Consider the following 57,671-nt stretch of genomic DNA (forward strand, 5'->3'; position numbering starts at 1 on the left):
CAGGCGTCCTTGTCCCAGATTCGCTCCCACAGGTACGCCGTTGCCGACTGCCCGCCCTCGGCCGGTGGGTTCCCCGCGCCGCCCTTGCACCCAATGTTGAACGGCAAAAAGTGGGTCTTCTCGCCCTCAAGCCGGGTGGTCATCGCAGCCAGGTCGTTGGAGACCGCGAAGTGCACTAGCGCCCGATGCCCGAACGACAGCAGCGGCTCCGGGCGGCCGTTAGTCAGCGGATGCCGGTCCTTGCGGTACTGGTTGATCGCCTCGTCAACAGACTGGGTGAAGTCGGTCTTCAACTCGACAGTGGCGACCGGGATCCCGTTGACGAAAAAGACCAGGTCGATGCTGCGTTGGTCGGCGGTGGAGAAGTGCACCTGCCGCATCACCCGTACCCGCATCGCCGCGTACTGCTCGCTGGTGGTCGCGTTCAGGCTGGTCTCGGGGCGGAACTGTGCCATCTTCAACCGGCCACCGCCGATGTACTGCACCCCGTTACGCAGGATGTTCAGTGTCCCACCGCCGTGTTCGAGGGGCTTGTCGAGGGCCGCGGTCAGCACGTCGAGGAACTTCGCCTGCGACCCCGCGGCCTTCAACGCCTTCTCGGACGCCACCTGCTGCGTCTGCTCCAGCCAGGCAACCATGTCCTCGGGGAAAAGCGCCCGCTCCCTGTCGTAGCCGGCGTCGCTCGCCGAGTACAGCCACCCGTGGGACTCCAGATACGCACAGATCTCGGACTCGAAGACGACTTCGTTGTGATCGGACATCACACCATCTCCCGTACGTCGATTTGCCCCGCCACCGCTGCCGTGATCAACGCCGAACGACGCTCTTTCGAGAGCTCGATCAACCGCTCAGACTCTTCGATGAGCGTGTCGTTCTTCGCGGTCTGCTCGTCGAGGTACGCCGCAATCTGATGCTGCTCATCGGTCGGTGGCAGCGCCACCCGCATCTGAGCAAGGTGGGTCGGGCCGAAGTGCTGGATCGTCGAACCGGTCTTGAGCGAATCAACTTGGTCAATGAACTCTCCCGACACGACGAACCAGCGGATGAAGTCCTTGTGCATGCGCCCAGGCTTGATCCGGATGATCCCTGTGTAAGGTACCGCTCCGGCTGTTTCCTCAGTTACCTCGGAGACGGTCCCCATGCTTGCGCTCGCGCTGATGAGTAGATCTCCGCGATCGACCCTGAAGTGTGACCATCGACGGTCAACCTCGTCGGGATCGAGGTAGTTGCAGCCTTCGAGCGTTGATTGAGCCGCTCGCACGCAACTCACCCGTAGCAGCGGGATGCCCTCGTCTCGGAAGTCCACAGCCATAATGCCCGGGCCCTCTTGGAACGAGATAGTGTAGCGGAGGGGCATTACTTCCCAGTGCGTCGGAACTGGTCCAGCACCGGGGAGACCGGAATCCTTGAGCGAAGCGGTCTTGTCTATGCCCCGCGCCACGGCACTTGAGATCGCCGCGCCTCTCCGCTCGCGGAGCATCTCGATCAAGCGCTGTTGCTCCTCGATGAGCGTGTCGATGCGAACGGTCTCACGGTCGAGGTAATCGGCGATGGTGCGCTGCTCGTCTGCCGACACGACGGGGACAGTCATCGACTGCAGGTCGCTGATGTTCAGCCGAGGAGTTCGGACATTCCCGGCCTCCGTGCCACCGATTCCCCGAACCAGGCTCGCCATCGTAGCCACAGTGAACCCACTGGTGAGGAAATAGTTCAGCCACCGCTTGTCCACTCTCGGGTCTACTCGCAGCACCGCGTAGTCCGGACTAACTATCCCATCCTCTGGGGCGATGCCGAGCGCGCCCTGGAACGCCCGCATCCGGTTGATAACGAGATCGCCCGCGCGGCAGAGCTTGTATTTGGACAGATCTTCGGACGCCGCCCGGGTGGTCACATGTGCCGCCTCCCTGCGTCGGACACCCCAGCTGATCGAGACTGACAGGAGCGGAAGGACTCCGGCTTCCACCCCCGCTCGGATGTCGGATTCCGAGAGCAGCCATTTGAGGCGAACCGAGTCGGTCATCCCTCAATCTCCCGCAGTAGATCGAGGATTGTGGCGACCTGCTTCTCTAGATCGGCGTCGATCTCGGCGAGGGCGCGAGGCGGGGCGTACTTGTAGAAGTGGCGGGTAAAGGGGATCTCGTAGCCGGTCTTGACCTTGGTCCAATCGATCCAGGCGTCGAGTACGTGAGGCTTCACCTCCGTGTCGAAGTAGGCCTGGATGACCTCGACCTTGCCCGCGGCGCCAGCGGTCGAGCCGCCGTAGATGAACGGGACGTTCTCGGTGTCGCGCTTCTTCGGGTCCGGCTTGGGCTTACCCTTGCGGTCCACGACCGGATTGCCGTTCTCGTCGAGGAGGTGCCGCTCGACAGTGATGGTCCAGTGGCCGAACTCGTCGTTCCGCAGCACCTTGGAGTAGTCGGGGTCGGCGTCGGTGAAGTTGGTGTACAGCTTCACGATCTCGGCTCGGTCGGCGTCGCTGATCTCGCGGCCCTTGGAACCGAGGTTCTTGCGCATCTTGGTCCAGAACGAGGTGCCGTCGATTAGCTGGGTCACGCCCTTGCGGTCGGTGTGCTTGGCGTTGTCGAGGATCCAGATGTAGGTGGAGATGCCGGTGTTGAAGAACATGTTGGCCGGCAGCGCGACGATGGCCTCGACCAGGTCGTTCTCCAGTAGCCACTTGCGGATGTTGGAGGGGCCGGACTCGGCGGCGCCATTGAAGAGGGGCGAGCCGTTCATCACGATGCCGACGCGGCCGCCGCCGTCCTCGGGGGCGCGCATCTTGTGGGCCAGGTGGAGAAGGAAGAGCATCTGCCCGTCCGACGTCGACGGGAGGCCAGGGGTGAACCGGCCGTAGGGGCCTGCTTCGTCGCGCTCTTTCGTGATCGCCTTGGCGTACTGCTTCCAGTCGACGCCGTAGGGCGGGTTCGACATGCAGAAGTCGAAGTGGCGGCCCTTGAACGCGTCGTCGGTGAGGGTGTTGCCGAATGCGATGTTGGTGGCGTCGTGGCCCTTGGCGAGCAGGTCGGACTTGCAGATCGCGTACGACTGCGAGTTGTATTCCTGGCCGTAGAGGCTTAGCTTCGCGTCGGGATTCTGCTCTAGGAGGTGTTCCTCGGCCAGGGCGAGCATGCCGCCAGTGCCTGCGGTGGGGTCGTACAGGCTGCGGATGATTCCAGCCTCGGTCAGGTCTGCGTCCTTCTCGGCGAAGAGCAGGTCGACCAGCAGCCGGATCGCATCACGCGGGGTGTAGTGATCCCCGGAAGTTTCGTTCGCAGCCTCGTTGAACTTGCGGATTATGTACTCGAACGCATCACCCATGTCGGCGTTGGAGACGGAATCCGGATGTAGGTCGATGGCCTTGAAGGACGTGAGGACCTCGCGCAGCAGTTCCGACTTCTCCAGAGCGAGGATCTCCTTCTTGAAGTCGAAGTACTCGAACACATCGACATCGGGCGAGAACCGGTCAATGTAGTCGGCCAGGTTGTCCGCTAGCCCGTCGGCGTCTTTGAGGAGGTTGGCGAACGAGTAGTTCGAGGTGTTGTAGAACGGCCGCCCGGTGGCCTTCTTGACCTCGATCTTGAGCCGGTTGGGGTTGTCGTACTTCGCGGCCAGCGCGCGCACCGTATCCCGGTCGGGCTCGATGATGCAGTCGAGGCGGCGCAGGATTGTGAGCGGGAGGATCACGTTGCCGTACTGGTTGGGGCGGTAGGGACCCCGAAGTTGGTCGGCGATCGACCAGATGAAGCTACCGAGGGTGCTCACAATGCTCCTTTACGAGGCTCACTCAACGACGAATATTGGACGCGCAGCGCGAGCCCGTGCATGCCGTCCGAACAGGCGGCGCACAGTCTGCGGCAGCAGTCGGTGCGTCACACGAACATCATTGCGCACCTCGAGGCCCGCGCGTGCCGCGCGGTCAGCAGGTTCAGCGAATCCGTCGCGGTTGCCTTCCTCGCAGTGAAAGTTCCCTGGCGCCCCGGTCCGGATACCCGGAGAGTGTGTCTCATTTCCTTGGAATTGAACACCCGGCCGTTCGGGTGTGAGATCGAGATTTGCCCCAGCTCGTCGTGTCTCAGAAGTACGTACCAAAACTAGCGTCCCAGCATTGTGCAATGTGCCGACTTAAGAGACCGTTCCAGTATGAGTACAGCGACCCACACCGCACACCTCGTAGGTGACGCCATCGTCACTATGCGATGCGCTCCAGGATGGCGAGTCCAGTGGCCGAGCTCGGCACCACGGCCAAAGACTTCTCGGGTCATGGCCGCCTATGTGGTGTGGACCATCTTGCGGACTTTATGCAGATTGCTGATTTCGGAAAAGACCATATGTGGCCGAAGTAATTAGACTTCCTGGAACGCTCAAGACAACTACCTTCCCAACGGCTGGCCCGTCACCGGGGCGCTACCTGCCGATGTGAAAAAACCCGGCTTGATTCACTGAATCCACCTGATGTCTAAAAACTCCTCCGGCCACCCCGGTCACCCCCGGTCACTAGTTGGACCCCTGCTGCGAAGGCCGATGGTTCGAAGCATTCGCCCCCTGCTTTCCGTCTACGCGTGTCCGAAATGTCGTCCCCATCGGGGACGCCTCAACCCCGCGCCTTCAGCGCCGCCCGCGCGGCATTGAACCCACCCATCCCGTGGACCCCGCCGCCCGGGGGAGTTGCGGACGAGCAGAGGTACACGCCAGGGACCCCGGTGGCATAGGGGTTGAGCCCAAACCGGGGGCGCGCGATGATCTGCCGCGCAGTGTTCGCCCCCGCGGAGATGTCGCCACCCACATAGTTGGGGTTGTACGCCTGCATCTGCGGCACATTGCGCACGTGGACGCCCACGATCCGGTCCCGGAATCCCGGCGCAAAGCGTTCGATCTGACTCGTGATCGCATCGGTCGCGTCACCCGGATAGCCATGCGGCACATGCGCATACGCCCACACGGGATGGATGTCTCCGACGGAACGGGAAGGGTCGGCCAAGAATTGCTGGCCCAACAGAATGAAAGGCTTGTCCGGCATCTGACCCCGAACGGTCTGACGTTCGACAGCAGCAGTTTCCGAAATCGTCCCGGCCAGATGCAGGGTGCCGGCCTTGCGGGCATGCGGATTCGTCCACGGCACGACGCTTCCGTCGGAATCACCACGCACGGCGTAGTCGACCTTGTAGGCGGCGGTGCCGTAGCGGAATTTGCGGTAGGCCCGGGCAATGCGATCAGGCTGCCGACCGTCGAGCAGACGCCCGGCCGCGTCGGGGGCGATGTCGAGCATGACGATGTCGTAGTCGGCGATCTGGGAGTAGTTGGTGACCCAGTTCCCGGTTTCGATGGTGCCACCGAGGCTGCGCAGGATCGATGCGAGCGCCGCAGCAATTGACCCCGAACCACCTTGCGCCACAGGCCAACCGTGAGCATGAGCGGCCGCGGTGAGCATCGAGCCGACAGCACTGGAGAGAGGAATGGTCAGCGTCCCGAACATGTGCGCCGCGACGCCACCGAACAGCGCCCGCGCCTGTGGGGTCTTGAACATCCGAGCGAAACCCGTCGCGGGAAGCAGAGCACCCGTCCCGAAACGGGCGAGCATCAGCGGGTGCTTCGGGACGTGCACGATCGGCTGGAAGACGTCCTGCACCAACTCGTCGAAGTTCTCGGCGAGGTATCCGAAGACGTCGAGCCAGCGCTTACCGTCGACACCCAGTCCCTCAGCGGTCCGGTTGATATCGCGCCAGAGAACCCCGGCGGTGCCGTCGTCGAGTGGGTGAACCAGATCGATCTCGGGCCACAGCCACGTCAGGCCATGCTTGGCGAGCCCGAATTCGCGGTCGAGTTCCTTGAAGTAAGGAGAAGCCAAGGCGGTGGGATGGAAGGCGGAGCAATCGTCGTGGACGAGTCCGTCGACTATGTACTCGCTGCTGCGGGTGCCGCCGCCGATCTTGTCCGCACCCTCGATGACATGGACGTCGATTCCGGCGCGGGCGAGTTCGATCGCCGCCGCGAGACCGTTGGGGCCACTGCCCACCACCACTGCTGTCGTCATTTGCTCTTCGCCACCCGTCTTCTCAGGTGTGAGCCTACGGAAATTACAGCGATGGCATTCTGCGAGCAAACAATTCAGGCCTAGACCTTGGTTGATCGATCAACTTTTGTTACAGTTCGAGGCGCACTGGCCGCAGCTGATTCTTATCGCTGCGGCCAGTTGTTGCATTCATCGCCTGTCGCGCCTGTTTCCTGCGGATTCGGTATCCTGTGAATCGGAACTTCTCTGCACAGACGCAGCTCCGAAATCTGTCGAGGGGCCTTCTGGCTCCCTGCATCGCCGCAGTTCAGAGCAATTATAGGGCTACCTTAGTTGCGCCCGTGCCGGGGTTCTGAATTATCGTTTTCGTTACACGGTTGACTCACAAAAGTTTCAACCGACCGAAGACTCATGTCGCCGGGTGCCAGAACGCACACCATCGCGTCTGCGCAGGGCGGCTACTTCGGTGGTACCGATCACATCGTCGTGTCGGTGCTTTGAAGGACTTGCATTGCAAGTTGATGGCCATCAGCGCTGCTGGTCGTCGGTGCATCTTTATGGCATACGAAGGCTGGGTATGAAGCAACTTCCAGGCCCCCAGGGCCTCTATCACCCGTCCAATGAGCACGACTCCTGTGGAGTCGCATTTGTTGTCGACATGCATGGTCGCCGCAGCAGGGACATCGTCGAAAAGGCGATCACCGCTCTGGTCAACCTCGAGCATCGCGGCGCTGCCGGATCCGAACCCAACACGGGTGACGGTGCGGGCATTCTGCTGCAGGTTCCCGACAAGTTCTTCCGAGCTGTCGTGGACTTCGCGCTGCCCGCCGAAGGCGCGTACGCAACCGGTATCGCATTCCTCCCGCAGGGCGAAGCCGATGCACACGAGGCTGCTGCTGCAGTCGAGAAGATCGTCGTCGAAGAGGGCCTGAAGGTTCTCGGCTGGCGCGAGGTCGGAACAGACGACTCCTCGCTCGGCGCACTGGCGCGCGACGCGATGCCGACGTTCCGTCAGATCTTCATCGGCTCCGAGGGTGACAAGTACACCGGCATGGACCTCGAGCGTCGTGCATACGTAGTGCGTAAGCGCACCGAGCACGAACTCGGCTCCGAAGGCGCCGGCAAGGGTGGCCCGGGTAGCGAGACCGTGTACTTCCCCAGCCTGTCCGGCCAGACGTTCGTCTACAAGGGCATGCTCACCACCCCGCAGCTCAAGGGTTTCTACCTCGATCTGCAGGACGATCGTGTCGAGAGCGCACTGGGCCTGGTCCACTCGCGCTTCTCCACCAACACGTTCCCGTCGTGGCCGCTGGCGCACCCGTTCCGCCGGGTCGCTCACAACGGTGAGATCAACACCGTCACCGGCAACGAGAACTGGATGCGCGCTCGCGAGTCCCTCATCGACAGCGACGTCTTCGGTGGCCGCGAGAACCTGGACAAGATCTTCCCGATCTGCACCCAGGGCGCCAGTGACACCGCTCGTTTCGACGAGGTGCTCGAGATGCTGCACCTCGCCGGCCGCAGCCTGCCGCACGCGGTTCTCATGATGATCCCGGAAGCCTGGGAGAAGCACGAGAGCATGGACCCCGCTCGTCGGGCGTTCTACGAGTACCACTCGGCACTCATGGAGCCCTGGGACGGACCGGCGTCGGTGTGCTTCACCGACGGCACCGTCATCGGCGCCGTGCTGGACCGCAACGGTCTGCGTCCGTCGCGTCTGTGGATCACCGAAGACGGCCTCGTTGTCATGGCGTCGGAGGTCGGCGTTCTGCCGATCGATCCGTCCACCGTGGTCCGCAAGGTCCGCCTCCAGCCCGGCCGCATGTTCCTCGTGGACACCGCGCAGGGCCGGGTCATCAGCGACGACGAACTCAAGTCCGAACTCGCTGCCGAGCACCCGTACCAGCAGTGGATCGACGAAGGTCTGATCCACATGGACGACCTGCCGGACCGCCCGTACACGTACATGTCGCACGAGCGCGTCGTCCTTCGCCAGCAGCTCTTCGGTTTCACCAGCGAAGAGGTCAACCTGCTGGTCAAGCCGATGGCACTCTCCGGTGCCGAGGCTCTGGGCTCGATGGGTACCGACACTCCGATCGCCGTGCTCTCGTCACGTCCCCGGATGCTGTTCGACTACTTCTCGCAGCTCTTCGCTCAGGTCACCAACCCGCCTCTCGACGCGATTCGTGAAGAGGTTGTCACCAGCCTCGGCGCGACCATCGGCCCCGAGGGCGACCTACTGCACCCGAATGCGGACTCCTGCAAGCAGATTGCGCTCCCGCAGCCGATCCTGCACAACGACGATCTGTCGAAGCTCGTTCACGTCAACGACGACGGCGAATTCCCGGGCTTCCGCAGCGTCGTGATCCGCGGCCTGTACCCCGTCAAGGAAGGCGGCGACGGTATCCGTCGTGCGCTCGAGGGCATCAAGTACCAGGTCTCGCAGGCAATCGAGGGTGGCGCACGCATCGTCGTGCTCTCGGACCGTGAGTCCACCGAGGATTACGCGCCGATCCCGTCGCTGCTCCTCACCTCGGCTGTGCACCACCACCTGGTTCGTGAGAAGTCGCGCACCAAGGTCGGCCTCATCGTCGAGGCCGGCGACGCCCGCGAGGTGCACCACATGGCGCTCCTCATCGGCTTCGGTGCCGCAGCGGTCAACCCGTACATGGCTTTCGAGACCATCGACGAGTTCCTGCAGAACGGCGAGCTCGAGGGTCTGACCCTCGAGAAGGGCATCGCGAACTACATCAAGGCAGCCGGCAAGGGTGTCCTGAAGGTGATGTCCAAGATGGGCATCTCGACGCTCGCGTCGTACACCGGTGCTCAGCTGTTCCAGGTCATCGGCCTCTCGCAGGAGCTGACGGACGAGTACTTCACCGGTCTGCAGTCGCAGCTCGGTGGCATCGGCCTCGATCAGATCGCGGCCGACGTCCAGTCACGCCACTGCATTGCATACCTGGATCGCCCGGAAGAGCGCGCTCACCGCGAGCTCGAGGTCGGTGGCGAGTACCAGTGGCGTCGTGAAGGCGAGTACCACCTGTTCAACCCGGACACGGTCTTCAAGCTCCAGCACGCAACTCGCTCAGGCCAGTACGAGGTGTTCAAGGAGTACACGACCATGGTCAACGACCAGTCGGAGCGCCTTGCTGCTCTGCGTGGTCTGTTCGACTTCAACATCGGCAAGCGGCCGTCGATCTCGATCGACGAGGTCGAGCCGGCGAGCGAGATCGTCAAGCGTTTCTCGACGGGTGCGATGAGCTACGGCTCCATCTCCGCCGAGGCTCACGAGACCCTCGCCATCGCGATGAACCGTTTGGGCGCCCGCTCCAATTCCGGTGAGGGCGGCGAACATCCGTCGCGCTTCACGCCGGACGAGAACGGCGATCTGCGTCGCAGTGCCATCAAGCAGGTCGCGTCGGGACGCTTCGGTGTCACCTCGCACTACCTGAGCAACTGCACCGACATCCAGATCAAGATGGCGCAGGGAGCCAAGCCCGGTGAGGGCGGCCAGCTTCCGGCTCACAAGGTGTACCCGTGGGTGGCCGAGGTTCGGCACTCCACGCCTGGCGTCGGCTTGATTTCGCCGCCGCCGCACCACGACATCTACTCGATCGAGGATCTCGCTCAGCTGATCCACGACCTGAAGAACGCCAACCCGCAGGCCCGCATCCACGTGAAGCTGGTCTCCGAGGTCGGCGTCGGAACCGTCGCGGCCGGTGTCTCCAAGGCACATGCCGACGTCGTTCTGATCTCCGGTCACGACGGTGGCACCGGCGCCACCCCGCTGACCTCCGTCAAGCACGCGGGCGCACCGTGGGAGCTCGGCCTCGCCGAGACCCAGCAGACCTTGCTGCTCAACGGTCTTCGTGACCGCATCGTCGTGCAGGTCGACGGCCAGCTCAAGACGGGCCGCGACGTTGTCGTTGCTGCCCTGCTCGGCGGCGAGGAGTTCGGTTTCGCCACCGCACCGCTGGTGGTCTCGGGCTGCATCATGATGCGCGTCTGCCACCTCGACACCTGCCCCGTCGGTGTCGCGACGCAGAACCCGTTGCTGCGTCAGCGTTTCAGTGGCAAGCCGGAATTCGTCGAGAACTTCTTCATGTTCATCGCCGAAGAGGTTCGCGAGCTTCTCGCGGAACTCGGTTTCCGCACGCTGCTCGAAGCCGTCGGCCAGGTCGACATGCTGGACACCAAGCGCGCTCTCGATCACTGGAAGGGAAGCAAGGCAGGCAATCTCGATCTGTCGCCGATCCTCACCCAGGTCGAGTCCGCGTTCATGGACCAGGACGTCCACTGCACCGGCACGCAGGATCACGGTCTCGACAAGGCTCTCGATCAGCAGTTGATCGTCTCGGCCCGCAACGCACTCGACAAGGGTGAGGCGGTCTCCTTCGAGTCCGCGATCACCAACGTCAACCGCACGGTCGGCACCATGCTCGGCCATGAGGTCACCAAGGCATTCGGTGGAGCGGGCTTGCCCGAGGGCACCATCGACATCACGTTCACCGGTTCCGCCGGTAACAGCTTCGGTGCTTTCGTGCCCAGCGGTATGACCCTGCGCTTGCACGGCGACGCCAACGACTTCGTCGGCAAGGGCCTCTCGGGTGGACGCATCGTCGTACGCCCGCCGCTCGATGCAGCGGAAGGCTTTGTCGCCGAGGACAACATCATCGGTGGCAACGTCATCCTGTTCGGCGCCACCAGCGGCGAGGCTCTGCTTCGCGGTGTCGTCGGCGAACGCTTCGCAGTCCGTAACTCCGGCGCCACTGCCGTCGTCGAGGGTGTGGGCGATCATGGTTGCGAGTACATGACGGGTGGAAAGGTGGTCATCCTCGGAGCCACCGGACGTAACTTCGGCGCCGGCATGTCCGGTGGCGTCGCGTACATCTACAACCCCGACAAGGCATTCGAGAAGAACCTCAACACCGAACTGGTGGACCTCGAGGATCTTTCGGGCGACGACTTCACCTGGTTGAAGAGCGTCATCGAACGTCATCGCGACGAAACCGGCTCCGAGGTTGCCACGCGCATCCTCGGCGACTGGTCGCAGCAGGTGGGTCACTTCGCAAAGGTGATGCCCCGCGACTACAAGAAGGTTCTTTTGGCCATCGCGGCCGCAGAGAAGGATGGCAAGAACGTGGACGAGGCAGTTATGGAGGCAGCTCGTGGGTGATCCAAGCGGCTTCCTGAAGCACACGTCGCGCGAACTTCCGGTTCGCCGGCCGGTGCCGTTGCGCCTGCTCGACTGGAAAGAGGTCTACGAGGAGTTTCCGAACGAAACCCTCAAGACTCAGGCCAGTCGTTGCATGGACTGCGGAATTCCTTTCTGCCACAACGGTTGCCCTCTCGGAAACTTGATTCCCGAGTGGAACGACCTGGTCTACAAGGACCACTGGCACGACGCCATCGAGCGTCTGCACGCGACCAACAACTTCCCGGAGTTCACCGGTCGTCTGTGCCCCGCACCCTGTGAGGCGTCCTGTGTCCTGGGCATCAACCAGGATCCGGTCACCATCAAGCAGGTCGAGGTCGAGATCATCGACAAGGCCTTCGACGAAGGGTGGGTCAAGCCGGTTCGCGCCGCGCACGCCACCAACAAGAAGGTCGCAGTTGTCGGCAGTGGTCCGGCCGGTCTGGCTGCAGCGCAGCAGCTGACCCGCGCCGGTCACGCAGTGACGGTCTTCGAGCGGGCAGACCGCATCGGCGGCCTGCTGCGCTACGGCATCCCCGAGTTCAAGATGGAGAAGCGGCACATCGACCGCCGTCTCGAGCAGATGGAAGCCGAAGGCACCGTCTTCAAGACCAACGTCAATGTCGGCGTGGACATCACCGCGGACGAGCTGCGCGAGCAGTTCGACGCAGTGGTTCTGGCCGGCGGCGCCACCGCAGCTCGCGATCTGCCGATCCCGGGCCGCGAACTGGACGGCATCCACCAGGCGATGGAGTTCCTTCCGATCGCCAACCGCGTGCAGTTGGGTGACCTCGACGCTCCCACCATCACCGCTGAGGGCAAGAAGGTTGTCATCATCGGCGGCGGCGACACCGGAGCGGACTGCCTCGGCACCTCGCACCGTCAGGGCGCGACCAGCGTCCACCAGTTCGAGATCATGCCGCGTCCGCCGGAGACTCGCGCCGAGCAGACCCCGTGGCCGACGTACCCGCTCATGTTCCGCGTGGCCTCGGCTCACGAGGAAGGCGGCGAGCGTCTGTTCTCCGTCAACACCGAGAACTTCGTCGGTGAAAACGGCAAGGTCACCGGACTCAAGGCTCACGAGGTCGAGATGAAGTCGGGCCGGTTCGAGAAGGTCGAGGGCTCGAACTTCGAGCTCGAAGCCGATCTCGTGCTCCTGGCGATGGGCTTCGTCGGCCCCGAGAAGCCGGGTCTGCTCACCGATCTCGGTGTCGACTTGAACGAGCGCGGCAACGTCGCCCGCACGTCGAAGTGGAACACCAACGTCGACGGCGTGTTCGTGGCCGGCGACATGGGCCGCGGTCAGTCCCTGATCGTCTGGGCCATCGCCGAGGGACGTTCCGCAGCAGCTGCTGTGGACACCTACCTCGAGGGTGTTACCGCCCTTCCGTCACCGATCCACCCGACAGCGGCTCCGCAGCGCTAGAGGCTCTTACAAAGCCGCACCCCACCGCATTCGGTGGGGTGCGGCTTTGTTTCTGCAAGTAATTCGCACGATCTGTAACAAACCTTCATCGATCGTGCATCGGACAGACATAACGCCCAGACAGTATGATTCCTGGCATCGATAGTGGTGTATGGGTTGCTTCAGTTAAATCAGGGGAGTTTCATGCGTGCGAGACGTCTCGTTGCGGTGTTGTCGGCACTTGCTGCGGCAGTAGTGGTACCGGTTGTCAGTGCTCCCGTGGCGTCGGCTGATCCCTGCCCCAGCCTGTACGTCGTGGCCATCCCGGGAACGTGGGAGCCCTCGGGCACCAGGCCCGGCGCCGGCATGCTCGCCCCGGTCACCAACGGCCTTCCCGGTTCCGTGCGCACCGATTACGTCACGTACTCGGCGACGGCATTCCCGTGGGAGTCCAACGTCTACGCCAAGTCGAAGCAGCAGGCTGTCGACAACGCCCGCGGCATGATCGCCGCGATGGCCGCCTCGTGCGGTGACACTCGCTTCGCCATCATCGGATACAGCCAGGGTGCCGACGCGGCAGGCGATCTCGCCGCCGAGATCGGAACCGGCATCGGCGTTGTTCCCCCGACTCGCGTGGAGGGCGTCGGCTTGCTGTCCGATCCCCGTCGTTCCGAGTCCGACGTCCTGATCGGCCCCGCTGTCGGCGGTAACGGTGCCAGTGGTCCGCGAATCGGTGGGTTCGGTTGGCTCTCAGGCAAAACGGTGACGCTGTGTGCGGTCGGTGACCTGTACTGCTCGACGCCCAAGGACGATTTTGTGATGCGTCTGGCCGGATTCATGGCTCAGGCGTCCGATCCCACTCCCGCAAGTGCGCTCGCGCTGCGAGACGAGGCCGCCGTGATCGTCAACGATCTGGTGACCGCTGGCGGGCTCCCCGCACTGATCGCTCAGCTCGATCCGGGTGCGAATTCGCGGCGCGTCGATCAGTTGGTCGACTTCTACGGCTCGCAAGTCCATACCGACTACACGCGTTACGTCGTTGACGGCGCGGGCAATTCGGCTACATCCTGGCTGCACGGCTGGTTGGCCGGCAAGGCCTGATCACTGAGCTGGTCAGCAGTACGTCTGCTCCGCGGTGTCGACGTAGATCTCGGCGATGCGCTGCGAGGACATCGGCGTGATCTGCGAGTACACCTCGCCCACGGAGTTGAACTCCGCCAGCACCTCGGACCGCGGCATGCCGTCGGCAAGAGCCTTGCAGGTGCCGTCGGCGTAAAGGATTTCTGCGGAATCCATTCCGGCGGGCGGGATCCCGGCCAGACGCAGAGCGGCGATGTACCGCTGGCCCCTCTCACCCGCGTTCGCGACGATCTCTTCCGGTGAGCGGGCGTCGATCGGTGCGTTTGCCGGTGGCGCTACCGGTAGTGACACCGGCGGTGGAGTCGATTCGGCCACGCTCGGCGCTGCTTCTGGAGTTGCGGCGGGTGGGCTGGTCGCCAGCGCCGACAGTGACTCGGGGGCAGTTGAACTCGACGTCGCCGCCACCGTGGTGCTGGTGGCGGCCGAAGTGGATTCTGCTGTTGCACTGTCGGATTGGCTGCTGCAGCCGCTGAGGAGTAGGCCCACTGCCGCGACGCAGAGGACCAGTCTGTTCTTGTTCATCACCCGTGAGTGTTACACACCGTATCGCCTATTTTGTCCGTTTTAAGGAAACTCCCTTTTGCCCTGTTTTTAAGTCGAAGTCCTGTGATATACATCTGTTCAGTTGTTACTTGTGAGTAGGAGCACACCGCGAGACCTTGTCGGCGGCGGTCGAAACACAAGCAATGACTGCGAGTTTCGTCCCCCATCACATAAACGGCAGGGAGAATTCAGTGCAGAAATCTCACAAGAACGGCAACAGACGTCTCGGCACGCGCGTGGCCGTTATTGCAGGTACCGCGGGCGCGGTCCTCGCTTTTGCGGCACCGATGGCCTCGGCTCAGGATCCGGTCGACAATTCGGTACCCGGTGCCGCAGTGTGTCCGGCTACTGCCGAATCCTGTGTGTCGGTTGTGGTTCAGAGCGGAACCTTCGACAACAACGGCTTCAACCTTCCGATCGGAAAAGGCGACATGATCATCGCCGCCGAGGCCGGCTCCGGTGAAGGTGAGTCCACCGTCCTTCTTCCGCGCGACGACGGACATAACGGTGTCTACTCCAAGCCGTTGACCGTTCCCGGTGGAGTTCTCGGTATCGATCTTCCGTTCGGCAATCTCTTCGGCCTGGCCGCCGTCACCGCCGAGGTGGAGGCAACGGCAGCGCCGACCCTCAACGGCATCATCACCGACATGGATCTGAGCATCCCAGTGCGGATGAAGATCAACAACGCATTCCTCGGTGACAACTGCTACCTGGGTTCCGCGGCGGCGCCGGTGAATCTCCGTCTCTCGCCGGACCCGTCGGTGGTCCCGACCTACACGGTGCTGCCGTCGACTGCGCTGAAGGTGAGCCCGGTCGGGAACGAAGCCACCGGCTTCGCGCTGCCCGCCGCCAGTGGTTGCGGACCGTTCGGCGTGCTGAATCCGATCGTCAACTGGCGAGCAAAGGTGCCGGCCAGGTCCGGAACCTCGCTCAGCACGATCTCCGACGCCTACCTGTACCCGGGAGGGCTCACCGGTAGCGATCCTCTCGACGATCTCGGCGGCGGAACAGGTTCCAGCGGCTCGAGCGGTTCGTCCGGAAGCTCCGGTTCCTAGAAATTCGGATGGCCAGGCGCAGCGGTGGAGACGGAATGTCACCACCGCTGCGTCGTCCGACCTGTAATAACCTGTGCCTCAGGGTGGGCGAAAGCGGCACTCCATCAGGAGGACCTGCGCGGCCACGAAATCACAGGGGAGTCCTCAAACATGTTTCGAGACAGCGTTCTTGCCAGTCCAGTCCTGCGTCGGGGTATGACGGCACTGGCAGTGGCGGCCGCAGCCACGATGTTTGTCGGTACTGCAGCAATGGCAGAACCCACAGCTGTTGCCGGCGAGGTGTCCGCGGACTCCATCGCGGCGGCGCGCACGCAGGCTATCGGAACGGTGGTCACCGTCGTGGGTACCGCGACTACGCCGTCGGGAGTGTTCGAATCCAGCTTCTACGACAAGGGCTTTGGTCTCCAGAGCGGCAATTCCGGCATTTACATCAGCGATCCGAACAATTCCGGTATCGCGCTCGGCGATCAGGTTCAGGTCACCGGTGTTCTCGCGGATCAGGAGGGCTTGCTCGTCGTCCGCCCGACTGCCGTCGAAGTAATCGGCACGACCACCCAGATCAGCCCGGCGCGACTGCCCCTCAATGCAATCGGTGAGGGCAGCGAAGGTCGTCTCGTGACGGTGTCCGGAATCGTGAGCGGACCCGTCGTCGACGATCTGCCGTACGGTCACAAGATCCTGGTGTCCGGCGCCGAGGGAAACACTGTCATCTTCGTCAACACCCAGGCCGGTATCGACGTCGACGCCATCGCGGTGGGACGCCCGATCACCGTGACCGGTTTCAGTGGTCAGTACGCCAGCACCTACGAGGTTCTTCCCCGTTCGGAAGCCGATGTGCTGCAGGGTTTCACGGGCAGCCTGAGTTTCGGCAGCTGACCTAGATCTCGAACCGAGCTCCGACGCGCATCGATCCGGGAGACAACCGGCTGATCGTGCGTCCGAGCTTGGCTTCGACGGTGACGGGTACGACGGCCTTGTTCGTGCGAACTGCTTTCACGATGGCGCTGGCCACTCGATCGGGCGTGAAGTTTCGCTTCCGGTAGAAGTTGTCGACCTTGGTCTGGTTCTCGAGCTGCTCTTCGGCGGTGGTCCCGGCGAACTCGGTGGTCTTGAGGATGTTCGTGTGAACGAGGCCGGGGCAGATGGTGCTGACGCCGATGCCGTGTGGAAGCAGTTCTGCCCGTAGGCAATCCGAGAGCATGAATACCGCTGCCTTGCTGGTCGAATATGCGGTGAGGGCCTTCTGAGGCGTGTACGCGGCGGCCGAGGACAGATTGACGACGTGCCCGCCGGTTCCTCGGTCGATCATCATCGGGGTGAAGGCTCGGCAGCCGTAGACAACTCCCCAGAAGTTGATGTCCATGACGCGCTCGAACTGGCGTTGCTCGGTGTCGGCGAACGTTCCGGAGAACCCGATTCCGGCGTTGTTGACGACGATGTCCGGCACGCCGTGATGTGCCGCGACCGTCTCCGCGAAACGAATCACGGCCTGTTCGTCGGACACGTCGACCTGGTAGGCGTGCGAACCGCCACCGAACACCGCTTCGGCTCCGCTGGCCTGAGTGGGTGTGTTGATGAGCGCCGCGGTGTCCTGCGCGCTTTCGAGGTTGATGTCGGAGACGACGACGATTGCTCCCTGGGCCGCGAAGGCGAGGGCCGTTTCACGCCCGATGCCGCTGCCCGCACCGGTGATCACCACCAGCGTGCCGGTGAGATCGCGCAGTCGACGCTGCAACTTCGTTCCGCGTCGCCAGCCGGTGACGTCCTTCAGTAGCCCCATTGGTTGCCCTTTTCGTGTGTACGTTTGTGGCGTGTGTCTCTAGCTGACTTCCCCTCTGCGAAAGGTATCCGATGAGCGAGCTTCGTGTAGTTGCAACCATCCCGGCTAAGTCCGGTTCCGAGGACGACGTCCGATCGGCTCTGACAACTCTCGCGGAGGCGAGTCGGTCCGAGGACGGCTGTGTTTCGTACGAGCTGTTCGAGTCAGCGGCTGCGCCCGGCACGTTCGTCACGATCGAAACTTGGCGCGGGCAGGAGGAGTTGGACGCTCACATGCAGTCTCCGCATTTGCAGGCTGCGCTTGCTGCTGCCGGTCCGCTCCTCGACGGCGCTCCGGCGATTCATCCGTTGAAAGGCGCCTGAATCAGAATGAATTCCTGACCTTCGCTAAGGTCCTGACCTGCGAATGTCGCTGGAAAACTGACCAGTCGTCGCACTTGATTCCACTGAGCGGGACCTGCGACTAGTACCTATGCCTTAAGTCACAAACTGTCTCGACAATGCTTCACATCACAGTTTCTGACCTGGAGGTTTTGAATGAGTCGCAGTTCTCGGCGCGGTCACCGCAAGGTTGCCGCCGTCGCGCTGGCAGTCTCCGCCGGCCTGTTCGTCTCGTCGTGCGCTGACAGCGGGAACGGGGGTGGGAGCGGCGACGCACCCGACTCCGGTTCGGGGTTGTCCATCGGCCTGGTCAACGAGCAATCCGGCGAGGGTGACGCGGTCAAGGGCGGCACGCTCACGTTCAGCGGGTACTCCGCCGTCACGAATCTCGATCCCGCGAAGACGCAGATCGCCGGTTCGGTCGCCGGTTCGGAGTTGGGTGCCATCTACGACACGCTTCTGCGATACGACCCGGCGTCCAAGGAATTTGTTCCGAAGCTCGCCGAGTCGATGGAGCCGAGTTCGGACTTCAAGACGTGGACCCTCGCGCTGCGGGACGGTGTGAAGTTCAGCGACGGCACTCCGGTGGATTCGGCGGCCGTCTCGGCGAGCCTGAATCGCTACGTCACCAACAAGGGACCGCAGTCGAGCCTGTACGCGTCGAAGGTTGCGTCGGTCGACACCCCGGATGCGTCGACGGTCGTCTTCAATCTTGTTGACCCGTGGACCGGCATCGAGTCACTGCTCTCCACCGGCCCCGGCATGATCGTCGCGCCCAGCGCCCAGCAGGGTGATCAGTTCACCCCCATCGGCGCGGGTGCGTTCACCCTCGAGAAGTTCGCTCCCAACGAGGAATTGATCCTCGACGCTCGGGAAGATTACTTCGACGGTGCCCCGAACGTGGACAAGTTGCGGTTGATCAGCATCGTCGGTTCGCAGTCCACCACCGAATCGCTCGAGAGCGGCGGCACCGACGTCGCGTACATGCGTTCGCTTCCGAACGTGCTGGATCTGATCGACTCCGGCTACCCGGGCTTTGTCGACATCCCGTCGCTGTCGTACCTGTCGCTGGTCAACACGGCTCCCGGTCGTCCCGGTGCCGACGTGCGGGTGCGTCAGGCGTTGGCGCTCGCGACCGATCCCGTCGCACTCGACAACCGGCTCAACGAAGGTAAGGGTTTGCCCGGGCAGGTCATCTTCCAGGACACCTCCCGCTGGCACAACGACGTCGCTCCGATCGGTGTCGACACGGCCAAGGCGAAGCAGCTGCTCGACGAGGCCAAGGCCGACGGTTTCGACGGCAAGATCACATACCTGACGCTGCAGGAGAACTCGGCGCAGGCGATGGCTCTGGCACTGCAGTCGATGGCCAACGCTGTCGGTTTCGATTTCCAGATCGAGTACGTCAACTCGGTTGCCGACGTCGTCAAGCGTTTGTACGCCGACCGCGACTTCGACATGGCAACAGGTTCCGCCAACCTCGCGGAAGCCGATCCGTTCGAGCGTCTGTACTCGAACCTCAAGACCGGTGGGCGAAACAACGCCGCGAGCTTCTCCGACCCCGAGATGGATACGCTGCTCGATCAGTTGGGTGTAGCGACGTCGAACGACGCCAAGACCGAGGTGCTCGCCAAGATTCAGGAACGCGCCAATGAGGTTGTGCCGTGGCAGGTTTACGGCAACACCCCGTGGCTCGGTGTCTGGGGGCAGAACGTCCACGGCATTCAGCAGAGCCTGGACGGAATCATGTTCTTCGACAAGGCCTGGAAGAACTAGACACCTGAAGAACTGACTGGACCCGAGAAGCGTCCCCGCGGGGACGCTTCTCGGCATCAGAGAGTGTGATTGATCAAGAAGTGAGATCGAGGGCGGCGCGGACGATGCTGTCGGAGTCGAGTCCGTGGTATCGGTAGACGTCCTCGAGCGAACCGACCTGACCGAACCGGCTCACTCCGAGCGCAGCGCCCGGGACGTTGTTGATTCCCGTCAGGAACGCGAGGGTGTGCGGGTGTCCGTCGAGGACTGTCACCATCGGCGCGGACCGACCACTCGGAAAGACCTGATCCAGGATCCACGACGGACCGTCCGCGAGGCCGCGCCGAGACTGGAGTGCTTCGAAGAGCAAGCCCGGGCTGGTCACGCACACGACGTCAGCGGAGATGCCTTGTTCGCCGAGTCTTTCTGCGGCGACCAGTGTTTCGGTGACAGTGGCACCCATACCGACCAGAGTGACGGCGGGATCAGGGTTGTGCCGCAGCGTGTATGCCCCGGCCACCACCTGACGTCGACGACGTTCTCGCGCAGCTGGATCGATCGGTACCGCGGCCAGGGCCTGATCGACCGGACGGGTCGACAGACGCAGATACGACGAGCTGCCGTCGGGGCGGCCCAGGCGTCCGATGCTGTCGAGGAGTGTCCATTCGACGTCGACGGCAAACGCCGGTTCGAAACTGACGCATCCCGGCTGTTCCAGTCCGATGGAGGGGGTCTTGATCGACTGGTGCGCACCACCTTCGGCGGCCAAGGTGACTCCCGATGGTGTCCCGACCATGATCGACTGTCCACCGGCGTAGATGCCGTACGACCACGGTTCGAGAGCCCGCTCGATGAACGGGTCGTACATCACGCCGATGGGGAAGAGTGGCTGGCCCCAGCGACTCCACGTCGCACCGAGTTCGCCCATCAGTCCGACCAGGTTGGTCTCGGCGATACCGAGTTCCATGTGCTGACCGGTGGGCTTCTCACGCCAGTGCATGATCGTTTCGGCGTCGTCGGCAAACCAGTTGTGCCGTTCGTTGGGGGACCACACCCCGACCTTGTTCAGCCACCCCGCCAGGTTGGTGGTGGAACTGACGTCCGGGCTCAGTGTGACAACACGTTTCGCGGCGTCCGGTGCTTCGCGGCTGAGGTCGAGCAGCACCCGACCGAGAGCTGCCTGAGTGGTGGACGTGCCGGAGGGGGTACGGCCGATGTCTGTCGGAACTGCCGGGGGCACCAGATGCTCCACCTTCGGGCGAGCCAGGCGCCCAGCGGTTTCGGCGCAGATGCGGCCGGACGGGCTGTCGGCCTCGAACCGTTCCCAGGGCTTCGACGGGTCCATGCCGAGTTCCGCCGCCAGATGTTCGTACTGCTCGGTGGTGAGCAGCGACGAATGGTTTTGCGGATGGCCCTGCGTCGGCAGGCCCCGGCCCTTGATCGTGTACGCGATGATCACGGTGGGACGGGTGTCGTCGATCTGCGCGTACGCCTCTCGCAGAGCGTCGAGGTCGTGGCCACCGAGATTGCGGATGGCCTCGAGCACCGTGGCGTCGTCGAGGCCGTTGATCAGCGCAGTGATCGCGTCGGCGTCCGCCGCGTCGCCAGGCAGTCTCAGACGTACCTCGTCGGCCGTGCATCGCAGCAGACGCTGGTACTCCGGATTCGGCATGTCCAGGATTCGTTCGCGCAACGCGGTGCCGCCGGGCCGGGTGAACAGTGATTCCAGCAATGCGCCGAATTTCACGGTGATGACCTGCCAGCCGGCGCCCGAGAACATGCGCTCCAGGCGGGTTGCGGCGATGTTCGGCACCACCCGGTCGAGTGATTGGCGGTTGAGGTCGACGATCCACACGATCTCACCCAGTTCGGCAACCGAATGGTCGAGAACTGCTTCCCACACAGCGCCCTCGTCGAGTTCGGCGTCACCGACGAGGGAGTACTGACGCCCGGTTCCGGCGCCGCCGAGGGAGGCGTCGACGTACCGGCGTGCAATGGCGCCCCAGATGGGAGCCGTCGCGCCGATGCCCACCGATCCGGTCGAATAATCCACCGGATCAGGATCTTTCGATCGACTCGGGTAGCTCTGCAAGCCCCCGAACTCGCGCAGTGTGGTCAGGTACGACTCGTCGAGTTCACCGAGCAGATAGTTGATGCCGTGGAGCACCGGAGCCGCATGAGGCTTGACGGAAACCCGGTCGCCGGAACGAAGTTGACCGAACCACAGAGACGTCATGATCGAGACCATCGACGCGCACGAGGCTTGATGGCCGCCGACCTTGAGCCCACTGGGATTCGGACGGACACGGTTGGCGTGATGGATCATCGCGGTCGACAACCACAGAACTCGCTTCTCGATCTCCGCCAGTGACTCGGGAGCGTTCTGGTTGATGCTGGGGCTGTTCACGGCCGGTCCTGCCTTCAATAGTTGACATCGAACACCGCACCGCCTGTACCCCAGATCGTGGGGCCGACGATGTGGTTGTGATGTTTGGCAGGACTTTCTCCAGGCCGAACCGTTCGGTGCGGCAAAGTCCAGCCGCACCTGTCGATCTGTTGTGCAGATTCTGCGTCAAAGTCCATCATCGGCATACAGATTGGGCAATAGCTACCCAGTGGATTGAGCAATGTGCGCAACACCGAGGGCTGTGCGCCGTGACAGGTGGGCACTATGCGCAGTCCACTGTGAGTCGAGCGCGGTCAATCCATCAGATCGTGGACGTAGCACCAGCGCCAGGATTCGCCGGGCTCGTGCGAGCGCATGACCGGATGCCCGGTGTCGCGGTAGTGGTTGGTTGCATGCTGGTGAGGGCTGGAATCGCAGCACCCGACGTGGCCGCAGGACAGGCACATGCGCAGGTGAGACCAGTTATCCTCGCCCAACTCGGCGCACTCCTGGCAGACGCCGGGCGTCAGGGCCGCAGGGTCCGGTTCGGGCGCATTGGTTAGTTCCTCGCAACCGGTCGGAGCGGGTGCGGGCTGCTGTGTGCGAGCTGCTGCTCGCTTCAGGATTTTCTTCATCGCCTTCCATACTGCATGCTGCCAGGGTGAACGGCATATTACTGGGGGTTGTAGTAGCGGCGTTGCTGGTGGCGGCGGTCGCGCGAAGGTTCGGACTGTCTTCGCCGCTGATCCTTGTCCTGGTCGGTTTGATCGCCTGTCAGATACCGGGTGTTCCGGAGTTGGAACTCGATCCCGACCTTGTCCTGTTTGTCGTGCTGCCCCCGCTTTTGTACTCGGCAGCGCTGGACAGTTCATACCTGGCTTTGCGCTCGAATCTGCGTCCGATCGGATTTCTCGCAGTGGGGCTTCCCCTGGCGACGACGGCCGCGGTGGGCTTTGTCGCCTACCTGATCGTGCCGGAGTTCTCGATAGCGGCCGCACTGGTTCTCGGCGCCATCGTGGCGCCGCCGGACGCGGTGTCCGCGAGCGCAATCGGACGCAAGCTCGGTCTGCCACGCCGAATCATGACCCTGCTGGGAGGCGAGAGCCTGCTCAACGACGCCACCGCTCTGACGGCGTACAAGGTCGCTCTCGCCGCGGCCGTCGGTACGGGTGCGACGCTGATCGGCGGTTTCGAGACCTTCCTCGTCGCGGCGGTCGGTGGAACGGTGATCGGCCTCGCGGTGGGGTTTGTCATCTCGAAGGTTCGCGGCAAGCTCCAGGATCCGGTGATGGAGAGCGGAATCGGATTGGTGGTGCCGTTCTTCACCTATTTGGCTGCCGAAGAGATCCACGCGTCGGGCGTCATCGCCGTCGTCGTGGCCGGATTGTTCCTCGGTCAGCGCTCCACCCGTGCGAGCTATGCGACGCGTTTGCAGGACACGGCAGTGTGGAAGGCCGTCGACCTGATCCTGGAGTCGTTCGTCTTCCTGCTGATCGGGCTCCAATTGCCCAGTGTTGTCAACGGATTGCAGGGGTACAGCACCTCGATCGTCGTCTGGGCGTCGGTTGGCGTTCTCGTGACCGTCGTGGTGGTCCGGATCGCCTGGGTGTTCCCGTTCACGTATGTACCGCGCTGGCTGTCTCCCCGCATCAGGGCGAGGGAACCGGAGATTTCGGCTCGGGCGGTATTCGTCGTGTCGTGGGCCGGTATGCGAGGGGTCGTGTCACTGGCGGCTGCCTTCGCGATTCCGTTGACGGTCAACAGTGGGGAGGACTTCCCCGGCCGTTCGCTGATTCTCTTCCTGACATTTGTCGTTGTGGTCGGCACGCTACTGCTGCACGGCCTGACGCTGCCGTGGGTCATCCGTGTCCTCGGCGTGCAGGGCAACGAAGCGCAGTCCGACGCACGCGCTGAGGCGGCAGCACAGGACAAGGCTGCGCGGGCCGCTGCGGCGCGGCTGGACGAGTTGGTCGGAGCCGACGCCGATGACGACGTTCCTCAGGTCCGGAATCGCGCCGCAGACATTTTGCGAAGCTGGAACACCCACCGCGCCAACTCGGCGTGGGAGCGGCTCGGACGCAGCGACGAGGATCTGGGGGAGAGCCCCTCGAATGCTTTCCGCTCGCTACGCCTCGAGATGATCGATGCCGAGCGAGGTGTCTTCATCGCCGAGCGCGATGCCGGCCGGATCGACGACGAGGTTCTCCGAAAGGTCCTTCGAGAGCTCGATCTCGAGGAAGCGACGCTGGATCGAGACTAGATCTGGACTAGACCGGCAGGTCTGATCTCGGTGAGGGTATTCGCTGGCCAGGGTCGGTTTACCTGACCGTTGAGGCCTGCAACTTAACCGATTCCACTGAGCGAGACTCGATCCAATTTTCTGTGCCTCCCATCACAGACTGTTCCGTGTTCAACATCACGTCATGGTCTTACCCCGCCTTGGAGGCATTCGAATGAGTCGTAGTTCCCGCCGCGGAAGTCGCAGATTGGCTGCGGCTGCGCTGGCGATCACCGCAAGTATGTTCCTGGCGTCGTGCGCCGACAACGGCTCGAGCAATGGCGGCGGCGAATCCGCTGATTCCGGCTCCTCGCTGAAGATCGGCATGGTCAACGAGCAGGCCGACCCCGGCACTCCCACCAAGGGCGGCACGCTGACGTTCAGCGGCTACTCGGCGGTCACGACTCTCGATCCCGCGAAGGCTCAGGTTGCCGGCGCCACCGGTGGCAGCGAGCTCAGCGCCATCTACGACGTGCTCATGCGTTACGACCCCATCGGGCAGGCGTTCGAGCCGAAGCTCGCCCAGTCGCTCGAGGCGAGTTCGGACAGCAAGACCTGGACGCTGAAGTTGCGTGACGGTGTGAAGTTCAGCGATGGAACAGCTTTCGATTCCAAGGCCGTCGCCGACAGCATCAACCGCTACGTCACCAACAAGGGGCCGCAGTCGAGCCTGTGGGCTTCCAAGGTTGCCTCGATCGACACCCCGGACGCGACGACGGTTGTCTTCAACCTCGTTGATCCGTGGACGGGCATCCAGTCGATGCTGGCCACCGGGCCTGGCATGATCGTCGCCCCGAGCGCCCAGCAGGGTGACCAGTTCACCCCGATCGGTGCCGGCGCGTTCACCCTCGAGAAGTTCGCTCCCAACGAGGAACTGCTGTTGGCTGCTCGCCCCGACTACTACGGCGGCGCACCGAACATCGACAAGCTCAAGCTGATCAGCATCGTCGGCGCTCAGCCCACCGCTGAAGCCCTCGAGACGGGCGGCATCGACGCCGCGTACATGCGTACGCTCACCCCGATCCTGGATCTGATCGAGTCGGGTTACCCCGGCTTCGTCGACATCCCGTCGCTCGGCTACATCGCGAACGTGAACATGGCCCCGGGTCGCCCCGGATCGGATGTCCGTGTCCGACAGGCGATGGCGCTGGCCGTCGATCCGGAGACGCTCAACACGCGCGTCAACAACGGCAAGGGACTGCCCGGCCAGGAGATCTTCCAGGACACCTCGCGCTGGCACAACGACGTCGCACCGATCGGCGTCGATCCCACCAAGGCGAAGGAACTGCTCGATCAGGCCAAGGCCGACGGCTACGACGGCAAGATCACGTTCCTGTCCATCCAGGAACCGTCGGCGCAGGCAACGGCTCTGGCCATCCAGGCGATGCTCAACGCAGTCGGCTTCGACGCTCAGATCGAATATGTCACCGGTGCAGGCGATCTGGTCAAGCGGATGTATGCCGATCACGACTACGACATGAGCACCGCAGCACTCAGCCTCGCCGAGGCTGATCCCTTCGAGCGTCTGTACACGGGCATCAAGTCCGGTGGCCGCAACAACGCGACCGGCTACTCCGACGCCGAAATGGATGCTCTCCTGGACAAGTTGGGCGTCTCAACCACCGACGAGGACAAGAAGGCAGTCCTGGCGCAGATCCAGGAACGCGCCAACGAGACCGTGCCGTGGCAGGTGTGGGGCAACGTCGCCGCACTCGACGTGTGGAACCAGAACGTTCACGGACTCGAGCAGAGCCTCGACGGAATCGTGCTCTTCGACGGAGCTTGGAAGTCCTAGAGGGCCTGAAGTCCTAGTTCTCGGGTGCGAACGAAGAAATGAAATCAGAGGAACTGCTGTGTATTGCGAGCTCGCTGTCCGAAGGAGACGAAATCGATGAACATCGGCGCAATAGGTAAGAAATTGGGCCAGCTCGTCATTGTGATCCTGATCGTCAGCTTCGGAACCTTCGTGCTGGCATCACTGATCCCCGGCGATCCCGCTGTCTCCGTTCTCGGTGAAGGCCGAACACCTGCCGAGTACGAGGAAGTTCGGCAGCAGCTCGGGCTCAACGACCCACTCCTGGTTCGCTATTGGGACTGGCTGACCAGCGCTCTCCAGGGCGACCTCGGCAACTCGCTCGTTCCCCCGCAGCAGGACGTCCTCACCGCGATCAGCTCCGCTCTCCCCGTCAGCGTTCAGTTGGCAGTGATGGGTCTGGTCATCGCCCTCGTCGTCGCAGTCCCGCTCGCACTCTGGTCGGCACACCACGAAGGCGGCGTCATCGACCGCGTCATCAGCGCCGCGACGTTCGGTGTTCTGTCCATCCCGAGCTTCCTCGCCGGCCTGTTGCTGATCATGGTCACCGTCAACTGGCTCGGCTGGTTCCCGCGATCACAGTGGGTGCGCATCGGAGACAGCCTTTCCGGAAACCTCTCACACGCAATACTTCCCGCGATCACCATCAGCCTCCTCGAGATGGCGATGTTCACTCGCGTTCTCCGCTCCGACCTGGTGACGACGCTCCGTGAGGATTACATCCTCGCGTCGAAGGCCAAGGGAATGCCCACGCTGCGAGTGCTTTTCAGTGACGCACTGCGGCCGTCGTCGTTCTCGCTCATCACGATGATGGGCCTGGCTCTCGGCGGCATGATCGGCAGCACCGTGATCGTCGAGACCCTGTTTTCACTACCCGGAATGGGCACGCTCATCGTTCGCGCAGCGCAGCAAGGTGATTCACCGATGCTGCTGGGCGCGGTGGTCGTGATTGCCGTCATCTACGTCCTCGTCAACAGCGCGATCGATGTTCTGTACACCTATCTTGACCCGAGGAGTCGTCGTGTCCATGTCTGAAGTGACGCCAGACGGAGCGGCCCCGTCGCCGGCTCCGTCCGAGGTGATGACATACCGGCAGCAGACAGTCCTGCTGGCTCCCGGTCCCGTCGAGACGCTGGAACAGCCGAAGAATCTGGTCCTGATCGGGTCGATTCTCACGGTGGTCGGGATTGCGCTCCTCGGTACCGCACTCTTCGGTTCGGCCATCATGATGACCGTCCGTATCGTGCTCGCGCTCGTTGCCCTGGTTTGCCTCTTCAGGGGTCTCGGCAAGCTCGGTACGTCCAAGTGGGGCAGCCAGTTCGATCTGTCGTACTGGTTGGCGTGTATCTGGCTGGTCGCTCTGATCCTGGCCGCGATCTTTGCACCGCTGCTGCCGCTCGGTGAGTACAAGGACACGGTCAAGACCTTGGCCGAGCCGGGCTTCGCCTCGCCGAGCCTGCTGTCCGATCACCCGTTGGGTACCAACAATTTCGGCCTAGACCTCCTCGCCCGTGCCCTGTTCGGTGCCCGCGCCTCCTTGACCGTGGCAATCTGCGCCGTACTGATCGGCATGATCATCGGTGGCACCATCGGCGTCATGGCCGGCTATTTCCGCGGCAAGGTCGACGCCGTGGTCGGAATCCTGACCAACTCGCTGCTGGCCATTCCTTCCCTGGTCCTGTTGATCGCACTGGCCGCGGTGCTCACGTCGAACCTGCGCAACATCACCCTCGCGCTGTCGATTCTCTGCATTCCCAGCATGGTTCGAATCGCGAGAGCCAACACCGTCGTTGTCGCCCAACGGGAGTTCGTGCTTGCCGCTCGTGCCATGGGCGCCACCAAATGGCGTGTCATCTGGCGCGAATTGGTCCCCAATGTTCTCGTTCCCGTCGCTGCGCTCGGCCTGGTGGCCGTCTCCGGTCTGATCGTCGCGGAAGCCTCACTGAGCTTCCTCGGACTCGGTATCGCACAACCCGATCCGACCTGGGGCAACATGATTGCCGAAGGTCAGGGCGGGATCGTGGAGAAGCATCCGTTCATCGTCCTGGTACCAGGTGTCTTCCTCTTCCTGACGGTGTTCTCCTTCAACCTCATCGGCGAGAAGTATCGGAGTAAGCTGTGACCACTTCAGCTCAGAACGGCGTTCCCCTGCTGCAGGCGGACAACATCAGAACCGTATTCGCTACTCCGCGTGGCCAGTTGAGAGCAGTCGACGGTGTTTCGATCCACGTCTCCGCCGGTGAGACTCTCGGCATCGTGGGCGAATCCGGTTCCGGCAAGTCGGTTCTCGGGCGCACCATCATGGGCTTGCTTCAGAAGGGTCCGGCCCTCGACATCACCGGAACGGTGACGTTTGCCGGCCGCGACATGTCGACGATGAAGAAGTCGGAGATGAAGCACTTCTGGGGACCCGAGATCGCCATGGTCTTCCAGGATCCGATGACCTCGCTCAATCCGTTCAAGCGCATCGGTACGCACATCACCGAATCCTTGAAGTTCCACCTTGGTCTGAAGAAGGACGCGGCCCGTGATCGCGCTGCGGAACTCCTGTCGATGGTGGGTATCCCCGAGCCCAAACGTCGGCTCGATCAGTACCCCCACGAGCTTTCGGGCGGTATGCGACAGCGTGTGGTCATCGCGATGGCGCTGGCCTGTGAGCCGAAACTGCTGATCGCCGACGAGCCGACCACCGCTCTCGACGTGACGGTGCAGAAGCAGATCCTCGATCTGCTCGCCTCGCTCAACGACAAGCTCGACATGGCCGTCATCCTGATCAGCCACGACCTCGGTGTGGTCTCGGGTCGATCCGATCGTGTGGCGGTCATGTATGCCGGTTCCGTCGTGGAAACGTCGGCAACCGAAGAGCTGTTCACTCGTCCGCGTCACCCGTACACCGAAGCGTTGATGGCCGCGATTCCGCGACTCGAATCGCCGACGCACACAGTGCTGCAGACAATTCCGGGTGGACTCCCGGACATGACGAAGCCGATCACCGGTTGCCGCTTCGCTGCTCGCTGCCGGTACGCCCAGGACGACTGCCTGACCGGGGACCCGGCTCTGGCCCCCGGCGGCCCGGGAGACAACACGACCGACAGTCACACGTTCGCGTGCCACTACCCGGTCGATACCCCGGAAGGCACAACGGCATTGGTCGCCAACGAGAAGGCCGGCACTACCGCAGCGGGCCTGACGCTCGCGGTGAAGGAGATGGTCTGATGACTGCATCAGTGGATACCGGAAAGCCCGAGACGGTGGACGCGGCCTTGACGGTCGAGGACCTGGTCGTCGAATTCAACGTCGGCAAGGGTCAGACGGTTCACGCCGTGTCCGGGATCAGCTTCACCGTCGCTCCGGGTGAAACCTTGGGCGTGGTCGGTGAATCCGGCTGTGGCAAGTCCACGGCGGGCCGGGCGATCATGCAGTTGCCATCGCCGACGTCGGGCTCCATTCGCCTGGGTGAGACGGAGATGACGGCTCTGGGCGCGGAAGAGTTGCGTCGCAGTCGTACTCAGCTGCAGATGATCTTTCAGGATCCGATCTCCTCGCTGAACCCGCGCCGTAAGGTCAAGGCTCTCATCACCGAGGGTCCGTCGATCTGGGGCGGAAAAGACAAGGCCGCCATCGAAGCTCGGGCGCGCGAGGTTCTTGCCGAGGTCGGGCTGGACCCAAACATGGTGTGGGACCGGACCCCGCGCGAGCTCTCGGGCGGACAGTGCCAGCGTGTGTGCATCGCCCGCGCGTTGATGCTCGACCCCAAGGTCCTGATCTGTGACGAGCCGGTCTCGAGCCTCGACGTGTCCGTGCAGGCGCAGATTCTGAACCTGCTCGAGGACGCGAAGAAGCGTCACGGGCTGTCCCTGCTGTTCATCGCGCACAACATGGCCGTCGTGAAGAACATCAGTGACCGCGTGATGATCATGTACCTGGGCCGCGTGTGCGAAATCGTTCCCGCGGAAGACATGCAGAACCGCGCGCTGCACCCGTACACGCAGCTACTGCTGGCGTCGATTCCCGATCCCGACGCCACGGTCACCGCGGCGCAGAACGTCGAGCAAAAGGTCATCGAACTGCCGTCGCCGCTCAATCCGCCCAGTGGCTGCCGCTTCCGCACGCGGTGCCCGCTGGCCACTGATCTTTGCGCCGAGGAAGTGCCCGAACTTCGTCTCGTCGAGGGTGGCCATCAGGTGGCGTGCCATCACGTATGAGTTGAGCTAGACGCGCAACATGTTGCGCACGTGACCTGTTTCGTTGATCGACCCGACTCTTCGGCTTCCATTCCGGGAAACAAGAATTCGCGTGACGGAGACGTACTCGATCGGGAAGGTCAACGGACGCTCCAGCCCGAGGAGGTCCTGCAAAACGATGTTGACGACGCCGCCGTGGCAGAAGATCGCCACGGTGGCGTCGTTGTCGGTTGCCGCGACTGTCTCGTCGATCGCACCGAGGACTCGCGTACGAAAAGCGTCGCCGTCCACCGACTCCGGGAGCCAGCCGGCTTTGATGCGCGCATAGGTTTCCGGCGCCCGCTCCAGGACCTCGTGCATCGGGATGTAGTGGGGCTGCTCGTAGTCGTACTCCGCCAGACCTTCATGCTGGGTCACCGGAAGGTCCAATACCTGCGCTACCGGGGCCGCGGTCTCGAGTGCGCGCTTCTGCGGGCTGCTGAAGAGTCCGGTGATCCGGTACGGTGCCAGTGCTGCGGGCAGCCGAAGCGCCTGGGCACGGCCTTCGTCGGTCAGCGAGGGATCGGCGCGGCCTTCGGTGACCTCGGCCAGTTCGGGGAGCGCGTGTCGGATCAGGAGTAGTTGCACCTACGTCACCTTGCCATGTAGAGATCGAACGCCACCACGAGGTTTCGTCCTTCGCGCTTTGCCTGGTACATCGCGTTGTCGGCAATGTCGAGCAAGGTCTCCATGTCCGGCATCGCACGGTCGACCCAGGCGACGCCGATACTGACGGTGCCCGCGAAACCGCGAATCGATCGTGAGTGCGCCTCTTGCGCCTCTCTGATGCGCTCCGCGAGCTGGACGGCTTCCTCGAAGGTGCAGTCGGCGACGGCGACGGCAAATTCCTCACCACCCAGGCGACCGGAGAGTCCCAGCCCTTCGGTGGTGGCAAGGATGGTGGTTCCGAACTGTTCGAGGACCGAATCGCCGGCGAGGTGGCCGAGGTTGTCGTTGATCGATTTGAAGCGGTCGAGATCGAGCATCATGACGGCGATCGATCGCTGCGCTGTGTGCTGGGTGTCGAGGAGTTCCTGCGACCGGGTCCAGAACGCGTGTCGGCTCAGCGTTCCGGTCAGGGCGTCGCATTCGGCGATGCGTTGGAGTTCTCGCTCAGCGCGCCGCTGCGCTCCCGTGGCGACGGCCACGGCGATGGGGGAGAGCGCCATCAAGATGACGGAGATCCGGGTGGTCACGCCCTCGCTCAGTAGGTGAACCGGATCAGCGAGTGCCAGGCGTCCCCTACCCGCCATGACCAGGGCCCACGCGCTCCATCCGGCTGCCAGGAGCGAAGTGCTGAACAGCGAGACCCGCATTGCGCACCACAGGAGCGCCGGCATCGGCAGCAGCAGCGCAAGGGCTCCCTGAACTTCCAAGGCGAGTGGCAGACAGACCAGCAGTGCGGCCAGTGGTGCGAGGATCTGTGCGAGCCGTCTCAGTCGCAGACTCTGCCGCACGGACGGCCCGAAAGTCCCACGAATGTGTTCGAGCACCGGTGCTGAAAGAACGATCGGCAACACGATCAGATACGTACACAGGTCGGCGAAGAACCACCCCCCCAATTCCGTTGCCGCACCGCTTCCTTCGTGGAGTTGAGTGCGAAGTGCACTGGCGGACCCGGCCGTCAGAGATGCCAGAACCGAGACGAGGACGATTCTGGTTGTGTACTTCGTCTCGGGGATCCGCCTCGGAACGCAGCCGAGCAAGTTCGCGGCGATCAATCCCGTCGTCACCCCGACCAGATTGATCGCATTCAATTCGAAGGCCCGCTGCACCGAACTTCCGGTCGCGAGATCCGCCGTCAGCAGCGCGGCGCCGCCGACAGCCCGTCCGATCGGCGCAAACGAGCGTGGGTTACGAAGGAGAACGCCCAGAAGGATCGCGTTGGCGGGCCAGAAGGTCGACAGAAACCCGGGCGGACGGGCAGCGATGCCCGCCAGGGCGACAACGAGGATCGCCACGAAAATCAGGCACGAGCGCACCCGACGTGTCGAACGGTCCATGGTCAGCCTGTCGTAGAAAGCAGAAGCTGTCCGAGACTAGCAATGATCCGGCTACTGTCCGAGTTGTACGTTGAGCGTCATTCTCGACGGCTCGGGTGCGTGAGACGCCGAATCAAGTCCGCCAACTCCTCGGGCTGATCGATCATGGCGTGGTGATGCGCCGGACGCAAAACGTGAAAACTCCCGCCGAGGTAGGTGGCGAGTTTCTGCTGCTTCGCCATCCAGGCGATGGACCAGGGAGTGGTGTGGCCCGTGTGAGCGGCAACGACGCTGAGGTCGATGTCGGGCAGCGGGTGTGTGCTCGACCGTCGTAAAGCGGTGAGCTCCAACGCCATATCGGTGTATGCGACGTATTCGATCATCGCCGCTTCCAGATAATGAGGTTCGCGGTAGATTTTCCGGACCCATTCGAGCGTCGCGTCCGAGGATCCGCTCGGTGGCACCGACTGGTTGAGAATCTTGCGCGTCGTGGTGCCGAGGAGTCGTTGCAACCCGGTAGTGCTGAACGAGGCCGCGGCGGCCCGGGAGGCGATCAGCAGTAGGTCGCGCGGGAAAAGGCGTTTCGGCTCCTTCTCGGCACTGGAATCGAGGAGAAGCATGCCCGCTGCCCGATCGGAGAACAGGCGCGCGAAGCCTTCGACGTAGAAACCGGCGATGGAGTGGCCGACCACCACGGCCGGCCCCGCCAACCCCAAAGCGTCGAGAACATCGAGGATCCGCTGAGCTTCACCGTGCACGGTCGGCACTTCGGAAGACGGCTCACTGAGTCCGAAACCCGGGCGATCGAACCGGACAACGGTGTGGTCCGACTGGAGATGACGTGCGCAGTCATCCCAGTCGAACCAGTTGCCCGCCAGCCCGCCGCACAGGACGACGACGGGGCCGTCGCCTTCGGCAAGAACATGCAGTCGGCTCTCGCCGACCTGCAAGATCTCGCCCGGTGGTTTCACGTGGAACAATTCCGGCACGCGAGAATCCGGACTACTGGCGCGGTTTCGCGAGGGGGAAGGCCAGCGTCTCGCGGATGCTGCCACCCGTGATCAACATGACGATTCGGTCGACGCCCATCCCGAGACCACCCGTCGGCGGCATCGCGTGTTCGAGAGCCTGGAGGAAGTCCTCGTCCAATTCCATCGCCTCGGGGTCGCCGCCCGCCGCGAGCATCGACTGCTCGGTGAGCCGGTTGCGCTGATCCACCGGGTCCGTCAGCTCGCTGTACGCGGTTCCGAGTTCGACACCCCACGCCACCAGGTCCCACTTCTCGGCGACGCCGGGGATGCTGCGGTGCGGCCGGGTGAGCGGCGACATCGAGGTGGGGAAGTTGGTGTAGAAGGTCGGGAACTCCGTGTAGTCCTCGACCAGGTGCTCGTACATTTCCTGGGCAATGGCGCCGGTATCCCAGCTTGACTGGTACGGGATCTCGTGGGCGTCGCACAACTTCTGTAGGTCTTCGAGACTCGTCTCGGGGGAGACGTCGACACCAAGTTTTTCGGCGACGGCGCCGTGCATCGTCTTCACCGGCCACTCACCGGAGATGTCGACCTCGACCAATTCGCCGTCCGGGCCGGGTCGCATGATGATCTCGCGACCGAACGCTGCGACGGCCGCTGCCTGGATCAGTTCGCGGCACATCCGCATCATGCCCTCGTAGTCGCTGTGTGCCTCGTAAGCCTCGAGGATCGTGAACTCGGGATTGTGTTTGAAGTCGACGCCCTCGTTACGGAACACTCGGCCGATCTCGAACACCTTCTCCATACCCGCAACGCACAGCCGCTTCAGGTACAGCTCGGGTGCGATGCGGAGATAGAGGTCGAGGTTGTACGCGTTGATGTGTGTCAGGAACGGAGCGGCGTTCGCGCCGCCGTGCACCTGCTGCAGGATCGGGGTCTCGACTTCGAGGTATCCGCGACCACCGAGTGAATCGCGCAGCGACTTCACGACAGCGCTTCGGGCCTCGAGCAGTTCGCGGGCCTTCGGATTGAGAGCGATGTCGAGGTACCGCTGGCGGACACGGGTCTCGGGATCCGAGAGGCCTTTCCACTTGTCCGGCAGCGGGTGCAGGCACTTGCCGTTCATGCGCCATTCGACGGCGATGAGCGACAGCTCGCCCTTGCGGCTGCGTCCGATGGTTCCGCTGACTTCGATCAGGTCACCGAGATCGAACTCGGCGGCGAACTCCGCCAACTTCTCGCGGCCGACGTTGTCCTGGTCGACCAGGACCTGAATGTCGCCTGACCAGTCGCGTACGTCCGTGAACACGACTCCGCCGTAGTCGCGAACTCGCAGGAGGCGTCCCGCGATTCGCACACGGGTGCCCTCCGGTGACTTCGCTGCGGCAGCGATCGTGTGCGTCGGCGGATACGCGACGGGGTACGCGGCGATTCCTTCGTCGGCCAGTTGCGCGAGCTTGTTCATGCGCACGCGGACCTGCTCGGGTCGACGCGGACCGTTGGTCGTGAACGACGGCGCCGAGTCCGGCGGGCTGCCGTCGGCATGCAGTCCTTCGGACGTCACCAGAGCTGCCGGCACCGCCACATGCGTGCCGGTGTGTTTGACGACCTGGCTCGACTTGCGCCCGAAACTGGGCAGCACCACAAAGCCTTCGGCGATGGCCGACGCAAATCCGACGCGCGGCAGTTCGCGGTTGTCCTCGAAGCACAGGAAGCGTGGCTCCCAATCAGGCTGGTACTTCACATTCGAGCGGTACAGCGCCTCGAGCTGCCACCAGCGCGAGAAGAAGACGAGCACCGAACGCCAAATGCGGAGGATCGGGCCGGCGCCGATGCGCGAACCTTCCTCGAACACCGAGCGGAACACGGCGAAGTTGAGCGAGACCCGTACGACGCCGATCTCGTCCGAACGTGTGGCCAACTCCGAGACCATCAATTCGATGACGCCGTTGGGCGCAGTCGGCTTGCGGCGCATCAGGTCGAGTGACACCCCGTTCGGTCCCCACGGCACGAGCGAGAGCATGCCGACGACGCTTTCGTCCTCGGTGCCTTCACCCATGACGGCTTCGACGAGGAGGCAGTCGCCGTCGAGGTGATCGCCCAGTCGGCCGAGCGCCATGGAGAAGCCGCGCTCGGTGTCGGTGTCGCGCCAGTCGTCGGCGCGGATGATGACGGCCGCCATGTCCTCCGGCGGGATGTCGCGATGGCGTCGCATCCGGACGGTGACGCCATGGCGCCTCACGCGGGTGACGGCCTGACGGACCGGCCGCATGTCGCGTCCGTTGAGGTTGAACTCGCGGGTACGCAGGATCGCTTCGTCGCCGAGTTGCAGGACGCTCAAGCCGGCCTTCTTGTATGCCGTCGCTCCGGTTTCGCTGGCGCCCATGACGGCAGTCGCCCAGCCGTACTGCGACGCGAGCCCCTGCCACGCTTCGATGGCGTGCGGCCAGGCTTCGGGATCGCCGATGGGATCTCCGCTGGCGAGGCAGACGCCGATCTCGACGCGGTACGTGATCGCGGCCTTGCCGCTCGGCGCGAAGATGACGGCCTTGTCGCGGCGGGTGGCGAAGTAGGCGAGCGAGTCGTCGGCACCGAAGTTCTGGATCAACCCGCGGATCGCGGACTCGTCGTTTCCGGTGAGGGCGTTGTTGGAGCGTTGCGCGCGGAAGAGCGTCATGACGGCGGCGAGTAGCGCGATGGCGCCGAGGAGACCGAGGATCGTGTTGACGAAGACGCGTGGATGACCGTCGAACACCTCGTTGTCGACCGATGCCGCGGCGGTGACGCGGTTCAGAGCCCACAGGAATCGTTGGTTCTGCGGCAGGTCACCTGGGAAGAGTTCGACCAGGCCCCAACCGATCAAGGTCGCGACAGCCATGCCGCCGATCAGTACGCCGAGAGCTTTCCAGCCGGCGCCGCGTCGTACGCGTGTGTAGAACTCGGGCCTCGCGGCGATCAGGATTCCGATCACGATCAGCAAAACCACAACGGCCACGGCGTTGTTCGGGTTCTTGTCGACGATCGCGGAGGCGATGTTGGTGAGGGTGATCAGTGACAGGTAGATCGTCAACAGCCACCAGGCGATGCGCTTGCGGCTCGCGAGGGCCGCGGCGAGCAGGGCGACGACGAGCGCCCACGACAGGCTCGTATCCGGTGCGTCGAAGTAGTAATTGTCGATGTATTCGCGCGGAACCCGAACGATGTGACGCAGAACCGGCGAGATGCTCCACAGGAACACCATTACGGAGAAGACTCCGAGGATCAATCCCGAGATATGAGGGACCTGACTGAACCGCCCTTTGCGGAATCGACGCGCCTGGCGCGGATTTTCGGGTGGCGATTCCACCAACTCTGCAGTGGTGTCCGATACCTCGGTCAATGGTGCCATCGAGCTTCCTCTCCTACCGGTCGATCAGATCCTCACGCCAAGTGTGGTCTGTCGTGTCCAGTTTTGTGGCAGGAGGAAGATGATTGACATGACCGACAACATTCCAGCAGTACCCATCCGCGACGAAATGATTCGGCTCGGTCAGTTTCTCAAGCTCGCGAACCTCATCGAATCGGGCGCGGAGGCCAAGGAAGTGATCGCCGACGGCATGGTTTCGGTCAACGGTGAGGTCGAAGATCGCCGTGGCCGTCAGCTCCGTGACGGTGATGTCGTCGAGATCGGCGGGATGGCCGCCAAAGTGGAAGCCCCCGCCTGATCCCGCGACCCGCTACTAGCTTTCGCGAACTACGACGCCGTCCTGGTCGCTGTAGACAATCTCGCCGGGGTTGAAGGTGACGCCGCCGATTTCGACCGGCACGTTCTTCTCACCTGAGCCGGTCTGAGTGCTCTTGCGCGGGTTGGTGCCCAGTGCCTTGACGCCGATGTCGAGGGTGCGCAGGATCGCCGAGTCGCGGACAGCTCCGTTGACGATGACGCCGGCCCAGCCGTTGTCGACGCCGCGGCCGGCGATGATGTCGCCGACCAGAGCGGTGTGGATGCTTGCGTCACCGTCGACGACGAGGACTCCGCCGTTGCCCGGTTCGCTGAGGGTCTGCTTCACGAGCAGGTTGTCCTGGAAGCACTTGACGGTGGTGATGGGGCCGGCAAAAACCTCACGTCCACCGAACTGGGTGAACTGCGTGTCGCAGCTACGGATGTCGGGTCCGATCTCGTCGGCAAGGTCAGCGGTCGCTACAGGCTCGGTCATGCCCCACAGGATAGTCGGCGGGGTTCGCGCCTAGTTGTCGTCGGGGGAGGGTTCTGAGGCCCGTACGCCTGACGTGGGGACGTCTACGAGTTACGCGTCGGCGTGATCGAAAACCTTTCCGCACCACACGTCATCCGGTAGACATCGACGGTGGACACATCGCGTTGGTACCGATCGTTCGCGGAAGTGGAGGCTCGAGGGAACTCCGCGATCTACGAAGAATGGGGCCTCGGCGTGTCGGAGGATCCAGCAGTCCTCGCTCTGATCGATCGACTTCCAGAACCCCGCAGGCAACCCAACCTGATATTCGGGGCGAGCCGCCACCTCGGTGCCCCGGTCGCGCCGTACGCGTCGTTTCGCCGGTGGCTGAGCGAGAACTGGTCCGAGGTGGAACAACTCGCGCGGACCCGGACTACGCAGACCAATGAAGCAGGCCGCGCTGCCGTGTTGCTTCCCGTCCTCGGGTTGTTGAAGGGCCCACTCTCGCTTATCGAAGTCGGTGCTTCGGCGGGCCTGTGCCTTTATCCGGACCGCTACAGCTATCTCTACGACGGCGAAAAGTACCTGCATCCAGTCGATGGTCCGTCCACCGTTCTGCTGGAGTGTGCGACGACTGGCAGTCCGCCGATTCCGGAGAGAGTCCCAGACGTGGTGTATCGGGCGGGCATCGACCTGAATCCACTCGGTGTAGGCGACACCGACGACATGAGATGGTTGGAGAGTCTTGTGTGGCCGGAACAGGACCACCGCCGTTGGCGATTGCGCGACGCAGCTGCCCTCGCCCGTGTGGATCCGCCTCATCTGGTTCGTGGAGATCTCACGTCTGCTGTGGCTGATCTCGTCGAGCGTGCGCCACTCGGCACAACGATCGTCGTCTTTCACAGCGCCGTCCTCAACTATCTAACCCCCACTGCCAGGGCGGAATTCGTCCACACAGTTCGCGGTCTGCCATGTCACTGGATAGCCAACGAAGGTCTTGGTGTTCTGCCCGAAATCGACGCCCAATTGACGGAATCACCAGAGGTGCGCCGCGGCAAGTTTGTTGTCTCTCTTGACGGCACACCCCAGGGACTAGCCGGTGGACATGGGCAGTTCCTCGGCTGGACGAACCAAACCTGCACGGCATCAGATTGATTGATTCGCGATCCGATCTCCGGGCAGGGCTTGACCTTCACATTGATGTGAAGGTTGACAATCGTTTCATGGCAGACGACATCGATTCAGAGCACCACACATCAGGAGTGAAACAGGGCCTTACGGAACAGGATCCCGCGCAACAGGATCGTAGGGCCACACTCCCGTTCGTTCCCCTGCTGGCGTTGTTCGCGTCCGTCTTCATCACCAGCCTGACGGAAACCCTCCCAGCGGGAGTGTTGCCGGCAATGAGTGAAGGTCTCGATGTCAGTGAATCAGCCGCCGGGCAGACGATCATGATCTACGCGCTGGGGACGGCCCTGACGACAATTCCCCTGGTCGCAGCGACGGCGTCTTGGTCGCGAAAGGCGTTACTGCTGAACTCGATTCTCGGGTTTGCGTTCGCCAACACGGTCACTGCATTTTCTTCCGACTATCTTCTGACGATGACCGCCCGGTTCATTGCGGGAGTTGCTGCAGGTATCGCCTGGGCATTGCTCGCCGGATACGCCAGAAGTCTTGCCCCGAAACATCTCGAGGGTCGCGCCATCGCGTTCGCGATGGCGGGAATTCCGCTCGCTCTCGCGCTCGGCGTTCCGTTCGGGACATACTTGGGCAACGCTACCGGGTGGCGGGCACCGTTCTATCTCATGTCGATACTGGCTGTTGTGCTACTCGTTGCAATCGCGGTGTCGGTTCCCGATCGTCCAGGTCGGCCCCGCGACCGTAAACAGCGAAGCATGTTCGAGGCGGCGCGCATTCCCGGTGTCGACGCAGTTCTGATCGTGACGTTCACCGTGGTGTTGGGCCACACCATCCTGTATGCGTACATCGCTCCGTTCCTCGAGTCGATCGGAATGGGAGATGACAATGACCTCGTTCTTTTGACCTTCGGAGTGGCATGTCTGATCAGCATTGTTGTTGTGGGCAAACAAATCTACACGCGACTACGGACCTTTGCCTTTGTCGGCGCCGTCCTGATTTCGGTCGCCGCAACTGTACTGGCAGTCATCACGAAGGATGCGCTGCTCGTCTACATAGCAGCTGCCGTATGGGGATTGGGGTGGGGTGGAATTCCGACTCTGTTGCAAACCTCGGCAGCGGTTGCTGCGGGCTCACACGCAGACGAGGCTCAAGCGGTTCTCACGACGTTGTGGAACGGTGCCATGGCAGCAGGTGCAGTGATGGGTGGAGTTCTGTTGTCTCTCAACGGTGCTCGATCTCTCCCGTGGTGGACGGTCACACTCGCCCTGCTCTCAGTGGTGATCATGTGGACCGCACGCGGCGACGGGTTCCGATCACCTGCCCAAATCCATCAGGAAGGTCAGGCACACGCATGAACGCAACGCCGTCGATCCAAACGCCGCCGATCCATCGGTCACCGGTCATCGGTATCGCGCTGGAACCAGCCGGCTGGCATCCAGCGGCATGGCGATTGCAGGGGCATGCCCCGTCCGATCTCTTCACTGCTCATTACTGGTCGGAGTTGTTGCGCGACATTGATGCATCTGTTGTCGATTTTGTCACTTTCGAAGAATCGATTGGGTTACAGTCGTCGGACTTCAGGAGAATCGATGACAAGGAAGACCAGGTCCGTGGTCGGTTGTCGCCGGTAGCGCTGACGGCACTGGCTGTTTTCGGGACGCAGAGACTCGGCGTGATCGCCGCGAGAAACCTGACTCACAGTGAGCCGTACAGTATCGCCACCGAAATCGCATCGCTCAATCTCTTGAGCGGGGGCCGAGTCGGCCTCCGCGCCCAGATTACTTCGCGAAGCATCGACAGACGTCATTTCGTTCGCCCGCAACCCGTGCCGGAGCTGAGAGAGTCCGACATCTACTTCCCCGAACGGATTGGAACCCGACTGGAACCGGTCTTCTCGAGCGCAACCGCGTCGATCGAAATACTCCGAGGATTGTGGTCGACATGGTCGGAAGGTGCACTCCAAGAAGGCGCCGATGGCCGATTTGTCGATATCGACAAGATCTCTGACAAGTCGATTGTGACAACGACTTTCGAGGTCGCCGGGCCACTCGCCGTCCCTGTCGCCGAAGGTTTGAAACCTGTCGTTCTCGCGCTCGCGCATCACGCCCAAGTTCCTTATCGGTTGGCGGCTGCGTCGGCTGATGCCATCCTGGTGACACCCACTCCGAGTGTAAATGGCGTCACCATCGGCGATGTTCTCGACGCTGTCAATGCTGAATGTGTTGCAGTGCAGAGAAATTTGATCGATGAGCCGCTGGTGATCCTGGTGGATCTCGTGGTTTTCCTCGGCACGACCCACTTCGAGGCCGTGCAGCAGAAGCGTGCCCTCGACAAGTTGTCAGGAGCACCGTATTCGTCCGACACCGACATTTTTGTCGGTTCTGTAGGTGAATTGATCCACCGGATCGACGAACTCGTATCCGCTGGCGCACACGGTGTGCGACTGCGGCCGGCGGTGAACGGCTGGGACATCCCACTTGTCCTCGAACAGCTTGCCACTGTCTTCGGGACCAGCACCCGGGTGCGCACGTTGCGAGAGCGACTCCAGACAGCGTCGCTCGAAACATCGGCGACCACATGAAGATCGGCGAGCTGTCAGAAGCGACACGGGTGTCCCGCCGACTCTTGCGGTATTACGAGGAGCAAAGCTTGATTGCTCCGAGACGATCCGAAAACAGTTACCGCGACTACGACGAACGAATGGTTGACCGGGTTTTTCAGATACGTGGGTTGTTGGACATGGGTTTCCCGACGCGAGTGATCCGGCAGATCCTTCCTTGCCTGGACCAGGAACGCGTCATTCACATGAGCGATGTGACACCGGAGATGCTGTCGATGCTCGAGGCGGAGGAGTCGGGACTTGACGAGAAGATCAGCTTTCTCGTGAAAAACCGCGACGCCATCCGTGAATACATCGCAGAAGTGAGGCAGCGACAGGCTGTCCCACTCGATGGATGGACGTCGATGGATGAACACTGAGCGAGCTGCCAGTTGGTCCAGACCATGCCTATGTCCATCGTTCCGTGTATGGCAGAGCAAACCAACGGTTCAGTGGTCGTCGGGGAGTATGCCGTTCAGCACTATGTCGGCGAGTGAGTCGGCGAACGGTCCCGGGTCTGGGACGTCCCGAACCGACATCGCGAAGATGGCCGCACCCGCCATGATGTCGAGGAGAGCGTCGGCGTCGACGCCGTTTCGGATGTCGCCTCGCTCCCTCGCCGCTTCCAGTCGACGGTTCAGCTCGACGCGGACACCGGCCAGTTGCCGCACCACCAGAACCTCACGCAATTCCGCGTTTGTTCGCACCTCGCTCATCAGCCCGGGTGCAGCGGCCCGCGTGGCAGGAGCTGCGAACAGAGCAACCGCGCCGTGCACCAGCGCGCGGATCTGATCCGCGATCGTGCCTTCGGTGCCGAGTTCGGTGTCGATGTCCGCGCCCTGTTCGACGTCGAGTACCGGATAGATCGCGTCGTTGACGATGTGCGCCTTCGACGGCCACCGACGATAGATCGCCGGGCGCCCCACTCCCGCACGGGTGGCTATGGCGTCGATGGATGTGCCTGCATACCCCTTTTCCTCCAACAGTTGCCTGGTCGCGTCCAGTACTGCCTCGTCGATTGCAGGGTTTCGCTGCGGGCCCAGGCGGTGCTGAGTTTCGGAATCTTTGGACATTTTCGGCAAATCCCTTGCGGTATCGCTGTTATGGCCGTTACATTCTGTCACGGCTTTAGTCGATACATATTGTATCGACTATCGGCACGTGCGCATCGGCGCCACCGAACCACGAGGAGTGGTGATGAACCTTCGAACCGAAACAGAAACTTCAGGCGAGAATCCCGACTACGCCGAATTTGCCAGACCCGGCGAATCCCGCAACGACCCGACCGAGATGCGGCGCAACCTCGAAAGCTGGCTCGCAACCGTGCTGTGGCGAGGCTCGAAACCTTCCGTGACCTCGGTCGAGGTGCCGGCCGCGAACGGCATGTCCAACGAAACTGTGCTCTTCGATGCGACGTGGATCGAGGGCGGGATTCGGGGCGAGCACCGCCTTGTCGCCCGTATCGCCCCGCGAGACAGTGCGGTACCGATCTTCCCGTCGTACAATCTGGACCAGCAGTTTCAGGTCATGAGCGCCGTCGCCGCTCACACATCGGTGCCGATCCCGCGGGTGTACTGGTCCGAGAGCAACCCGGACGCGCTCGGCGGCGAGTTCTTCGTGATGGAGCGCCGCGACGGCGAAATCCCGCCCGACGTCATGCCGTACACGTTCGGATCCTGGCTCTCGGAAGCTTCAGCCGACGACTGTTCTCGACTCCAGCAGTCATCGGTCCGCGTGCTCGCGGAGTTGCACGCTATGGCTGATCCGCACCTGGCTCTCCCCGAATTGTGCCGCGACGGTGCCGAACCGACTGGCACAGAGGCACTTCGCGCGCACCTCGAAGAGCAGCGACGCTATTACGAGTGGGCAACCGCCGACGGACCAGAATCCCCGTTGATCGAGCGCGGTTTCGACTGGATCGAGACGAACTTTCCCGCCGATGCCGGTGCAGCCGTGCTCAGTTGGGGTGACTCGCGGATCGGAAACATCATCTACCGTGACTTCGAACCGGTGGCGGTCCTCGACTGGGAGATGGCTACCCTGGGGCCGCGTGAGCTCGACCTCGGCTGGATGATCTTCCAGCACAGGTTCTTCGAGGATCTTGCGGCCATGGCCGGCCTCCCCGGAATGCCGGACTTCCTGCGTCGCGAGGACGTGGCCGATGCCTACCGGTCTCTGACCGGCCACCAAGTTGTGGATCTCGATTTCTACATCGTGTACGCCGCGCTGCGGCATGCGGTGATCATGTTCCGAGTCCAAAGCCGCGCAGTGGCTTTCGGTCAGGCCGAACTCCCCGAGAACCCGGACGAGATGATCCTGCACCGAAAGACACTCGAAGCCATGCTCGACGGCACCTATTGGGAGTCGCTCACAACAGCGCCGCTCACAACAGTGCCGGTCGCAACAGGAGAAGCACGATGACACTGTCCCCGCTCGACGACTACCCGGTACATCAGATCGCCGAGACCATCCGCCACGTGGGCACCTCGGATCGAAACTTCTACGATCGCTACTACTTCAACTGCCATGCCGGCGTCGACGGCGCCGCCGAGCCGCTGTTTCTCATCATCGGTCTCGGTCAGTACCCCAATCTCGGTGTGTGCGACGGCTTTGCGGTTCTTCGGCGCGGTGAGGACCATATCGTCTTCCGAGCATCCCGCGCCTTGGGTGACGACCGAATGGACCTGTCCGTAGGCCCGCTGCGAATCGAAATCATCGAGGGTCTGCACCGCCTACGTGTGATGTTGGACCCGAGCCCCGAGGCGCCGGACTTGAGCTTCGACCTCACCTTCGAGTCCGACGGTCCGGCCAATCTCGAGGCCAGACATTTCCATCGTCAGCTGGAACGAGTCACCTTCGACACCCAACGATTCGTGCAGACAGGCACGTGGTCCGGATCCCTCACCGTCGACGGCGACGTCATCCCCGTCAATCCGGAGACGTGGCGGGGCAACCGCGACCGATCTTGGGGTGTTCGGCCGGTCGGTGAAGCGGAACCTCCAGGGCGCAAAGCAGATCCGACGATAGCCGGCAGTCAGAACTTCTTCTGGATCTACTCGATCATGCAATTCGGCGACTTCACCGTCGTCACAGTCGTTCAAGAAGATCAGCAGGGTCGCCGAATCCTCGAGGATGCGACCCGCGTCTGGGCGGACCGCTCGCGGGAGCCGGAGTGGTTGGGTCGACCGGATCACCAGCTCACCTTCATTTCCGGTACACGCGAGGTGAAGAGCGGCACTCTGTACTTCCGGCGCCCCGGTGCACCGGGCGAGCCTGATCACATTCTGGAGATCACCTGCGAACCGATTTTGCCCAACTACATCGGTGTCGGCACGGGCTACGGACTCGAGCAGGATTGGCGCCACGGGATGTGGCAGGGCGAACTGGTGGTTCAAGGCCTGCGAGAGAAGGTTTCGGACATCGAACCGTGGAAGAAGATGCTGTGCCCGGTCGACAACTTGGCCCGGTTCACCCTCGTTGAGGACGGCGTAACCCGCACCGGGGCCGGTCTGTTCGAGGTAGCAGTCATCGGACCTCACCAGCGATACGGATTTACCGGCATCGGTGACGTTGCGCCCTGACTTCAGATCACCGAACTACAGATCACCGAACTACAGATCACCGAACTACAGAGAGAGGTACTGCCACATGTCCACACGCACACGAATGTTGTTCGCTCGCACTGCGAAGGCCGCCGCACTTGTTGTCACCGGAGGTCTGTTGTTTGCCGCTCCCGCTACGGCAATCCCGCTCGACGTGGGTTCTCTGAACACGGGATCAGTCGATCTCGGCTCACTCGATCCGGTGCTCGCGCCGACGCCGAACTTGGCCTCCGTAGCCAACTTTCGTGATATTGCAGGCAACGAGGGTAGGGGGTATGCCACCGCAGACGGCTCGCACCTCAAGCGCGGCGTCATCTACCGGTCCAATGCGCTGACCGCGACCAGCGACGCCGACAAGACGACACTCACCAGCCTCGGACTAGCCGATGCCTATGACCTGCGCGGTGCAGCCGAGATCTCCAACCCGTTCATCGGTGGCGCAGACAAGCTCCCGGACGGCGTGACGTACACGAACATCCCCATCGAGTTCAAGGATCTCACGCAGCTCGCCACAACGATCAAGTCGCCGGAAGAGGCCAAGCAGTTCTTGGTCGATACCAACCGCAGTTTTGTCACCGATCCCGTGCGCCGCGCCGGCTTCAAGCAGGTTCTCTCGGACATCGCTGCGAGTGACGGCGTGCAGTTGTTCCATTGCACCTCGGGCAAGGACCGCACCGGATGGACCGCGATGCTGCTGCAGTCCATCGCCGGTGTCCCCGCGCAGACGATCATGGACGACTATCTGTTGAGCAACACGTACCTTCAGGCGACCAACCAGAAAATTCTCGCGCAGATCTCTCAGGCATTGAGCCCGCAGGTGGCGACCAATCTAGAGCCCGCTCTCGGTGTCGACGCGTCGTACCTGGAGGCAGGTCTCGCGCAGATCGTCAGCGACTACGGAACCGTCGACGGTTATCTTACCGAAGGTCTCGGACTCACTCCGGACACGATCGCGCTTCTGAAGGCAAAGCTGGTCGGCTAGTTTCACGCTGTTAAAACCGTTGAACAAACGAGTACCAGTCGCCGTCGAACTCCTGGTAGCCGATGTCGCCGTCATGGCGGGGCTTGCCGAGATATGGTGCGCCGTCCGGTAAATACGCCAATCCGATCGAATCGATGAGGCCACCCTCGATGTGGAAGCGGCACCCGTTGCCGTCGGGCCAGATCTGTAGGACCCGGTAGACGCCAATTGTTCGGTCGTCCATCGACTTCTGGCAATCCGCGGCCACTGCTTCGAGCGAATCTTTCGACAATGCAAACGCAACACGCGAAGGGACGGACAATGTCACGAGCGCGCCGGTGACGAGGACTATCACCGGCGCGATCGTGCTCAAACGCAGTGTTTTGTACTTCATCCAACCAATCAGGCTGAGTATCAACCACACTCCACCCAAGCCGAGCAAGACTGACGCGGCGAGCGCAAAGAATGGAAAGTACACAACTGGCGGCATGAAGGACCACACGATGACGCCGCACGTGAGGGCGACAAGCACTGCGGTGACAATCGCTGTCACCTTCCACCAAGATGCCGGGCCCCCACCGTCCGTCATCGGATCACCCTTAGTCATCGGATAACCTTTGCACAATGCAGTAACTGCGGAGCGGCAACGAATGGAATTGTTCCCGCTGATTACGTCGGGGCCGTCATGCGTAGATTCGCGAATTGGTCACTTTCGGCGCCAGCAAGTGCTCTGATGGCGGAGGGTATGGTCGGATTGTGAACCAGGATCTGATCATTCGCCGTTACCAGCCCTCGGATGAGGATGTGGTCGTCGACCTGTGGTCCCGTGCCGCCCGCGAAGCTCATCCGTTCCTTGCGGGTGAGGGAACGGGCGAACGGGAGCAGAAGATGCGAGAGGTCTATCTGATTCAGGCCGATAATTGGGTGGCTGAGCACAGCTCCGAAGTCGTTGGCCTGTTGGGAATGATCGGCTCCGAAATCGGGGGACTGTTCGTCGCGCCGGCATCACAAGGGTTGGGGATCGGGCGGGCGTTGGTCGAACATGCCACCACCATGCACGGCGAGGTGACACTCGAGGTTTACACCCTCAACGATCGGGCCCGCAGGTTCTATGCGCTGATGGACTTCGAAGAAGTGGGGCGTCGACACGACGCCGAGACAGACTACGAATTGATCACCCTGCGTCGTGCGGGTCGAGACTCCTCCCTCATTCAGGCATGAGAAAGGCGATTCAGCTCAGCACAGGTCTGACATTGTGCACCGATCTGGCGGCTACCGATTGGCTGGTCGATCAGGATTTGCCTTGGTATCAGTTGGCAGGGCGCGGCCCGATCGGATTTCCGAAGTATGCGCGCTTACGGTTCATCCCAGATCCGAGCTTTCCCGGCCAGAAATCCAATGACGTCGATTTCGATCAAACCGGGCCGGAAGAGAAAGTGCTGATCGGCTTTGCCTTGGATGTGTTATCCAGTTACACAACCACACCCGACGAGTGCTATTTCTGCATGTGGACAGGGTTGGGGTCGGCAGTCGGTGATGATGTTCCGCGGTTCGAGATCCCCAATCGTGACTACTGGCTCTTTCGTGGAACGCTTGCCGACTACGCCGATTGGAGCGTGGAAGACCCAGCTCGTTGGCCGTGGGGTTCTTCCCCTGATCCGGCCTTCATCTGGCCGGCTGATCATGCGTGGTGCATAACCAATGATGTCGATCCACATTTCGCGATTATCGCCGCCCCCGAGGAAGCGATCATTCGAATTGTGGCCGATTCGCGGATCGACGCCGTGCTCGACGACCCGGATATCGTTCCGCCGTATTGGCACTGACGCCCGATCACTTTCAAGTCTCGAGTTCGACTACCAGCGTGTTCCAGCGGACGCCGAAATCTGTGGGGACCTGACCCGTCTCGCAGTACACCGTCGGCCCGTCGAAGACGACGTTGAAGAGACCGGAATGAATTGTCGTCAAGAGTGTTTCGTGTTGAACGAGGTAGCCGGGCCGCTCTTTCGCCCGCACGCGCCCGGTTGGCTGAGTGCGGTATCGAGTCCAGAGGTAGCGATCCCACACCAGGCAACCTCTCAACCGCGTCTCGCCGACGGTTCCGACATCGTCGCCGATCAGTGTCGTAAATCCGTGCCCGAGTTGGGCTATGTGCTCAGTGCGGCCGTCGATTGTCACGGTCTCGATGCGTGCGTCGATTTCGCAGCACACCTCGGCGGGAAGGTCCAACATTTCGGGACTAGCCCAGTAGGTCGTCGGTTCGCAAGTATCGCCAGGCATGGGGGTGTCGCGTCACGGTTCGAGATCCTCGAGCATCCAGAGTTGCGCCACCGTGCAAGTATCCCAGCGCGATTACGCTTTGGCTTGCTGGTCCGCCTGGAGGTGCTTGACCGGACAACCGGCGGGGAAGGTGCCGAGGTCTTGGACCTTGTATCCGTTCGGGTAGCTGCGGATGTTGGGGAGTTCGCGAGCGAATTTCCGCTTCGTTCGCACCGGGAAGAACCGCAGCAGACGTGCGCGGACCTTCAGGGCTCCGCGTGAGACGACGCGCATCGTGGTGCTCGGGTGCTTGTAGTGGAAGGCGTCGAGAAGGTGATCGTCCATGAGGGCGAATGCGAATCCCTTGACCAGAGCCTTCGGTGCCAGGTTGTTGGGCGGGAAGGTACACATCAGTTCGAGGGTGGAATCGGCGACGGCCCGTGCGCCGGGGTCGAATGAAAAGTGTTCGCGCTCATAGTCGTCGAGAAGTTTGACGAACCCCTGGTAAGTGTCAGGCGTGTCCTTGATGTTCATGTACCGACCCAGGTGGCGATAGTAGTTCGTCGACCCGAGGATCTCGTTGTCGGTCATCTTTCGCCAGCCGTATGCGTCGAGCCATCTGACCGGCGTGACGACGAAGGTGGCCAGGACGTAGAGCATGTCGTCGTTGGAGATGTCGTACGAGCCGTGCATCTGATTCATACGACGGACGCTCTTTCGGCCTTCGGTGCTGCTGAGTCCGTGCTCGAGGATGGCGTCGAGGATCAGGCTCGTGTCGTCGTAGCGCTTCTGAACCTTGTCGGTGAACTCACCCGTGGAGAAGAGGAGCTTGCCGATGGAGGGGACTGCATACGTACGAAACAGCGCGAAGCTGAGCGCTTGATTGATGTCCCAGGGAAACTCCTGCGCCGCGAGAATGCGCGACATCTCTTCGTAATCGGATTCGGGATCGAGTCGATCCGTACGACTGCGGAGGTCGTAGCGCTTCATCTGAACACTCCCTGGGACTGGTCTGCGCGCGGCAGAGGTAGGTGTGAGCTGCACCACCGACTGTAGTTCTGACAACACGCGTTGTCTAGTGGGCCTGAATAGTCGACTCTCCTTCGTTTCGGGCGTTGTACCAGGGGTATCCGGAAAGTGTTGTCGACCCGAGGAGCAGCTATGAGCGTCACACGCACGGCCGGGGTTTTCGCGGCCATCGGACTACCGATTGCCGCGAGCGTCATGTTCGCCGGAGTCGCCTCGGCTGATCCGCCACATCCTTTCGGCGGCGCCGCCGTCACCATCGGGTGTCCGAATCAGGGGTCGCTGGCTTCGTTGACCGGTCTCACCGGCCAGTCCGGACCAGAGGCCAATCCGCCCATTGCCAAGGGCGACATTCGCTTCGATTCGTTCCCGGCAGCTGCGCCTGTCCCGGCGGCCGGACAGGTCACTGTTGCGTGGGTCAACACCGACACCGGCAAGTCCGGAATCGTCGACCTGGTGGGGACGTACCCGTACCTCTCCGCGACGGTGAACACCGGCGTCGGCAATGTCGTTGCGACGGCGTTCGGTTCGATCAACTGGGGCAGTAGTCCCATCTGCCAGTCGAATCCGACGATCGGCAGGTTCATAGCCTGATCGTCACACCTTGAACAGGCACGAGGTTGGCGGTATCGCGTGATTATCTGTCATCTCGGAGATACCGCCGTGCCCGTCCCATCCCATATTCTGAAACATGTTAGGTGAAGGCATATTTCAGGGATGGAAAAGGGTGGCGACGTGAACGGGTCTAGCGCGCGTCAGTTGATGAGTCAGATGCTCGTCGAGAAACGAAACAATCTTGCGCCCGAAAAGGTCGGCATGCGATGCGAGGGTGCTCGCCGCATGCACGGCCTCAGTCGGCGTGATGTCGCGCAGATCGCCGACATCAGTTTCAACCACTACCAACGGTTGGAACAAGGTACGTCCGTTGGTGTTTCGGCTCCGGTCATTTTGCGTATCTGCGACGCCTTGTTGATGAAAGACGAGGAGAAGGCGCGCATGCTGGCATTGCACCAGGCATGGGCGCGCCCTCGTCGTCCTCAGGCTGAATCCCGAGTGGCCGGATCTCAGGCTGCCGGTGAGATCTCCGGTAGGCAGCGGGTCAGTTCGTCAGGCGTGTAGAAGAAACTTCCTGCGCTCACCGGAGCGCACGGGGACGCGAAGGCTGTCTCCCGCTCGTTGTAGAGCATTCGGACGAGGCGCTTACCGTCCGGTCCGGCGAACACATCCCACTGAACATTGGCGGCCATCGGGCTGACCTGCGCTCCGCGCCAAGGATTGTTCGCATAGGTGTACAGATCACCCTCGGCCTGTGAGACGGTGCTTCCCGGCAGTTTCAAGAGCGCGGCGAAGGGGATGATCGTTTCTGCGTGTGCAAACCGGAAGTCCGCTCCAGGTACGACGGCGTCTCCCGCATGATCTCGCAAGCCGCGCAGAAATTCGTCGCGGAGCACGGTAGCCATCCGGTAGGTGACGTCTTCACCGTTGAAGCCAGGGCCCTTGGCGTAGAAGTCTTCGGCGTCGTTCGTGTACGCGAGCCACTGCGCGTCGGCGGGTTCGATGAACCGCTCGAAGTTCCACTTGCCTTCCTCGGCCATCCCGGGAGTGATGATGTACGTGTTGTACAGCATGTACGCGGCGTCGACCTCGTCGTCGATCGTGCTGGAACCCTTGCCGCGGTCGACGAGTGAGAACTCACCCGCGCTCAGGCGGTTGACGAAGTCCTCCGAGTAGAGCCTGAGCATCATGTGCCGCGAGACCTCGCGGGTGGGCGGCAGATCGGCGATCTGGTCGTCGACGGCCGTCAGCCGAGGATCGGACTCTTCGTAGTCCTTGTAGTCGGCATTTGCGTCGGAGTCGTGGAAGTAGAGGAGATCGGCATTCGTCGTCACCGGGGCCACATCGCCGGCGACGGCCGGAAACGCACCGGTCAGGCCCTGCGCGAAGTTCTCGGCGCTGTCCACGGCACGGTCTACACCCGACGAGGTCAACGTGATGGTGCCCTGTTGCGCTGCGATGGCGTCGAACAGTTGGGGGAGGCGTTCGGTGACTCGCGCTCCGAGTTGCCGATGTTCGGTGACCCCGAGTCCGCTGAGGTTGCCGTATCCCAGCTTCTTGTTGGCGGCCATGAGATCACGAAGCGCCGGGCCGAATTCCTTGCCGACGGGAGTCAATGCGTTCTCGGCTTCGGCGATTTCCCACAGCTGCAGGCTCAGGTCGTCGTACTTCAGGCTCGACAGTGCCCGGGAGCCGTGGCGCGCAACGCTTTCGGTGTACACCGGGGAGTATCCAATCGGCGGAGCCTGATAGTCGGCGATGCGTTGGCCGGGGGAGTACGGCGTCTTGGACGTGAAGCCGCCGTCGGTCGACGCCGGGGCCTCGGCCGAGCCGGAACTCGAACCAGCGTCGAGCGAGCTGAAGGGCGACGCCGTGGCGATGGACTGAGCGCCACTGGTGACAAGCACGAGTCCGAGCGCGCCGGCAGCCGCCAGCAAACCGAAGCGTGGGCTTCGCATGGTGTGTGAGTCCTCTCCGTCGGTGCCGAGGTGGCACGACGGAAGGAAAGTTAGAACAGCTAAGCGTCCGAATTGCACCTATTTGTCCATGTGTAGATGGACGCAGGGTTACAAGTTTCGGATCCGAGGAGCCTCAGGAGGGTTTGGCGGCGATCCCGATCGAGACGGACAGCGACAACGCGATGAGTGTCATGGCCAGCCACTGGTAGCTCTTGGGCGTCGGCTGCTTCTTACGTCCGAACTTGCTCACTGATGCCTCCCGTTTCTCCGTGGGTACTCAGCACATATTACTGTTCCATTACCCCGATGGCGCGGCCGACCGGAAACTGTGCGCGATCAGACAGCAGGCGGGCCGAAAGTAGCCCGCCCGCCGTTGTCGATCAAGAGGTCGTGCGCAGTTCCCGTCGCAAGATCTTGCCGGTGACGGTCTTGGGCAGTTCCTCCACAAGCACCACGGATCGGGGGTACTTGTACGCCGCCATCCGCTTCCTGCAGTGATCGATCAGTTCGTCCGGCGTCACCGAGGCGCCCGCGACGAGGCTGACAAACGCCTTCACGGTCTCACCGCGGTATTCGTCGGCGATCCCGACGACTGCCGCCTCACGGACCGCGGGGTGCTCAGCAAGAACGTCCTCAACCTCGCGTGGCCACACCTTGTAGCCGGAAGCGATGATCATGTCCTTCTTCCGGTCGACGACGTAGAACCAGCCGGCTTCGTCCATGAACCCCACGTCGCCGGTGTGGAACCACCCGTCACGGATTGCCGACGCACTCTCCTCCGGCTTGTTCCAGTAACCGCGCACCACCTGTGGACCACGGACGACCAGTTCGCCGATCTCTCCGATCGGCAGTACCGCACCGCCCTCGTCTTCGATGCGGACGACGGTGTTCGGCACCGGAACCCCGACGGACAGTGCCCCGGACGTGGGATCGACCGGCGTATCCGCGCCGACAGGAACGGCATGGGTCGGCGACGTCGTCTCGGTCAACCCGTAGATGTTGTGCAGGGCAGCACCGGTCATGCCGCGGACGGCCTCGGCGGCTGTCGGCGCGATGGGTGCCCCGCCCGAATACAGCAACCGCATGGAGGTGAAGTCTTCCGGCGCGCAGCCCGGAGTGTTGAGCAGTGCGGTGAACGCGGTGATGGCGCCGACTGTGAATGTCGGGCGGTGCTCACGAATCGCGTCGAGCATCACCTCGGGCTGGAAGCGGTAGGCCAGCACCAGCGGCATTCTCGCCAGGACGGACACCGCGATGTGACCGATCAACCCCGTGATGTGGAAGAGCGGTGCGACGCCGAGAACCGTGTCTTTCGGGGTGAGCCCCAGCCAGTCCCGGTACACCTGGGCGTTGAAGGTCATGTTCGCGTGAGAGGTCATCGCCCCCTTCGGCGGACCCGTGGTTCCCGACGTATATGTCAGTACCGCAATGTCTTCCGGTGCAACGTCGGTGGTGATCGGATCGCCGAGACGATGTTCGTCGATCAGCGTCGCGAGATCGTCGGTGCCGAGGTCCTTCTTCACGATTCCGTCGAAAATCCTTGGATCGTTGCGACTTTGGTACTCGAGTTCCGAGGTGGTGATGACTCGCCTGACCGGTGAGTCGGAGACGACACTGCGGCCGACGGACTCGTAGAGTCCCTCGAGTGCAATGAGAACCACAGCTCCGGAGTCTTCGAGTTGGTACCCGAGTTCCCGTTCGCGGCTCATGGGGTTGATCGATACGGCGACACCGCCGGCTTTCCAGATTCCGGCGAGGGCGAGCACGAACTGCGGAACGTTCTGCAGGAAGAGTGCGACGCGGTCACCCTTCGCGAGTCCACCGGCTCGGAGTGTGCGGGCCAGGGCGTCGCTCTGCTGATCCAGCTCGGCGAAGCTGAGTTGGCCGTCGAAGTACTTCACAGCCGTGGCCTCCGGGTCGGAGCGGACCGTGGAAGCCAGCATCTCGAGCATTGTGGGATGTTCTACGTCGATGTCGGGGGGAACGTCGTTGCGGTACAACGCCAACCAAGGGCGATCTTCGTATCTCATTTGATGGCAACCGGATTCACGGGAGAGCCGCTGGCCTTGGCGACCTTGAGTGGTGCGGCGACGTACAGGAACGTGTACTGGCCGTCGGACGCACAGTCTGCAGCCAGCTTCTCGAGATCGCAGATCTCGGTGAACACCACGCCGAGGTTGCGCATCAGAGCGTTGTGGAGCACCAGTGCCACACCGTTTTCGGGGTCGGTGGTGACCTCGTTGGCGATGGTGTCCGTCACCAGGTTCGGGATCTCCATGTCCTGGAACCACTGGACGAGTTCGGGGCTGTAGATCAGGCCGGGCTCGCAGAAGCCCTCGTAGAAGGCTTCGCCCTGGTCGAAGAACAGCTTGAGGAAGTTGGTGCGGATGACGAGGATGTCACGCTTCTCGATGGTGACGCCCTGCGCTTCGGCACAGGCCAAAAGATCATGATGCGTGAATGTTTCGGCCTTGTCGAGGTTTTCCTTACCGCGGAACTTCGCCATGTCGAGCAGTACCGCGCGTCCGACGACGCCGCGGTCGGCAATCGGTTCGACGCTGGCCTTCTCCAGGCCGCCGACAGTCGTATCAGCGGAGTATCCGTTCCACAGGGCGCCGTCGTACCAAACGTGGCCGAGCGCGTCGTACTGCGTCGAGCCCTGCAGGAAAGCGTCGATCTTGTCGTCCGCGTAATGCAGACCGCCAGGGAAGTTGGGGGCGTCGTCGCCGTCCCAGCTGCTCTCGTCGAAGATCTGTGTGCGCTCGGCAGGGCTGCGTCCCGGCCAGACCGGATCTCCCTTGGGATCGCCGATAAGCCGTTGAAGTGTGAACACGGAACCCTGCTTGATGGTTCCGACGCCACGAAGCACCTGCCCGGCGTCGAGGTAGTTCAGTGAACCGACCTCGTCGGACTCTCCCCACTTGCCCCAGTTGCTGGGTGCGTCGCGCAGGAGTTCTCCAAGATATGGCGCCTCGGTCATGGTGATTCGATCCTCTCGCTACCGACACCGAACGATCGCTCGGGCGGACCTGGGTCTTTGTGATCCACATCATGTTCAGGCTGATAACCAGTAGTCAACAGGTTCGGCGATTGCCGTGGTTATCGCATTGTTGGAAATCGAATGTTCGGCAATACTGAACGCTATGTCCGAATTCGAGAATGCCGTACTGATCGGAGCGTCGATCCGGCAAGCCCGGCGTGACAGCGGGCTCTCGCTGCGCGAGTTGGCCAGGCGTCTCGACGTCAGCGCGGCTACCCTCAGCGCTGTCGAGACCGGGAAGACCAGGGTCAGCGTCGACAGGTTGGCGGCGATCGGGGGGATCCTCGGAGTGCGTTTCGACGCCCTACTCCCGGCCGCGATAGTGCGTCCGCCGGAACAGCCGCGATGGGGTGGCGACGACGCGGACCCGAACGCATATTTTCGTCCGAACGAGTGGCGAAGGTTCGGACCGAGTTCGTTCGATCCGGTGTTGGCGGCCGCGCTCGCGGAAATGGTGAAGACCGGGTATCACGGCGCTGCGATGCGTGAGATCGCGAAACGCGCGCAGATGAGTGTGCCGGGTCTGTACCACCACTATTCCAGCAAGCAACAGATGTTGGCCGAAATTCTCGACCTCACCATGGCCGAACTCAACACGAGATCGTTGGCGGCTATCGACGAGGGCGAAAGTCCCTATGAAAGGCTGGCTTTCCTCGTCGAATGTGTGACCTTGTTCCATATCTATCGCCGTGATCAAGGTTTTCTCGGTGCCAGCGAAATGCGCAGTCTCACAGACGAGAACAGGTTGCGTATCACGGAATCACGCAACTACCAGCAATGGTTGATGACGAAGCAGGTCGACGACGGAATCGCCGCCGGTGTGTTCGGGACGGATCGGCCGCGACAGGCCGCGCGTGCAATCGTCGTGATGTGTGTCTCTGTCGCGCAGTGGTATCGGCCGAACCGGCCACAAACGCCCGAGGAAATTGCACGCGACTACGCGCGTTTTGCGCTCGATCTGGTGCGCTGTCGGCGACCGTGACGGACGTCATCCGGTTCGGGTGATGCGCCTGCGGGCAATCAGGTCCATGCTTGGAAGGTATCCGTACCGCGACTCGAGTAAGGAACGAAACACAATGTCTTCCAAGCTGTCTCACAGGGCCTACATGATCGGCGCCGGCATCGGAAACCTCTCGGCTGCCGTCTATTTGATTCGAGACGGTGAGTGGAACGGTGAAGACATCACCATCATGGGCCTGGACATGCACGGAGCGAACGACGGCGAATCTGCCGCTTCCTTCCAACACCAGTACGGTCATCGCGAACTCGGAAACGACGCGGGTTTCATCAACCGTGGCGGGCGCATGCTCAACGAGGAGACCTACGAGAACCTTTGGGACGTACTGAGTGCGGTTCCGTCGCTGGACAACCCGGGAAAGTCGGTGACGGATGACATTCTCGATTTCGACCACGCGCATCCGACGCACGATGTTGCACGGTTGATCGACCGAGACGGCATTCGCAACAAGGGTGAGAACGACTACAAGCACATGCAATTCGACAACAAGGATCGCTACTTGTTGACGAAGCTGATGACGTTGCCGGAATCAGACGAGGCGAAACTCGACGACATCAGCATCGAGCAGTGGTTCGAAGACACTCCGCACTTCTTCACCACCAACTTCTGGTACATGTGGGAGACCACATTTGCTTTCAAGCGGGTGAGTTCGGCGATGGAGCTTCGCCGGTACATGAACCGAATGATTCTCGAGTTCAGTCGCATTCAGACGCTCGCCGGTGTCACCAGATCGCCGTACAACCAGTACGAGAGCATCATCTTGCCGATGCGGACCTTTCTCGAAGGCAGGGGCGTGAAGTTCGTCAACGAACTGAAGATCACCGAGTTCGTGTTCAAGGACACCCCGCTCCGGGACGAGATCATCGTGACGGGGCTCGACTACGAGAATGTCCGCACCGGTGAGAAGGGCCGAATCGACGTAGCGGAAGGCGATTTCGTCTTCGACACCAACGGCAGCATCACCGACAGCTCGTCGATCGGTGATCTGGACACCCCGATCGTGGAAGACATGAGGTACGCGCCGAGTGCACTGCTGTGGAAGCAGGCTACCGAGCATTTCTACGACCTCGGGAATCCCGACAAGTTCTTCGGGGATCGCGAGCAGAGTGAGTGGACCAGCTTCACCGTCACCACTTCGTCACACGAGCTCATCAACGAGATTTCCCGTATCACCAAGCAACTCCCCGGAAATGCGCTCAACACTTTCGTGGACTCGAACGTCCTTCTGTCGATCGTGGTTCACCATCAACCGCACTACCACGCGCAGAAGGAGAACGAAGGGGTCTTCTGGGGCTACTGTCTGTTCCCGCGCAAGGACGGCGACTACGTGAAGAAGCCGTTCATCGAGATGACCGGCCGGGAAATGATGGAAGAGACTCTCGGGCATCTCGAGGCGCTCGACGAGAGCGGTGCGCTGGCTGCGCGCAGACAAGAGATCATGGACAGCGTCGTCAATTCGATTCCCAGCCACATGCCATACGCCAGTGCGCTGTTCAATCGGCGCGCAGTAGGTGACCGGCCGCTGGTGGTGCCGAAGCACTCCAAGAACCTGGCATTCATCAGTCAGTTCGCGGAGTTGCCGTTCGACATGGTGTTCACCGAGCAGTACTCGGTGCGCTGCGCGCAGGTGGCCGTCTACAAGTTCCTGGGGATTCCGGAAGACAAGCTCACCAAGATGCACCACTACGAAAAGGACCCGAAGGTCCTCGCGAAGGCCGCAGTGACGATGTTCCGCTGAGAGGTGCTCAGCGACCGTGCCGCTTCTCGTAGTCCTCGCGAGTGCGATCGGCGCGGCGCTGGGCCTTCTCGTCGAGCAATTCGGGATCGAGGCCGTGGCTCAGTAGGCGGTGACGGCGGTAGATGGTGCCGAGCGCCACGACGAAGTACGCGAGCGGGATGAGCAGCAAGGCCATCATGGCCAAGGGGATCCAGATCGGTCCGGGAATCAAGAGGAACAGCAAGAGAATCAGCGTCGCCGGCACTGTGAAACGAATGATGTAGCGGGCCTGGGCACCCGGGCCGACCAGATCGTTCCGAACCCAGTCCTGGTACCGGTCGGGGAGCGTCTTCCCCAGGAGGTATCCGCAGTACTGAGGAAAGTTCGGGCGAGTCTGTTCGGCCATGGCCTCCAGGATAGTGCCTGGTACTGCCGCTTACACCGGTGCCTTGAACGTGCGGCGGTACGCGCTCGGTGAAACGCCGAGGGCCTCGTTCATGTGTTGACGCATCGATGTCGCAGTCCCGAAGCCGGTTCGAGCAGCAATTGCATCGATCGACAGATCGGATTCCTCCAAGAGTTCCCGTGCGCGATCCACGCGTCTGCTGGTCAACCAGCGGTTCGGTGTCGTTCCGACTTCGTCGCGGAATCGACGACTGAACGTACGGACGCTCATGTTGGCGCGTGTTGCCAGGTCCGCCAGGGT

49 protein-coding genes (2 of these 49 running past the window's edge) are annotated in these 57,671 nt (G+C 62.4%); 27 read left to right on the plus strand and 22 right to left on the minus strand.

The window, feature by feature from the left end; genetic code table 11:
• The 4 genes from QM716_RS19305 to QM716_RS19320 form a co-directional block, all read right to left on the minus strand.
• A protein-coding gene (locus QM716_RS19305; RefSeq protein WP_283305680.1) for a type I restriction endonuclease subunit R crosses the window boundary here: on the minus strand, window positions 1-761 show its beginning. 2,374 nt of this gene lie to the left of the window's left edge; only the first 761 of its 3,135 coding nucleotides appear in the window; it begins with the start codon at window positions 759-761; its stop codon lies off the left edge, out of view.
• A complete protein-coding gene (locus QM716_RS19310) occupies window positions 761-2,020 on the minus strand; it encodes a restriction endonuclease subunit S (RefSeq protein WP_283305681.1) in 1,260 nt (419 codons plus the stop codon). Before QM716_RS19310 ends, QM716_RS19305 begins: the two co-directional genes overlap by 1 nt.
• Window positions 2,017-3,762 (minus strand): type I restriction-modification system subunit M, encoded by a 1,746-nt coding sequence (locus QM716_RS19315; RefSeq protein ID WP_283305683.1) that lies wholly within the window; start codon window positions 3,760-3,762, stop codon window positions 2,017-2,019. Before QM716_RS19315 ends, QM716_RS19310 begins: the two co-directional genes overlap by 4 nt.
• 829 nt (window positions 3,763-4,591) lie before the next feature.
• Complete coding sequence (locus QM716_RS19320) at window positions 4,592-6,031, minus strand: phytoene desaturase family protein (RefSeq protein ID WP_283305685.1); 1,440 nt, start codon at window positions 6,029-6,031, stop codon at window positions 4,592-4,594.
• Between the two features lie 556 nt (window positions 6,032-6,587).
• On the opposite strand from QM716_RS19320, the gene gltB reads away from it, so the two are divergent.
• From gltB to QM716_RS19335, 3 genes are all read left to right on the plus strand, one after another.
• On the plus strand, window positions 6,588-11,186 hold the full coding sequence (gene gltB, locus QM716_RS19325; protein WP_283305686.1) for a glutamate synthase large subunit: 4,599 nt from the start codon (window positions 6,588-6,590) through the stop codon (window positions 11,184-11,186).
• A complete protein-coding gene (locus QM716_RS19330) occupies window positions 11,179-12,630 on the plus strand; it encodes a glutamate synthase subunit beta (protein ID WP_283305687.1) in 1,452 nt (483 codons plus the stop codon). Before gltB ends, QM716_RS19330 begins: the two co-directional genes overlap by 8 nt.
• A gap of 183 nt (window positions 12,631-12,813) precedes the next feature.
• The gene (locus QM716_RS19335; RefSeq protein ID WP_283305689.1) at window positions 12,814-13,710 is read left to right on the plus strand and encodes a cutinase family protein; all 897 of its coding nucleotides are present in this window, start codon (window positions 12,814-12,816) and stop codon (window positions 13,708-13,710) included.
• Window positions 13,711-13,722: 12 nt separating this feature from the next.
• Here the strand turns inward: QM716_RS19335 and QM716_RS19340 are convergent, their stop codons facing one another.
• A complete protein-coding gene (locus QM716_RS19340; protein WP_283305690.1) occupies window positions 13,723-14,271 on the minus strand; it encodes a DUF732 domain-containing protein in 549 nt (182 codons plus the stop codon).
• Between the two features lie 212 nt (window positions 14,272-14,483).
• Here QM716_RS19340 and QM716_RS19345 point away from each other — a divergent pair, with 212 nt between their 5' ends.
• Together QM716_RS19345 and QM716_RS19350 are read left to right on the plus strand one after the other, a co-directional pair.
• On the plus strand, window positions 14,484-15,347 hold the full coding sequence (locus tag QM716_RS19345) for a hypothetical protein (protein WP_283305691.1): 864 nt from the start codon (window positions 14,484-14,486) through the stop codon (window positions 15,345-15,347).
• A gap of 150 nt (window positions 15,348-15,497) precedes the next feature.
• Window positions 15,498-16,223, plus strand: coding sequence for a single stranded DNA-binding domain-containing protein (locus tag QM716_RS19350; protein ID WP_283305692.1), 726 nt, complete (start codon window positions 15,498-15,500; stop codon window positions 16,221-16,223).
• 1 nt (window position 16,224) lies between these two features.
• Here QM716_RS19350 and QM716_RS19355 read toward each other — a convergent pair whose 3' ends face one another.
• Window positions 16,225-17,127 carry an SDR family NAD(P)-dependent oxidoreductase gene (locus QM716_RS19355; RefSeq protein WP_054825338.1) on the minus strand — a complete coding sequence of 301 codons (903 nt, stop codon included), beginning with the start codon at window positions 17,125-17,127 and terminating at the stop codon, window positions 16,225-16,227.
• A 71-nt stretch (window positions 17,128-17,198) separates the two neighbouring features.
• On the opposite strand from QM716_RS19355, the gene QM716_RS19360 reads away from it, so the two are divergent.
• Both QM716_RS19360 and QM716_RS19365 read left to right on the plus strand, forming a co-directional pair.
• Window positions 17,199-17,489 (plus strand): putative quinol monooxygenase, encoded by a 291-nt coding sequence (locus QM716_RS19360; protein WP_003943546.1) that lies wholly within the window; start codon window positions 17,199-17,201, stop codon window positions 17,487-17,489.
• A 174-nt stretch (window positions 17,490-17,663) separates the two neighbouring features.
• Window positions 17,664-19,283, plus strand: coding sequence for an ABC transporter substrate-binding protein (locus QM716_RS19365; RefSeq protein ID WP_283305693.1), 1,620 nt, complete (start codon window positions 17,664-17,666; stop codon window positions 19,281-19,283).
• 73 nt (window positions 19,284-19,356) lie between these two features.
• On the opposite strand, the gene QM716_RS19370 is transcribed toward QM716_RS19365, so the two are convergent.
• Window positions 19,357-21,669: a thiamine pyrophosphate-binding protein gene (locus tag QM716_RS19370; RefSeq protein ID WP_283305694.1), complete on the minus strand. Its 2,313-nt coding sequence runs from the start codon at window positions 21,667-21,669 to the stop codon at window positions 19,357-19,359.
• A gap of 293 nt (window positions 21,670-21,962) precedes the next feature.
• Window positions 21,963-22,283 (minus strand): UBP-type zinc finger domain-containing protein, encoded by a 321-nt coding sequence (locus QM716_RS19375; protein ID WP_283305695.1) that lies wholly within the window; start codon window positions 22,281-22,283, stop codon window positions 21,963-21,965.
• Between the two features lie 26 nt (window positions 22,284-22,309).
• Between QM716_RS19375 and QM716_RS19380 the strand changes: the two genes are divergently transcribed.
• The 6 genes from QM716_RS19380 to QM716_RS19405 all read left to right on the plus strand — a co-directional run bounded on the left by QM716_RS19380 (window position 22,310) and on the right by QM716_RS19405 (window position 29,944).
• Complete coding sequence (locus tag QM716_RS19380) at window positions 22,310-23,908, plus strand: Na+/H+ antiporter (protein WP_283305696.1); 1,599 nt, start codon at window positions 22,310-22,312, stop codon at window positions 23,906-23,908.
• 193 nt (window positions 23,909-24,101) lie between these two features.
• The gene (locus tag QM716_RS19385) at window positions 24,102-25,721 is read left to right on the plus strand and encodes an ABC transporter substrate-binding protein (RefSeq protein WP_283305697.1); all 1,620 of its coding nucleotides are present in this window, start codon (window positions 24,102-24,104) and stop codon (window positions 25,719-25,721) included.
• Between the two features lie 96 nt (window positions 25,722-25,817).
• Window positions 25,818-26,774 carry an ABC transporter permease gene (locus QM716_RS19390; protein ID WP_283305698.1) on the plus strand — a complete coding sequence of 319 codons (957 nt, stop codon included), beginning with the start codon at window positions 25,818-25,820 and terminating at the stop codon, window positions 26,772-26,774.
• Window positions 26,767-27,861, plus strand: a complete 1,095-nt coding sequence (locus QM716_RS19395; RefSeq protein WP_283305822.1) for an ABC transporter permease — start codon at window positions 26,767-26,769, stop codon at window positions 27,859-27,861. Before QM716_RS19390 ends, QM716_RS19395 begins: the two co-directional genes overlap by 8 nt.
• Window positions 27,858-28,955, plus strand: a complete 1,098-nt coding sequence (locus tag QM716_RS19400; RefSeq protein WP_283305699.1) for an ABC transporter ATP-binding protein — start codon at window positions 27,858-27,860, stop codon at window positions 28,953-28,955. Before QM716_RS19395 ends, QM716_RS19400 begins: the two co-directional genes overlap by 4 nt.
• On the plus strand, window positions 28,955-29,944 hold the full coding sequence (locus tag QM716_RS19405; protein ID WP_283305700.1) for an ABC transporter ATP-binding protein: 990 nt from the start codon (window positions 28,955-28,957) through the stop codon (window positions 29,942-29,944). The genes QM716_RS19400 and QM716_RS19405 overlap by 1 nt, the downstream gene beginning before the upstream one ends.
• Before the next feature lie 6 nt (window positions 29,945-29,950).
• Here QM716_RS19405 and QM716_RS19410 read toward each other — a convergent pair whose 3' ends face one another.
• The 4 genes from QM716_RS19410 to lysX all read right to left on the minus strand — a co-directional run bounded on the left by QM716_RS19410 (window position 29,951) and on the right by lysX (window position 36,303).
• A complete protein-coding gene (locus QM716_RS19410; RefSeq protein WP_283305701.1) occupies window positions 29,951-30,550 on the minus strand; it encodes a histidine phosphatase family protein in 600 nt (199 codons plus the stop codon).
• A gap of 5 nt (window positions 30,551-30,555) precedes the next feature.
• A complete protein-coding gene (locus QM716_RS19415; RefSeq protein WP_283305702.1) occupies window positions 30,556-31,965 on the minus strand; it encodes a GGDEF domain-containing protein in 1,410 nt (469 codons plus the stop codon).
• Window positions 31,966-32,042: 77 nt separating this feature from the next.
• On the minus strand, window positions 32,043-32,933 hold the full coding sequence (locus tag QM716_RS19420; RefSeq protein WP_283305703.1) for an alpha/beta fold hydrolase: 891 nt from the start codon (window positions 32,931-32,933) through the stop codon (window positions 32,043-32,045).
• Between the two features lie 13 nt (window positions 32,934-32,946).
• Window positions 32,947-36,303 carry a bifunctional lysylphosphatidylglycerol synthetase/lysine--tRNA ligase LysX gene (gene lysX, locus QM716_RS19425; protein WP_283305704.1) on the minus strand — a complete coding sequence of 1,119 codons (3,357 nt, stop codon included), beginning with the start codon at window positions 36,301-36,303 and terminating at the stop codon, window positions 32,947-32,949.
• An 88-nt stretch (window positions 36,304-36,391) separates the two neighbouring features.
• Between lysX and QM716_RS19430 the strand changes: the two genes are divergently transcribed.
• The gene (locus tag QM716_RS19430) at window positions 36,392-36,619 is read left to right on the plus strand and encodes an RNA-binding S4 domain-containing protein (RefSeq protein WP_003943569.1); all 228 of its coding nucleotides are present in this window, start codon (window positions 36,392-36,394) and stop codon (window positions 36,617-36,619) included.
• Between the two features lie 15 nt (window positions 36,620-36,634).
• Here the strand turns inward: QM716_RS19430 and rraA are convergent, their stop codons facing one another.
• Window positions 36,635-37,111 carry a ribonuclease E activity regulator RraA gene (gene rraA, locus QM716_RS19435; RefSeq protein WP_283305705.1) on the minus strand — a complete coding sequence of 159 codons (477 nt, stop codon included), beginning with the start codon at window positions 37,109-37,111 and terminating at the stop codon, window positions 36,635-36,637.
• Window positions 37,112-37,261: 150 nt separating this feature from the next.
• Here rraA and QM716_RS19440 point away from each other — a divergent pair, with 150 nt between their 5' ends.
• The 4 genes from QM716_RS19440 (at window position 37,262) to QM716_RS19455 (ending at window position 41,209) form a co-directional block, all read left to right on the plus strand.
• Entirely contained in the window at window positions 37,262-38,245 is a 984-nt protein-coding gene (locus QM716_RS19440; RefSeq protein WP_283305706.1) for a DUF2332 domain-containing protein, read from the plus strand.
• Window positions 38,246-38,313: 68 nt separating this feature from the next.
• Entirely contained in the window at window positions 38,314-39,585 is a 1,272-nt protein-coding gene (locus QM716_RS19445; protein WP_283305708.1) for an MFS transporter, read from the plus strand.
• Window positions 39,582-40,811 (plus strand): LLM class oxidoreductase, encoded by a 1,230-nt coding sequence (locus QM716_RS19450; protein ID WP_283305709.1) that lies wholly within the window; start codon window positions 39,582-39,584, stop codon window positions 40,809-40,811. Before QM716_RS19445 ends, QM716_RS19450 begins: the two co-directional genes overlap by 4 nt.
• Window positions 40,808-41,209: a MerR family transcriptional regulator gene (locus tag QM716_RS19455; RefSeq protein WP_283305710.1), complete on the plus strand. Its 402-nt coding sequence runs from the start codon at window positions 40,808-40,810 to the stop codon at window positions 41,207-41,209. Before QM716_RS19450 ends, QM716_RS19455 begins: the two co-directional genes overlap by 4 nt.
• 69 nt (window positions 41,210-41,278) lie before the next feature.
• Here the strand turns inward: QM716_RS19455 and QM716_RS19460 are convergent, their stop codons facing one another.
• Window positions 41,279-41,902, minus strand: coding sequence for a TetR/AcrR family transcriptional regulator (locus QM716_RS19460; RefSeq protein ID WP_283305711.1), 624 nt, complete (start codon window positions 41,900-41,902; stop codon window positions 41,279-41,281).
• 124 nt (window positions 41,903-42,026) lie between these two features.
• Between QM716_RS19460 and QM716_RS19465 the strand changes: the two genes are divergently transcribed.
• The 3 genes from QM716_RS19465 (at window position 42,027) to QM716_RS19475 (ending at window position 45,413) form a co-directional block, all read left to right on the plus strand.
• Complete coding sequence (locus QM716_RS19465; protein ID WP_283305712.1) at window positions 42,027-43,250, plus strand: phosphotransferase family protein; 1,224 nt, start codon at window positions 42,027-42,029, stop codon at window positions 43,248-43,250.
• Entirely contained in the window at window positions 43,247-44,410 is a 1,164-nt protein-coding gene (locus QM716_RS19470) for an Rv3169 family protein (RefSeq protein WP_283305713.1), read from the plus strand. The genes QM716_RS19465 and QM716_RS19470 overlap by 4 nt, the downstream gene beginning before the upstream one ends.
• 67 nt (window positions 44,411-44,477) lie before the next feature.
• On the plus strand, window positions 44,478-45,413 hold the full coding sequence (locus QM716_RS19475; protein ID WP_283305714.1) for a tyrosine-protein phosphatase: 936 nt from the start codon (window positions 44,478-44,480) through the stop codon (window positions 45,411-45,413).
• 10 nt (window positions 45,414-45,423) lie between these two features.
• Here the strand turns inward: QM716_RS19475 and QM716_RS19480 are convergent, their stop codons facing one another.
• Window positions 45,424-45,999, minus strand: coding sequence for a hypothetical protein (locus QM716_RS19480; RefSeq protein WP_283305715.1), 576 nt, complete (start codon window positions 45,997-45,999; stop codon window positions 45,424-45,426).
• Between the two features lie 149 nt (window positions 46,000-46,148).
• Here QM716_RS19480 and QM716_RS19485 point away from each other — a divergent pair, with 149 nt between their 5' ends.
• On the plus strand, window positions 46,149-46,613 hold the full coding sequence (locus tag QM716_RS19485; RefSeq protein WP_283305716.1) for a GNAT family N-acetyltransferase: 465 nt from the start codon (window positions 46,149-46,151) through the stop codon (window positions 46,611-46,613).
• 32 nt (window positions 46,614-46,645) lie between these two features.
• A complete protein-coding gene (locus QM716_RS19490) occupies window positions 46,646-47,218 on the plus strand; it encodes a hypothetical protein (protein WP_283305717.1) in 573 nt (190 codons plus the stop codon).
• Between the two features lie 13 nt (window positions 47,219-47,231).
• Here the strand turns inward: QM716_RS19490 and QM716_RS19495 are convergent, their stop codons facing one another.
• Both QM716_RS19495 and QM716_RS19500 read right to left on the minus strand, forming a co-directional pair.
• A complete protein-coding gene (locus tag QM716_RS19495; RefSeq protein WP_283305718.1) occupies window positions 47,232-47,624 on the minus strand; it encodes a hypothetical protein in 393 nt (130 codons plus the stop codon).
• Between the two features lie 120 nt (window positions 47,625-47,744).
• Complete coding sequence (locus tag QM716_RS19500) at window positions 47,745-48,641, minus strand: oxygenase MpaB family protein (RefSeq protein WP_283305719.1); 897 nt, start codon at window positions 48,639-48,641, stop codon at window positions 47,745-47,747.
• Between the two features lie 171 nt (window positions 48,642-48,812).
• On the opposite strand from QM716_RS19500, the gene QM716_RS19505 reads away from it, so the two are divergent.
• A complete protein-coding gene (locus QM716_RS19505) occupies window positions 48,813-49,271 on the plus strand; it encodes a hypothetical protein (RefSeq protein WP_283305720.1) in 459 nt (152 codons plus the stop codon).
• 141 nt (window positions 49,272-49,412) lie between these two features.
• Window positions 49,413-49,796, plus strand: a complete 384-nt coding sequence (locus QM716_RS19510) for a helix-turn-helix domain-containing protein (protein WP_283305721.1) — start codon at window positions 49,413-49,415, stop codon at window positions 49,794-49,796.
• Here QM716_RS19510 and QM716_RS19515 read toward each other — a convergent pair.
• The 3 genes from QM716_RS19515 to QM716_RS19525 all read right to left on the minus strand — a co-directional run bounded on the left by QM716_RS19515 (window position 49,742) and on the right by QM716_RS19525 (window position 54,170).
• The gene (locus tag QM716_RS19515) at window positions 49,742-51,190 is read right to left on the minus strand and encodes a histidine-type phosphatase (protein ID WP_283305722.1); all 1,449 of its coding nucleotides are present in this window, start codon (window positions 51,188-51,190) and stop codon (window positions 49,742-49,744) included. The genes QM716_RS19510 and QM716_RS19515 overlap by 55 nt on opposite strands.
• Window positions 51,191-51,570: 380 nt before the next feature.
• A complete protein-coding gene (locus tag QM716_RS19520) occupies window positions 51,571-53,220 on the minus strand; it encodes a class I adenylate-forming enzyme family protein (RefSeq protein WP_283305723.1) in 1,650 nt (549 codons plus the stop codon).
• A complete protein-coding gene (locus tag QM716_RS19525) occupies window positions 53,217-54,170 on the minus strand; it encodes a cyclase family protein (RefSeq protein ID WP_003943547.1) in 954 nt (317 codons plus the stop codon). The genes QM716_RS19520 and QM716_RS19525 overlap by 4 nt, the downstream gene beginning before the upstream one ends.
• 163 nt (window positions 54,171-54,333) lie before the next feature.
• Between QM716_RS19525 and QM716_RS19530 the strand changes: the two genes are divergently transcribed.
• Window positions 54,334-55,212, plus strand: coding sequence for a TetR-type transcription factor C-terminal domain-containing protein (locus QM716_RS19530; protein ID WP_283305724.1), 879 nt, complete (start codon window positions 54,334-54,336; stop codon window positions 55,210-55,212).
• Window positions 55,213-55,306: 94 nt separating this feature from the next.
• Window positions 55,307-56,986, plus strand: coding sequence for an oleate hydratase (locus tag QM716_RS19535; protein WP_283305725.1), 1,680 nt, complete (start codon window positions 55,307-55,309; stop codon window positions 56,984-56,986).
• A gap of 7 nt (window positions 56,987-56,993) precedes the next feature.
• Here the strand turns inward: QM716_RS19535 and QM716_RS19540 are convergent, their stop codons facing one another.
• The gene (locus QM716_RS19540; RefSeq protein WP_003943558.1) at window positions 56,994-57,371 is read right to left on the minus strand and encodes a DUF5313 family protein; all 378 of its coding nucleotides are present in this window, start codon (window positions 57,369-57,371) and stop codon (window positions 56,994-56,996) included.
• A gap of 30 nt (window positions 57,372-57,401) precedes the next feature.
• Window positions 57,402-57,671 carry the final stretch of a GlxA family transcriptional regulator gene (locus QM716_RS19545; RefSeq protein WP_283305726.1) on the minus strand. 702 nt of this gene lie beyond the right edge of the window, so the window shows 270 of its 972 coding nt (coding positions 703-972); its start codon lies beyond the right edge, outside the window; the stop codon is at window positions 57,402-57,404.

Source organism: Rhodococcus sp. IEGM 1409, assembly GCF_030056735.1.
GTDB lineage: Bacteria > Actinomycetota > Actinomycetes > Mycobacteriales > Mycobacteriaceae > Rhodococcus_F.

Excerpts from the sequence above, each read along its gene's own strand:
- QM716_RS19310 (WP_283305681.1), bottom strand. The coding sequence starts at position 2,020 with ATGACCGACTCGGTTCGCCTCAAATGGCTGCTCTCGGAATCCGACATC.
- QM716_RS19320 (WP_283305685.1), bottom strand. The coding sequence starts at position 6,031 with ATGACGACAGCAGTGGTGGTGGGCAGTGGCCCCAACGGTCTCGCGGCG.
- gltB (WP_283305686.1), top strand. The coding sequence starts at position 6,588 with ATGAAGCAACTTCCAGGCCCCCAGGGCCTCTATCACCCGTCCAATGAG.
- QM716_RS19335 (WP_283305689.1), top strand. The coding sequence starts at position 12,814 with ATGCGTGCGAGACGTCTCGTTGCGGTGTTGTCGGCACTTGCTGCGGCA.
- QM716_RS19340 (WP_283305690.1), bottom strand. The coding sequence starts at position 14,271 with ATGAACAAGAACAGACTGGTCCTCTGCGTCGCGGCAGTGGGCCTACTC.
- QM716_RS19350 (WP_283305692.1), top strand. The coding sequence starts at position 15,498 with ATGTTTCGAGACAGCGTTCTTGCCAGTCCAGTCCTGCGTCGGGGTATG.
- QM716_RS19355 (WP_054825338.1), bottom strand. The coding sequence starts at position 17,127 with ATGGGGCTACTGAAGGACGTCACCGGCTGGCGACGCGGAACGAAGTTG.
- QM716_RS19360 (WP_003943546.1), top strand. The coding sequence starts at position 17,199 with ATGAGCGAGCTTCGTGTAGTTGCAACCATCCCGGCTAAGTCCGGTTCC.
- QM716_RS19365 (WP_283305693.1), top strand. The coding sequence starts at position 17,664 with ATGAGTCGCAGTTCTCGGCGCGGTCACCGCAAGGTTGCCGCCGTCGCG.
- QM716_RS19375 (WP_283305695.1), bottom strand. The coding sequence starts at position 22,283 with ATGAAGAAAATCCTGAAGCGAGCAGCAGCTCGCACACAGCAGCCCGCA.
- QM716_RS19385 (WP_283305697.1), top strand. The coding sequence starts at position 24,102 with ATGAGTCGTAGTTCCCGCCGCGGAAGTCGCAGATTGGCTGCGGCTGCG.
- QM716_RS19390 (WP_283305698.1), top strand. The coding sequence starts at position 25,818 with ATGAACATCGGCGCAATAGGTAAGAAATTGGGCCAGCTCGTCATTGTG.
- QM716_RS19395 (WP_283305822.1), top strand. The coding sequence starts at position 26,767 with ATGTCTGAAGTGACGCCAGACGGAGCGGCCCCGTCGCCGGCTCCGTCC.
- QM716_RS19405 (WP_283305700.1), top strand. The coding sequence starts at position 28,955 with ATGACTGCATCAGTGGATACCGGAAAGCCCGAGACGGTGGACGCGGCC.
- QM716_RS19415 (WP_283305702.1), bottom strand. The coding sequence starts at position 31,965 with ATGGACCGTTCGACACGTCGGGTGCGCTCGTGCCTGATTTTCGTGGCG.
- lysX (WP_283305704.1), bottom strand. The coding sequence starts at position 36,303 with ATGGCACCATTGACCGAGGTATCGGACACCACTGCAGAGTTGGTGGAA.
- QM716_RS19430 (WP_003943569.1), top strand. The coding sequence starts at position 36,392 with ATGACCGACAACATTCCAGCAGTACCCATCCGCGACGAAATGATTCGG.
- rraA (WP_283305705.1), bottom strand. The coding sequence starts at position 37,111 with ATGACCGAGCCTGTAGCGACCGCTGACCTTGCCGACGAGATCGGACCC.
- QM716_RS19445 (WP_283305708.1), top strand. The coding sequence starts at position 38,314 with ATGGCAGACGACATCGATTCAGAGCACCACACATCAGGAGTGAAACAG.
- QM716_RS19450 (WP_283305709.1), top strand. The coding sequence starts at position 39,582 with ATGAACGCAACGCCGTCGATCCAAACGCCGCCGATCCATCGGTCACCG.
- QM716_RS19455 (WP_283305710.1), top strand. The coding sequence starts at position 40,808 with ATGAAGATCGGCGAGCTGTCAGAAGCGACACGGGTGTCCCGCCGACTC.
- QM716_RS19460 (WP_283305711.1), bottom strand. The coding sequence starts at position 41,902 with ATGTCCAAAGATTCCGAAACTCAGCACCGCCTGGGCCCGCAGCGAAAC.
- QM716_RS19465 (WP_283305712.1), top strand. The coding sequence starts at position 42,027 with ATGAACCTTCGAACCGAAACAGAAACTTCAGGCGAGAATCCCGACTAC.
- QM716_RS19470 (WP_283305713.1), top strand. The coding sequence starts at position 43,247 with ATGACACTGTCCCCGCTCGACGACTACCCGGTACATCAGATCGCCGAG.
- QM716_RS19475 (WP_283305714.1), top strand. The coding sequence starts at position 44,478 with ATGTCCACACGCACACGAATGTTGTTCGCTCGCACTGCGAAGGCCGCC.
- QM716_RS19480 (WP_283305715.1), bottom strand. The coding sequence starts at position 45,999 with ATGACTAAGGGTGATCCGATGACGGACGGTGGGGGCCCGGCATCTTGG.
- QM716_RS19495 (WP_283305718.1), bottom strand. The coding sequence starts at position 47,624 with ATGTTGGACCTTCCCGCCGAGGTGTGCTGCGAAATCGACGCACGCATC.
- QM716_RS19500 (WP_283305719.1), bottom strand. The coding sequence starts at position 48,641 with ATGAAGCGCTACGACCTCCGCAGTCGTACGGATCGACTCGATCCCGAA.
- QM716_RS19505 (WP_283305720.1), top strand. The coding sequence starts at position 48,813 with ATGAGCGTCACACGCACGGCCGGGGTTTTCGCGGCCATCGGACTACCG.
- QM716_RS19515 (WP_283305722.1), bottom strand. The coding sequence starts at position 51,190 with ATGCGAAGCCCACGCTTCGGTTTGCTGGCGGCTGCCGGCGCGCTCGGA.
- QM716_RS19520 (WP_283305723.1), bottom strand. The coding sequence starts at position 53,220 with ATGAGATACGAAGATCGCCCTTGGTTGGCGTTGTACCGCAACGACGTT.
- QM716_RS19525 (WP_003943547.1), bottom strand. The coding sequence starts at position 54,170 with ATGACCGAGGCGCCATATCTTGGAGAACTCCTGCGCGACGCACCCAGC.
- QM716_RS19530 (WP_283305724.1), top strand. The coding sequence starts at position 54,334 with ATGTCCGAATTCGAGAATGCCGTACTGATCGGAGCGTCGATCCGGCAA.
- QM716_RS19535 (WP_283305725.1), top strand. The coding sequence starts at position 55,307 with ATGTCTTCCAAGCTGTCTCACAGGGCCTACATGATCGGCGCCGGCATC.
- QM716_RS19540 (WP_003943558.1), bottom strand. The coding sequence starts at position 57,371 with ATGGCCGAACAGACTCGCCCGAACTTTCCTCAGTACTGCGGATACCTC.